Below are 57,671 nucleotides of genomic sequence, written 5' to 3'. Positions count from 1 at the left end.
AACTTTTTTAAAATCAAGACCTAATTTGCTTTTCATCAGTTAATACCTCCTCAACTTTAGAAACTATATCATTATCTATTTTTAAAATTTTAAGTATCTTTAAAGCTTCTTTTGGTGGGTTATAAATCTGAACTTCTTCAATTGAATAATCGAAATAGTCCTGAATATCTTTGCTTGGGTCTATTTTTTCAACATCCTTTAGTCCTTTGATTCTTAAATGTCTCATTTTCTTGTCGATAACATTATCAAAATGTGTTGAAATTACGCAGATAACATTTTCTTTGTTGAAAAGATTTGATATAGTTTTTACAATAGCACTACCTTCAGTTGGATTTGTTGTTCTTGCAGGTTCGTCTAAAAGGATAAGTATTTTTTTGCCACTTTTTATTTCATTATATATGTTATTTATTATTTCCATTTCGGCTGCAAAAGAAGAAAGTCCAAGTTTTATATTTTGGAAATCTCCAGAAACAAAGAAAATTTCATCAAAAATTGGAAGTTTAGAAACTTCGGCTGGAACATAGAACCCCATTTGAAACATCATCTGGGATAGTGCAATGGTTCTTAAAAGTACAGTTTTACCTCCCATATTTGCTCCTGTTATTATCTGAGTTCCTGGATTCAAAGTAATATCAATTTTTTGGAATTTTTTTCCTTGCTCATTTAATAAATTTTCAACCTCAGGGTTGAATAATTTTTCATATATTATCTCAAAAGAACTGTTTGTCTGTGGCATTTTTAAGTTTAGCTTTTTTGATAACTCGTACTTAGAAATAGATAAATCAAGAAATGAAATTATTTGAAAATTTTTAAGGAGCTTATTTGAAAATTTATGTAGTTTTTTAGATAGTTGTTCACAAATTTCTCTTTCAATTTCTTTTTCTTTTGAAAGGATTTCAATTAATTTACTTTCATCATTTTCACTTTCTTTTATTTTTCTTATCTCTTTTAGATTTTTATCGTACTCTTCGTATATGTAAAATGTAGGAAGTCTTTCACCGCGTGGATCAAGGATTTCTATAACTTCTTCAATATTTTCCAAATTGAAAATATTGTAAATTCCTAAAGTATTAAGTAATTTAAACAAGTCCTGTGAAAATATTGAAAAAACTTTTATTTGGAAAAGTTCAATTTCATCGAGAGTGCATTCAAAATTTAGCTTTTTAATTGTTTCTTCTATATCTTGAATGTGAGACAGGATTTGTTTGATTTTTTCAATGTTTTTTTCTTCAATGTTATTAAAAACTTCAATTGCTTGAAGACTTTTTTCAATTTCTTCTTTGCTATTCATTATTTTTATGTTTTCAAATGCTTTTTTGCCAAGTGGTGATGAAAAATCTAATTGTTTTCTTATGTAGTCAAAACCTGTATTCATATGCTATCAACCTTTCTGATATTTACCACTGGAATATCAATTTCTTTTGAAATTTTTTCAATTAAAACTTCCTCATTTATTTGATATCCATATGGTGAAGTTGGATTGACAGTAATAAGGCATAGGTTTGGTTTGTTTAATACAAATATGTCCCCCCCAAATTTTTTAAAGAGCTTAAGTGTAGAAGATTTTGCGAAAATTTTTGAAAAATCTTTGACAATTATGTTTAATGTTATATTTTTGTCTATAAGTTTTTTAACAAAGCTATCTGTTAATGCACCTATGATTATTATTTCTTTTACCTCTTTTAATTTATCAAAATTTTCAAAATTTAAAGTACTTTCGCCCAGTAATTTGAGATCTTTTGAGTAAATTCCCTTTTCAAGATTTATATTGTTTAGGTTATTAAGTTTGTATTGTGGAAGATTAATTTTGTAGATTAGATCTATGGTTTTTGATGCGATCTTTTCTACATCAAGACTAACTGCTGCACCTGTTGCAATAACTACCGCATCACTGATTGAAGAACTGCTTATTCTTGAAAGGGCACCATCTATTAGTATCTTTTTTGCACCAAAATTAAATAATTTGTTGTTAATTTCATTTAACCAATCAATTGTAGTAGGCCCGGCAAGAATTATTTTTCCTCTTTCTCTTGCACGGGCTATTATTATTCTTCCAGTAGATGTTCTCCTGTCTGAGACATAAAGAATTTCTGCTGAAAAATTTTTCATTTTAAAATATTTTTCTGTTGTGGCAAAGATTATATTTTTTTCTACAAAAATATTAGGTTTTTTGGTAAAGGTTACCTGATCTTTTTCTTCACCATCAATTCCTATTGAGGTAATTCCCAAAGCATATCTTTTATTAAGATTTTTTAGTAGAAAATTAAATGTTTCAGTTTTTCCTGTGTTTTTTTCAAGCCCAACAATTGCTATAACCTTATATTTGTCAAATGTTTTAATCATAGAAATTTCAATGACACCATAGCCTCCCCTTCTACTGCAAGTTCTCCAGATTCTTTATATATATTTGTTGAAAGTTTTGCTCTCTTTTTATTATCATCTTTTTCTACAGTTTTAATTACTATCTTTATTTTTTCACCAATATAGACTGGTTTTAAAAATTTTGCATTTTGAGACATGTAAATTGTTCCAGGACCTGGAAATTCCATTCCAAGAACTGCAGATATATATCCAAGAAGTAAAATTCCATGAGCAATTCTACCACCAAACACTGAATTTTTTGCGTATTCTTCATCAAGATGTACAGGATTTTTATCTCCAGTTATTTGAGCAAAACTTAAAACATGTTGATCTTCAACAACCTGAAATTTTTCGTATATATCACCGACTTTTAAATCGTAATATTTCACTTTTTTTCACCTCTTTTTTCTTTCCATTTTCTAATTCTTTCATGTCTTTCAAGGTGAGCTGGCTCCATTGAGATTTTTTTGCTATCGTATAATGAAGCAATACCACTTAATTTGTATTTTTCTCTGTATTCACTATCATCGACATCAGTTTCAGTGTCTTCAGGTTCATGATATGCTACGATAACACCTTCATAGTTTCTAAGGATTGCAGTTTTATCAGAGTAAGAAATCAGGTATTCTGGCATTAGGCGGATTTTTCCACCACCTGCGGGAGCATCTACAACGTATGTAGGAACACAAAAACCGGAGGTGTGTCCTATTAAACTTTCAATTATTCTAAGGCCCGTTCCAATAGATGTTCTAAAATGTGAAATTCCCTGTGAAAGATCACACTGGTATAGATAATAAGGCCTTACTCTTATTTTTACAAGTTGGTGTACAAGTTCCATCATGATATATGGACTATCGTTTACTCCACGGAGTAAAACAGATTGATTTCCAAGTGGAATACCAGCATCTGCTAGCATTTCACATGCTCTGGAGCTTTCAGGTGTAATTTCTTTTGGGTGGTTAAAGTGCGTATTGAGCCATATTGGGTGATATTTTTTTAGCATATCAGTTAACTCTTTTGTTACTATTTGTGGAATAACAACGGGAGCTCTCGAACCAATTCTAATAATTTCAACATGCTTTATTTTCCTTAGTTCCTTTAAAATATATTCGAGCATATCAATTCCAGCAAGTAATGCGTCACCACCAGAGAGTAGAACATCCCTAACCTGTGGTGTTTCTCTTATGTATTCAATTGCTGCATCAATTTCTTTTTTTGTTCTTGCTCTATCGTGTTGACCGGCAAATCTTCTTCTGGTGCAGTGTCTACAGTACATTGCGCACATATCAGTTACAAGTAGCAAAACTCTATCAGGATATCTGTGGGTAAGTCCTGGAACAGGAGAATCTTCATCTTCATGAAGAGGATCTACCATATCCCACGGTTTTACTTCGAGCTCTTTTATCGTTGGAACAGCTTGTCTTCTAATAGGACATTTTGGATTATCTGGATCCATTAATGATGCATAATACGGAGTTATTGCCATCCTAAGTGTTTTCAAACTATTTCTTATTCCATTTTCTTCTTCAGGTGTTAAGTTAATTACTTGTTTTAATGTGTCAACATCGGTGATCCTGTTTCTTATTTGCCATTTCCAATCATTCCATTCTTCTTCGCTAACGTTTTTCCAAAGTGGAATTTCTTTGTAATTTCTCATGCAGCTTCCCCCTTAACAATATTTTTCTTCAAAGAGTTTTCTTATTTCTTTTGATTCTCTCAAGATATTTAAGCTTAACTCTGCGTGCCCTTTTGTATATCCATTTCCTATAATCATAGTTACATCTTTTCCAACGCCTTCTGCACCAAGTGCAGCTCTTGTAAATGATGTGGCCATACTAAAGAAATAGATAATTCCTTCATCTTTTGTGATAAGTATCGATGACATCTCAGTTGTTGGAACATTTACGTTGTTTATGGTTACATCTGCAAGTTTTCCACCTGTCACTTTTAAAAATTCGTTGTAAACTTCTACAGGTTTTGTTGCATCTACAACTATTACATCATGGGCTAGATTTAATTTTCTAACCTTTTCAGCGTTTTCTTGAGAATATTCAATTGCTATTACCCTGCCACTACTGCCAACATTTTTCATTGCTTGATAGCAGCACAATAATCCTGATTTACCGCCAGCACCGATTATAGCTACAGTCATACCTTCCTTAACCAGTTTATTTACTTGAGCAGGTGCCCCAGCAACATCTAATACTGCAAGTGCAAGCTTTTCTGGAATATCATCTGGAAGCTTTGCGTATATTCCTGTTTCAAATAAAATTGCTTTTCCTTTTATATCAACCTGATCAGCATCGATCTTAATATTTAGTATTTCGTCAATTTTAAGCGGGGTTAGAGATAGGGAAACTAGTGTAGCTATTTTATCACCGACTTTAAGATCTGTTTTTAAATCGCTTCCTATTTCTTCTACTATTCCGATTAGCATTCCTCCGCTACCTGTTACAGGATTTTGCAGCTTTCCTCTCTCGTTTACTATGGAAAGAATTGTTTTTTTCATACATTCAATATCTTTATTACAAGATTCCTTTATTTGTGTAAAACTTGCAGAGTCGACATTCAATGTTTTTACATCAATTAATATTTCGTTTGTATATATTTCCATTGTATTATCAATTTTTTTTGCTGCCTGTGGTAAAGTACCTTTTGGTTCTATCACTCTGTGAGTTCCATATGGGCATCCTCTTTTATCTATCATTGCTTCACTCCTTTCTTATTCCTAGTATTTTTCTTGCTTCATCTGGCGTTGCTATCTCTCTTCCCAATTCTTTTGCTATTCTTACAATTCTTTCTACTAATTGAGCATTGGACTTTGCAAGTTCTCCTTTTTTATAATAGATATTATCTTCAAACCCAACTCTAACATGACCGCCCATTAAAATTGCATGTACTGCAAGTGGTAATTCATATCTGCCTATTCCAGCAACGCTCCATGTAGAACCAGGTGGTATTTTGGATACGAGATAGACAAGATCTTCAATAGTTCCTGGTATTGCTCCTGGTACCCCCATTACAAAGTCAAAGTGTAAAGGAGGGTTTAGAAGCCCTTTGTCAACAAGTTTTATTGCAGTTTCAATCATCCCTCTTTCAAAAACTTCAATTTCAGGTTTTATATTTCTCTTTTTCATTTCAATTGCAAATTTTTCGATATATTCCATTGGATTTAAAAAGACGTCATTTCCAAAGTTGCATGTTCCGGCACTCAATGTTGCCATTTCTGGATTGGTAAGTAATGGCTGCATTCTTTCTTCAAAAGTATGCCAAGTTGCACCACCTGTAGAAGGCTGGAAAATGATGTTACACTTTTTTTCAATTTTTTCTTTTATTTCTTTATATACTTCATACGATTGAGTTGGAGTTCCATCATCTAATCTTGCGTGAACATGTGCAATTGATGCACCGGCAAGGTAGCATTCATATACCGCATCTGCAATTTCATCGGGAGTGATCGGTAAATTTGGTTGCTTTTCTCTGGTAACTTCTGCGCCGGTAACGGCAACTGTAATTATAAGTTTTTCCATATTCTCACCTTTTCCTTTGCTTTTCTAATGGTACAACACATGTACCACTTGCTTTACACACGATTATAGGTTCTTCTAAAACGTCTGCTGCACTGTCATTAATATCTGGCCTTGCAGTTATAACCTTTTTTGCAACAAAGACCATTTTTCTTGAAGTTCTTCCTACCTCAACTATTTCTCCAGTGACCTCAATAAAGTCACCAGCGTATACGGGTGCTAGAAATTCAATGTTATCGTACGCTCTAAAAAGGCCTTCATCACCGTCATGCCTAATGAGTAATTCAGTTGCTACATCACCAAAAAGTTGCAATATTTTCGCACCGTCAACAAGATTTCCGCCGTAGTGGGCATCTGCCGTGCTCATTCTTACTCTAATGGTTGCAGTCATGAGTATCCCCCTTTTTTATTGCTGTATTCACAGTATGTATATTAACAATTAATTATAAATTTGGCAAAGGTTGTTAATATTTGTTAAAATTGATTAATATTAAATAACTTATTTAACTGTTTTTTTGCGCATTTTTTCGAATGTGCTTTTTTTAACTAAGGTAATTTTATTCTGAGTTTTATCAATTTGTATTTTTTGTAGACTATATGATAAAATAAATTTTGTAAATAGTGAAAGGAGTGTATAAGGTGAATAAAAAAGTTTTAGCAATATTCTTTTTTTTGATAGCTGCAAGTTTATTTGCAAATTATTATATTTTGAATTACTATATTCAACCGGGAGACACTCTTTATTTAATTTCCAAGGAATTTAATGTATCACCTTCGGTTATACTAGATTGGAATGATATTGATCCATATCATCTCAAGGTGGGGCAATCAATAAAGATTCCACAGCCAAATGGAATAATTTATGAAGTAAAACAAGGAGACACATTGTACGATATTTCGCTTCGATTTTTTACAACAGTTGATGCAATCAAAAAGGCTAATAATCTACTAAGTAATTTTATCTACGTTGGGCAGAAATTATTTATACCAATAGATTATGTTGGTGTAGCATTTAACGTATATGATAAAAGTTTTATTTGGCCTGTATATGGAAAGATTTCTTCGACATATGGTTGGCGTGTGCATCCTATATATCATAGAAAATCGTTTCATACTGGTATAGATATAGCAGCCCCAGAGGGAAGTCCAATTTTTTCTGCTACAAATGGAGTAGTAACTCATGCAGGAGAGTATGGTGGATATGGACTGGCAGTAATTGTAAAGTACGGAAACTATGAGATAGTTTATGGCCATATGTCTAAGGTTAGTGTTTATAAAGGGCAAACCGTAAAGAAGGGAGAACTTCTCGGAAGAGTGGGTTCAACAGGAATTAGTACTGGCCCTCACTTGCATTTTGAAGTAAGAATAAATGGAAAACATACAAATCCTGTTGCATTTTTGCCATCTTATGGCAGGATGTACGTTCTCAAAGATCAAGGATTATATTTAGGTGGTGAGTAGATTTGAATAAAGTATTTAACGAATTTGTTTACAAAATTTCTCAAGATCAAATTGAAAAAATTGAAGAGTACTTTTTTGAGAATAATATAAAAAATTATTATTTTTATGAAACAAAAGAAGGTACTTTTTTGGTTTTGGTTTTTGAAGAAAAACAAGAAAATGTTCCTCTGCCATTTAACTTAGAATTTGTTGAAAATAGAACGACAACTTCTGAAGATTGGGTGAAAAATTTAATTACAAAGCCTTTTGAATTCATTGAAGGAGTTTATGTTGATCCAGATCATAACAATGTAGATGGAGAGATAGTTATTAAGATCACCCCAGGGCTTGCATTTGGAACAGGACTTCATGATACAACAAAACTTAGTGCAAAGTTTTTAAAAAAATATTTAAGACCAGGTATGGATGTTTTGGATTTAGGTTGTGGTAGTGCAATATTAAGTATTTTAGCTAAAAAACTTGGAGCTGGTAGAGTTCTTGGAGTGGATAATGATCCTTTAGCTGTTGAAGCAGCAAAAGAAAACGTTGAAAGAAATAATGTTGATGTTGAAATAAGACAATCCGATTTGTTTTCAAACGTTGACGGAAAATTTGACTTGATTGTTTCAAATATAATAGCAGAAATATTAATTGAAGCGTTAAAAGATTTGCCAAAATTTCTAAAAAAAGACGGTATAGTTATTTTATCTGGAATTATTGATTTAAAAATGCCACTTTTCAAAGACTTCAACATAATTGAACATTGGAGGAGCAATGAATGGAATGCTTTAGTGATAAAGATGTAAGAAAAATAGTTGAAAAACAGTTATCGATTAATGCAACAAATTTTTGTAAAGTTGCAAAATTTTGTTCATATGGTTTCCCTCAAGTAATCAAAAGTCTTCCGATAAAAGATGAAAAGCCATTTCCTACTTTGAATTATTTAGTTTGCCCATATCTTATAAAAGAAGTATCTCGCCTTGAGGAAAAGGGCTACATAAAAAAATTTCAAGATGAAATAGAAGCTGATAAAGAGCTTAGAGAAAAATTAGTAAATGCTCACATGAAGGTCATAGAAGAACGGGATAAATTTTTTGAAAGAGACGATTTGAAAAAGTATGAGCAGTGGAGAAATGTTTTAAAAAGTGTTGGAAGTGGTGGTATAAAGGACTTTTCTAAAATAAAATGTTTACATCTTCATCTTGCAGACTTTCTTGCAGGAATTGAAAATCCAATAGGAGAAAAGGTGGCAAGTTTATTAAAATCACTTGAATGTGATGATTCATATTGTAAGAGGTTTTTAGAATGAATGTAGAAATAATTGTTCCTGGAAAGCTTTCTAATCATTTGCAAAACGTTTTTGATTTTTATTTAAAAAAACTAAAGCGTTTTGCAAATTTAACTGTTACGTTTACAAAGCTTGGTGGAGATGTTAATAGAGAATCAAAGCAGGTAATTTTAAGGCGGGAAAAAGATGAAATTTTAAAGAAGGTTAAAAATAGAAAATTTATTTTAATAGATCTTCATGGAAAACAAATGGATAGTATTTCATTTTCAAAATTAGTTGAAAATGAAATGTTATCAGGGGAGATATTGTTTGTTATAGGTGGACCGCTTGGTATAGACGATGAATTAAGAAAGAAAGCAAGTTTAAAAATTTCTTTGTCTAAAATGACCTTTACTCATGAATTTACACTTGTTATACTTTTAGAGCAACTTTTTAGAGCGTTTAAAATTATAAATAATGAAAAATATCATTATTGAGGTGAGAATGTGATTTATGTGGCAACGACAAATGAGCACAAAATTCACGAAATTATGGATATTTTGAGTGATTTTAATGTGGAATTATTAAAATCACCAAAAAAAGTTGATGTTGAAGAAGATGGGAAATCTTTTTTTGAAAATTCAGTGAAAAAAGCTTACTATTATGGAATGGAGTTAAATAACCCTGTAATTTGTGATGATTCAGGACTTGTTATAAATGCTCTAGGTGGAATGCCTGGGGTTGAAAGTGCTAGATTTATGGAAGGCTACAGCTATGAAGAAAAGATGAAAGAACTTTTAAGGCGATTGCAAAATTTTGATGATAAAAGTGCAAGTTTTGTTTGTGTTGCAACATATTTTAACCCAAATAATGGGGTTTTAGTTTCTGCGCAAGGAATAGTAAACGGAACGATTTCCGATAATATAAGAGGTAAATTTGGATTTGGATATGATCCATTCTTTATACCTGAAGGTTATGATAAGACTTTTGGGGAACTTGGAGGAAGTGTAAAAAAGCAAATAAGTCATAGGAGTAGAGCTTTTAGAAAGTTATTTGAATTATTGAAAAAGGTGGGGGAGATTTGAGAATCCTTCTTTCAAATAGTTTTTTAGTGGAAGAATTTGAACCAGACATATGGGTAACTAGTGATTTTGAAAATTTGCAAATTCCATATACTCTCTTTTATAACGGGCAGGCCGTATTTATTTACGACCATTTTAAGTTCGTAGATACTATTTTGAATAATTCAGAAAAAATAATAGACTTTGGATTTTTCAAAGCTGGAATTTTGGTTGGAAGTTCGATATCAGTTGCTGAAAACTACTTAAAAGATGTCGAACTTTTTATAGTTTTTGATAAGACAAACTATACCAGTAAGTTTTTGCTTAGAAAAGCCCAAACTATTGTGGCAAGTGATATTTCAGGTAAGACAATTTTATCTTTGTTTATTTACAAAGATAAAACAAATTATATAAAGACTTTACCAAATGTTGGAATAGTTGATGACAGTATGTCGCATGTTTTGTGGGAAAAGGAATTTAAAGAAAGTAAAAGAGTGGAGATATAAGGAGTTGAAGTAAATGAAAATCTTATACGTTGCATTTGGTGGAGCTTTAGGTGCTGTTTCAAGGTATGTGATTTCAAAGTTTATTAATTCATCTTTTTCATTAAGTTTTGTCCCTTGGGGGACAATTTTTGTAAATGTAGTTGGATCTTTTTTACTTTCTTTTCTGATGTTTTTAAGTATTTCAAAAACAGATATATCGCAATCCTTTATACTATTTTTTGGAACAGGTTTTTTGGGTGCATTTACAACATTTTCAACTTTTGCATATGAATTTTTATCAATATTTTTGACTCAACCATTGAGGGCAACTATTTATTTTATTGCAAATATCTTTTTAGGATTTTTGGCAGCAATGTTGGGTATGTTTTTGGGTAGGGGGAGAGTATTATGAAGTTACTTAGAGTTTATTTGGGAGAAAAAGATTTTGAAAAAGGGATTCCAACTGCTGAATATATAATGAAACTTGCCTATAAGGAAGGAATGAAAGGTGTTACTATATTGAAGGGTATAATGGGATTTGGTAAAAAGAGACATATTCACAGAAGTGATTTTTTTAGCATTTCAGAAGATTTACCTGTGGTTATTGATATAGTTGATGAAGCTGAAAAGATAAATATGTTTGTTGAAAAGTTAAAAGAATTAAATTTTGATGGTCTTATAGTTGAATTTCCTGTGGTTGCCCATTATATGGAGTCAAAAGAATGAAATTAATGGTAACTTGTACTGCAGGGCTTGAAGGTGCAACGGCACTAGAATTAAAAAATTTGGGTTATAAAATTGTAGATTCACAATCAGGAAGGATATACATTGAAGGGGATTTAAAAGATATCCCAAGACTTAATATGTTTCTTAGAACTGCTGAAAGGGTATATATTGTTTTGGTACAAGGTAGAGTTGAAACCTTTGATGAACTTTATAATGTAATTTACTCGGTGAATTGGGAAGAATTTGTTGATGGAAAAGTTTTAATCTCTGATGTGTCTGTAAGAAATTCTAAACTATCTGCAAAAGGCGCTATTATTTCGGTAAGCTATGCAGCAATTAATAAAAAAATTTCAAGAAAAACTAATAATATTTATCCAATCAGGTTAATTATTAAAAACGATATTCTACAAGTTTTACTAGATACTACAGGAAAAGATGCATTAAGTAAAAGAGGATATAGGCTAAAGACTTCAAAGGCTCCATTAAGAGAAACTATAGCTTCTGCTTTGGTTCTCCTTTCAAGATGGGATAAAAAGTCTAGCTTGGTTGATCCATTTTGTGGGAGTGGGACAATTTTAATTGAAGCAGCACTTTATAAAGAAAATGTTCCTCCATCTTTTTTGAGACATTTTGTATCCGAAAAATGGACGATTTTAAAGGACTATTGGCCTGAGAAAAAAAAGTATAAAGTTAATGCGGACAATTTATTTGGATTTGATATTGATAAAGAAGTACTAAAAGTTGCAAAGGAAAATGAAAAAAGAGCAAATATAGACGGTATAATATTTGAAAATTTGGATTTTAATACCTTGAAAAGATTTGAAAATTGTTGGGTTGTAACTAATCCCCCTTATGGCGAAAGATTAAAGAATGATATTGATTTTTCAAAGCTTTGGGATATTTTTATTGATTCAAAAATTTATATACTATCCCCAGACTCAAGCTTTGAAAGGCTTGTTCAAAAAAAGGCAAGGAAAAAAATCAGGTTTCAAAATAGTGGTATATGGGTATGGTTTTATATGTTTTATTGAAGAGGAGGAAAATATGATAAATCGATTTTTACATAATAACCTTTTAAAAGTTCAAAAGCCTGCAAGATACATTGGTGATGAATACAATATTGTAAAAAAGGATCCAAATGGAAAGCTTAGAATTGCACTTTCGTTCCCAGATGTATATGAAGTTGGGATGTCTCATTATGGTCTGGAGGTTTTATACCATTATTTAAACCAATTTCCAAATTTTTATGCCGAAAGAGTGTTTTTGCCTTGGGTTGATATGATTAACTTGATGCAGGAAAAAGATATACCACTTTTTACATTGGAAACAAAAACCCCTGTAAAAGAAATGGATGTACTTGGTGTTTCTTTAGAATATGAACTTGCATTTACCAATGTTTTAAAGCTTTTAGAATTAGCCAATATTTCAATTGAAGCTGAACATAGAAAAAAAGATGATCCAATAGTTGTTGCAGGTGGGCCTGTTGCCTACAATATTGAGCCTATCTCTAAGGTGTTTGATATAGTTTTTATCGGTGATGGAGAGAAAAATTTAAAAGAATTGTTTGAACTTTTATATTACACACGGGGAGAAGATAGAGTAAAGAGATTAGAACAAGCAACAAAAATACAAGGAGTATATGTTCCACTTTTTTACAAGCAACTTGGGAAAAAAGTTGTGCCAATTGGAAACGTTCCAAAAAAAATAAAAAAGAGTGTTATTGAAGATTTAGATAAAGCAATGGTTCCAATAAAACAGATATTGCCAAATGTTCAGAGTATTCATGATAGAGCAGTTATTGAAATTAGTAGAGGTTGTACAAGGGGATGTAGGTTTTGTCATGCTGGGTATGTTTATAGGCCAGTTAGACAAAGAAGTGTTGAAAACATTGTTGAAAATGCAAAAAAAATGTTGAAAGAAACAGGATATGAGGAATTATCTTTTTTATCGCTCTCTGCAATGGATTATACAGCGATAAATCAAATTGTTGATAAAATTATTTCATATTCAATTGAAAATAAAATTTCCATATCTATTCCATCAACACGTGTTGATGCATTAAATATTGAGATTATGTCAAAGATTGCGTCTGTTAGAAAACGTGGAATAACTCTTGCACCAGAAGCAGGTTCTCAGATAATGAGGGATAAGATTAATAAAAATATAAATTTTGAAGATATTTTTAGCAGCGCTAAAAGAGCAAAGGAAGCAGGTTGGAATAGAATAAAATTGTATTTTATGGTAGGTTTTGATGGAGAAAAAGACAGTGACATTGAAGAAATAGGAAGATTGTTGATGGATATTAAGAAACTAAAATATAGGGATATTACAGCCTCAATAAACCTTTTAGTTCCAAAACCGCATACACCAATGCAATTTGCAAAATTGCAAAGTCCAGAATATACTGAACATGTGTTTTCTATTTTGAGAAAATATAGAAAATATGCTAAGATTGATGTTAACGACGGTAAAAAAAGTTTTATTGAGGGATTATTGTCTCGTGGTGATAGAAAATTGTTTGAAGTTATAAAGATAAAGTATAAAAAATCCTATTATGATGAGTGGACTGAGTTTTTTAGTTTTGAAGATTGGATGGAAGCATTTAAAGAAGCAAAAGTAGACTATAATGAATACATAGGACCGTTTACTTTGAAGGATGAATTTGCCTGGGAGCACATAGATAGTGGAGTAACAAAGCATTTTTTGTGGAAAGAGTATAATAAATATTTAAATGGAGATATAACTAAAGATTGTAGATTTGGAGATTGTAGTTTTTGTGGTGTGTGTCAGATTTTAAAGGTGGAAAATAACCTGAAGGTTTGATTTGATAGAAGGTATATGATATAATAAGGCTTAGAAAAAATAATGTTTGGAGGTGCAATTGATGGGTACAGTTATGCTTATTGTTCACGCAATTATTAGTGTAGTTCTAATTTACCTTTCTTTAAAGCAAATGGGAAAATTTGCCGAACTTGGTGGAGCATTTGGTTCAGGTTCAATGAACACTATTTTTGGTAGGGAGAAGGGGCTTGATGCAGAAGGAAAATTAACAGTTTTATTTGGAATATTATTTTTTGTATCAAGCATTTTAACAGCATTTTTTATTTCTAGATAAAAAGTTTTAGAAGGGGGAAGTATCTTTGGATTTTTCAAAGCAACTTGAAATATTAAAGAAGAATGTTGTGGATTTTGTAAGCGAAGAGGAATTAGTTGAAAGGCTTAAAGAAAATAGACCTTTGAGAGTAAAACTCGGAGTAGACCCTTCCAGACCTGATCTTCATTTAGGACATGCTGTTGTTTTAAAAAAATTAAAACAATTTCAAGAATTAGGTCACCACGTAATATTGATTATTGGTGACTTTACTGCTCGTATTGGGGATCCAACAGGAAGGAATTCTACAAGACCGATGCTCTCTGAAGAAGAAGTGAGAAAAAATGCTGAGACATATGCAAAACAGGCGTTTAAGATTTTAGATAAGGAAAAAACTGAAATTAGATTTAATAATGAATGGCTTGGAAAGATGAAGTTTGAAGATGTTGTAAAACTTGCTGGAAAATACACAGTTGCAAGAATGCTTGAAAGAGATGATTTTGCAAAGAGGCTTTCTCAGGGTTATCCTATAAGCATTGCAGAATTTTTGTATCCTCTAGCTCAGGCATATGATTCAGTTGCAATTCAGGCAGATGTGGAACTTGGTGGTACGGATCAGTTGTTTAATCTTCTTGTTGGAAGAAAAATCCAAGAAGAATATGGTCAAAAACCACAGATTGTTATGACGATGCCAATTATTGAAGGAACAGACGGAAAGTTAAAAATGAGTAAAAGCTATGATAACTACATAGCATTTACAGATGAACCAAATGATATGTATGGAAAAGTTATGTCAATACCTGATGAGTTAATTGTTAAATATATGAGATTGATTACTGATATAGAAGAAAGTGAAATAGAGGAATATGAAAAGTTAATGAAAGAAGGAAAAATAAATCCTAGGGATGTTAAAATGAGGCTTGCAAGAGAAATTGTTGCTTTTTTCTATGATAAAGAAAAAGCAAGATTGGCGGAAGAAAATTTTGTAAAAGTATTCAGGCAAAAGGAAATACCAGATGAAATGCCGGAAATTCAAGTTGAACCTGGAGAGTACAATATAGTTGATTTGGTAATAAAAGTCAATAGTAATTATAGCAAAAGTGAAGTAAAAAGGTTAATAAGTCAAGGTGGAGTTTATTTTGATGGAAAAAGAGTTAACGATTTTAAACAAATTGTAAAAGTTGAAAAAGAGCATATTTTAAGGCTTGGTAAGAGAAAGTTCTTTAAGTTGATAACAAAAAATTAATTATTTTGAAAAAAACACTTGAAATTTATTAACTTAACATGATATAATATACTTGCATGTTGAATAAAATGTAACACAAAATAGGAAGGGAGGTTATTTTTATGAAGAAATTGTTAGTTATATTGTCAGTAGTTTTAGTATCAGTTTTTGCATTAGCAGAATTAAAAGATGTGCCAACTAATCATTGGGCTTATGATTCAGTTGTTATGCTCGAGAAAGCGGGGGTTATCACAGGTTATCCAGATGGAACATTTAAAGGTACAAACAACGTTACAAGGTATGAACTTGCAGTATTTTTGGCAAGGACTATGAAATTATTGGAGGAGGATATTCAAAAATTATCCGTAACAGTTGATGTTCATGAAAATGACATTTCAGCACTTTATGATATTGTTGGACAATTAAAGAAGAGCATAGCTCTTATGGCAAAATCAGAAGATGTGGAAGCACTTTCAAAAAGAGTTGATGTTTTAGATAAAGATATTATAAGAATTTATGATAGTTTGACAAAGAAAGCTTCCAAAGAAGATGTTGAGGAAATGTTAAATGGATCTTTAGAATCAGTAAATGGTCAAATCGAATTTTTATACAAAAAGATTACTTTGACTGAGGAAAATGGAAAGAAATACACTGATGAAAAGGTAAACGAATTAGTAGGAAAAGTTTTAAATATTGAAACAAATGTTAACGATGCAATTCCAATGCTTAGAAATTTGGTTTACCAAAATTCAGAAAATATAAAGAATTTGGAATCAAAATTGATTAGATATATAAATGTAAAAGTAAAATCGGTTGATTCAAAGCTAAAAGCATTGGATGAACTAAAACAGATGGCAGAGTTTAATACAGATACATTAAACGGTTTTGCGGCAAAATTAGGTGAAGTAGAATATGCTTTAAGAAAACAAATTGAAGAAACAAACAAACTTGTTGAGGCAAATTCTAAAGAAATAGAAGGTTTAAAAACAAATGTTGAAGAAGTTAAAGCAAGCGTTAACGAAAAAGCATCAAAAACGGAAGTTGAAGGCTTAAGCAAGAAAGTAGATTCTGTAAATACAATGTCAATTTTAGGTCTTGTTGCAGGATTAGTAGGATTGGGACTAGCAATTTATGCTGCTTTTGTAAAACAATAAGGTAAAAAGTAAAATACTTATACTATTATATTAAAGGAGGTAGGAGTTTTATGAAAAAGCTTTTAGTAGTGTTGATGTCTTTGTTTGTTTTAACAGCGTTATTTGCTGCTGAAGCAACGCCAGTAGTTTCATGGTCGGGTAGTGCATCTTTTACATTGGGGATTGACGAAAAAGGGGTAGACATTGATGGTGGATTAGTAAAACCGTCAGTTACAGTTTCACCAAGTGCAGATACTCAATTTGGCGTATCCTTTGCAATTGATGTTATTGGAAAATCATTATCATTCAAAAGCTTAAGCTTTGAAAACAACATTTTTGCACTTGATTATACAAAAGGTGCAGCAGGATTCCAATATTTTGTAACCCCTGACAAAGATGGTAACTATTTGCTAAATGCTGAAGATAACATTTCTTTAACATTAAAAGCAGTTGATGGAATGACAGTAGTATTTCAAGATGTAGTTACTGAGGTTGATTACAACACAGGAACTCCAACAACACACAAATGGTTTGACGACTTTGTTGGTGTTACATACAGTATAGCAAATGTAAATCTTGCAGCAGCATTTTATGATGCAGATGAAGCAACAGAAACAAATCTTTACCAATACGGTTTAAATGCAAACACAAGCTTGGATCTTGGATTTGCAACATTAGAACTTGATGGAGTAGCTGGTGTTGTTGATGCAAGCAATACTGTAGCTTACGGAATTAGCGAAAGCTTGTCAGCAGAATTTTCAATTGTAACCTTAACACAAAGCTTTGCATGGAAACAAAACGTTAGCCAATTTGCATTTGCAAGAGACAATGATGCTTCATCAGTTAGTGTAAAAGCAGCTGTTGAATATTCAATGCCTTCAACAGTAACAATTTCTGGTGATGTATCATTTAAGATTGCAAGTCTTGCAACACCATCAGAATTTACAGTTCCAGTAAACTTTAAAGTTGCATACACAAATATGTTTGATGCAAGCTTAGCACTCGGTTGGGCAGATGTAGTTAATGCAGCAACATCAATTAAGATGACACTTGCAGCAGGTTATAAAGATGATATGGTTGCAGTTAATGCATCAGCTGAATGGGCAGATCTTGTTGGTGCAGCAACAGCTGTTGATCTTAACGCAGATCTTTCAGTAACACCAATCGATGCATTAACATTAGGTGCAGCAGTTAGATACGCAAGTGAAGAATTAGGTTATAATGTAAACGCAAATTACGCATTTGATGATAACACAACATTTACAGTATTCTACGGAACATTGTATGGAGATACTGACAAAGATGGAAAGACAGATATACATAAAGACGATGCACAATGGTATGCAAAACTTTCCTGGAGCACAAGCTTCTAATATTGTAATAATTTAAATTAATAGATCCCTCCGCACTTGCGGAGGGATTTTTTTGTAATAATTTATAATAATTTTTGAAACATTTATGGTGTATAATATAATTGTGAAATAAAAAACTTGGAGGTGAAAAGATGTATATTGAAATTATCGATGTTTTTGCAAGAGAAGTACTTGATTCCCGCGGAAACCCTACTGTTGAAGTTGAAGTTATGTTAGAAGATGGTTCAATAGGTAGAGCTATTGTACCTTCTGGAGCATCTACTGGAAAGTTTGAAGCTTTAGAATTAAGAGACGGTGATAAAAAAAGATATCTAGGAAAAGGTGTATTAAAGGCAGTTGAAAATGTTAATGAAATTATTGCGCCAAAACTTTTAGGTCTTAATGCATACGATCAAGTTTATATTGATAATGTCCTTCTTGAACTTGATGGTACAGAAAATAAAAGTAAATTAGGTGCAAATGCAATTTTAGGAGTTTCTATGGCAGTTGCTAGAGCAGCAGCAAATTCATTGCAACTTCCATTGTACAAATACCTTGGTGGTGTAAATGCAAAAGTTTTACCAGTACCTTTAATGAACGTTATTAACGGTGGTGCACATGCAGATAATAACCTCGATATTCAAGAATTTATGATTGTTCCTGCAGGAGCACCAAGCTTTAAAGAAGCATTAAGATATGGAGCAGAAACTTTCCATGCACTTAAAAAGATATTAAAAGAAGCAGGTCATGTAACTGCAGTAGGTGATGAAGGAGGATTTGCGCCGAACTTGAAAAATAATGAAGAGGCAATTCAAGTTTTAATACAAGCAATTCGAGCAGCAGGTTACGAGCCAGGAAAAGATATCTTTATAGCATTGGATGTTGCAGCAAGTGAATTTTATAATGAAGAAACTGGAAAATACTTTATTGATGGTAGCGAAAAAACAGTTGATGAATTAATTGAGTACTACAAATCATTAATTGAAAAATATCCGGTTATTTCAATTGAAGATCCATTTGATCAAGAGGATTGGGAAGCATATCAGAAATTTAATAAAGAAGTTGGAAACAAAGTACAAATCGTTGGTGATGATTTATACGTTACCAATGTTAAAAGATTACAGAAAGGTATTGAATTAAAAGCATCTAATTCAATATTAATAAAACTTAACCAAATTGGTTCTGTAACTGAAACACTTAATGCAATAGAACTTGCAAAAACAAATAACATGACAAATGTAATTTCTCATAGATCGGGTGAAACAGAGGACACATTTATTGCCGATCTTGCAGTTGCAACAAATGCTGGCATGATCAAGACAGGCTCACTTTCTAGAAGTGAAAGAATTGCAAAATACAACCAACTTCTCAGAATCGAAGAAGAGCTTGGAGATGTTGCTCAATATAAAGGATTGGATGCATTTTATTCAATAAAAAGATAAGAAAAACATAAATTAAAGCCCCCAAGCGGGGGCTTTAATTTTACAATTTTTTAACAGCATCAAATTTTTCTTGATCAGCAACGTGTAGATAAATACTTGTAGTGCTTAGATTTGTATGGCCCAATAATTCTTGAACAACTTTTATATTTACACCTCTTCGTATCAGATGAGTTGCATATGAATGCCTTAGAGTATGTGGATGTACGTCTTTTTTTATATTTGCTCTTTTTACTCCTTCCTTTAACCATCTAAAAACAGTTGAAGGATGTACATGTTTTTTTCCATTTTCAAAAACATATATTTTTGGATTTTCAAGATCTATATATTTTTTTAGTATTGGTATTACTTTGTCAGGTAGTGGAACTAGTCTGTCCTTTCTACCTTTTCCCATTTCTACCCTTAAGAAGGGGGGAATAAAAGAGATATCATTGGTTCTAAGATTACACAACTCGCTAATTCTAAGTCCAGCATAGTAGAGTAATGATATAGCGGTTTTTTGCCTGAGCTCATTTTCTTCATTAAAAGCCTCAATTAAACTTGAAACTTCATCTTCAGTGAGAAAATCGGGGATTTTTCTCCTAATTCTAGGGTGCTTAATTCTTTCCATCGGGTTTTCAGAAATCATTCCAGAAAGTTCAAGATAGTTAAAAAAAGAATTCAAACTAGAAATATACCTTGATATAGTAGTCTCACGAGGGCTTTCGCCAGTAATATCACCTTTTGAGAGAGCTTTTAAAAATTCTTCTACATCTTTTCTTTCAATATTATTAACTTGTTTTCCGACATATGTTAAAAATTTTCTGACATCTTTTTTGTAGGCTTTTAATGTATTTTCAGAATGTCTTCTTACGTGAGCAAGATAATCTGAAAACATTTCGATTAATTTATCCATTATTACCCTCCAAAACCATCTTTATATATTTTCCGGTTAAAGAATCTTTAGAGTTTGCAATATCTTCAGGTGTTCCTTCAGCAACTATATAACCACCATTTTTACCACCTTCAGGCCCAAGGTCGATTATATAATCAGCAGATTTTATTACATCAAGGTTGTGTTCAATAACTATAACCGTATTTCCTTTGTCAACAAGTTTATTTAAAACATTAATTAATTTTTTTACATCCTCAAAGTGAAGTCCAACTGTTGGTTCGTCTAAAATATATACAGTTTTTCCTGTGGCACGTTTTTTTAGTTCAGATGCAAGTTTAATTCTTTGTGCTTCACCACCTGAAAGTGTGGTTGCGGGTTGACCAAGTTTTATATAAGAAAGGCCAACATCATTTAAAACTTTTAAGGTTGAATAAATATTAGGAATATTTTTAAAAAATTCCAAAGCTTCTTCTACAGTCATATCAAGAATATCGGCAATATTTTTGTCCTTGTAAGTTATCTGTAGGGTTTCACTGTTGTATCTTTTTCCATTACAAACGTCGCATTGAACATAGACATCTGGCAAAAATAACATTTCAACTTTTAGTATCCCCTGTCCCTGACAGTGCTCACACCTTCCTCCTTTAACGTTGAAACTAAATCTGCCAGGAGTATAACCTCTTGCTTTTGCAAGTGGAGTCATTGCAAATAACTTTCTTATTTCATCAAAAACTTTAGTATATGTTGCTGGATTACTTCTTGGAGTTCTTCCAATTGGAGATTGATCTATTGCAATTACTTTATCAATATTTTCAAGACCTTCTAATCTATCAAATTCTCCAGTACGATGCTTTGTTTTATGGAGCGTGTTCATTAATGCAGGGTATAGTGTGTCAATTATAAGGGAACTTTTTCCAGAACCTGAAACACCAGTTACACAAATAAATGTTCCAAGCGGAAATGAAACAGTGATATTTTTTAAATTATTATGCCGAGCGCCATGTAAGGTTAAAAATTTTCCATTTCCTTTTCTTCTTTCTTTTGGTACTTCAATTTTTTTAATTTTTTTCAGATATTGTATAGTTAAAGAATTAGTATTCGAGTTGATGTTTTCAATTGGCCCCTGGTAAACAACTCTTCCTCCATTTATTCCTGCAGCAGGTCCAATATCTATAAGGTAATCAGCACTTCTTATTACATCTTCGTCATGTTCTACAACAATGACAGTATTTCCAAGATCACGCAATCTTTTTAAAGTCGATATAAGTTTTTCGTTATCACTTTGATGAAGCCCAATGGTTGGTTCATCAAGCACGTATGTAACACCTGTAAGCCCTGATCCAATTTGTGTAGCGAGCCTTATTCTTTGAGCTTCTCCACCTGATAATGTTTTAACGTTTCTAGAAAGACTTATATATGAAAGACCAACTTCGTTTAAAAATTGGAGTCTTTTTTCAAGTTCTTCTATTAAATCTTTTACTATTTCAAGCTTTTTTTCTGGTAATTTTTTCCTTAGTTTTTTTATAAATTCATATTCCTCAGAAATTGGCATTTCAGTAAAATCAATGATGTTAATACCTTCAATTAAGATTGATAATGCTTCTTTTCTAAGCCTTTTTCCTCCACATTCGTGACAAGTATTTTCCACAAAAAATTTGTCTAAATACCATTGTCTTGTATCTTCTGAAGTACTATATTCGTATCTTTGTCTGACTATTGGAATTAATCCATCAAAAAAAGTTGTGCCATACAATATTGCCTCTTGTGTTTCTTCGTGGAGATTTTTAAAAGGTGTTTTTAGATCGCCCCCATATATTTTTAATATTTTTTTGATTCTTTGTGGGATCCAGCCATCTTCTTTGTGACCAATATTTATTGCTTCAAGAACAGGCTTTTCAAAATCAATTACCTTTTTTTCATCAACTTCCAATGTAAAGCCAAGACCATGACATCTTGGACAGGCCCCGTATGGACTGTTAAAAGAAAACAATTTTGGATTTATTTCAGGCATTGAAACACCACAAGTAGGACACATCATCTTTTCAGAGTATATTTTTACTTTGTTTGTATCAACATTTTTAATGTATACAAAGCCATTTGATTCTCTCAATGCAATTTCAACAGAATCAAAAAGCCTATGTTTAATACTTTCCTCATTTTTTATCTTTAATCTATCAATGATTAGAAATATATTATGACGTACATTTTTGTTAAGTTCAGGAGTTTCTTCCAATCTGTAAACTTCACCATCTATTTCTATGCGTGCATAACCTTTTTCTAGTAAATTTTCGAATATGTCTTTAAATGTCCCCTTCTTTTCGATTGCAATTGGTGATTCAACGTATATTCTACTATTGTTAAAATTTTCCATTATATCTTTAACAATTTCATCAACGCTTAATTTTTCAAGTTTTCTTCCACATTTGTAACAGTATGCTTCACCAATTTTTGCGTAAAGTACTCTCAAAAGGTCGTATATTTCTGTTACAGTTCCAACTGTGGATCTTGGATTATGTGAGACACTTTTTTGATCAATAGCAATAGAAGGAGATAGCCCTTCAATACTTTCAACTTCGGGCTTTTTTAAATTTCCGATAAATTGTCTTGCATATGAAGAAAGACTTTCAAGGTATCTTCTTTGACCTTCAACGTAGATTGTATCAAGTGCTAAAGAACTTTTTCCTGAACCTGATAAACCAGTAATAACTGTAAGTTTATTTTTTGGAATTTTTACAGTTATATTTTTTAAATTATGAACTTTTGCGCCACGAACTATAATATAATCCATTTTTTATACTCCTTGTATATTTTTGTCTACGTAATCTATTATTATTTTAGCACATTCATTTACTTTGTGAAGTGAAGTATCAATTACAAGGTCTGGATTTACAGGATCTTCAAATATCTTGTCAACATAAATTTGAAAATTATCCGAAGAATTTATTCTCTTTTTTCTTATTACTTCATTGCAAGTGAGAAATATCTCAAAAAATGGTACAGGTGATATTTTTTTTATCATCTCTCTTATACTTCTTTTTGGAGAAACAGCTGGAACAATAACTATGTAACCTAACTTTGAAAATAAAAATGCAGTATTTGCAAGGATTTTTATTCTCTCTTCTATTTGTATGCTAACATTTTTAAAAATGTCTCTCCCCTCAAGTACAATTGAGGGAAGAGACTTTTCGGTAAAATATTTATTAATCTCTTTTGCTATAGTTGATTTTCCAGTCTTTCTTTTTCCAACAAGCCAGATTATATAATTATTCATTTACTATCTCCTCAAGTTTTTTCAAACCATCTTGCAGTGAAATTTTGTTGAATAACATCAATTTAAGAATATCTGAGACATTTTTGTGAAATTTTACATATCTTTTGTCAAACGGAATTGGCTGGGCTACTTTTTGAGTGCTTTCAAAGACGTTCTTGAATTTTCCTTCAGGAATATAATCATCAAAAAATTTGGTGTATTTATCTGCAAAGTACTTTTTAAAATCTGGGTTATTTAAAAGTAGGTAAAGCCAGTAAGTAAAATGTTCATCGCCATCTTTTGTAGAGACAAATGCTTTATAGTCTTTAAAAGGTACTAGAGGTTTTGGAAGGGGCAAAATGTTAAAATCTTCCATTTTTTCTGAGATTAGTGGAAGCAAAAATGATCCTTGAAACATTAAAGAAACTTTTTTATTTACAAAAAATGCTATTTGTGCTTGCTTATTTAAAAAATCAAAATAGTTATTTTCATACCATTTTTTGACTATATTAAAAGCATTAATAGTGTTTTCATCAGTTAGTATAAAGGTGCCTGAAATTAGTGGTATTTTTCCGTATCCCATTAAAAATGTAGAAAACCAATATGCACTTATTGGATTTATTGCAATTTTTTTGTTTGTATCCTGCACAATTTTTTCAACAGTTTTTAAGTTCCAGCTTTTCGGATCTACATTAATGTCTTTTTGCACATAGACTATCTGTGTGTCATAGTAATAATGGTAGAGTTTTCCTTTGACTATATTTAATTCTTTGTATGTTGGATAGTCAAATGCACTTGTCATTATTACATCAGGTAGTTTGACATTTGATTTGCTCATTGTAATAAGTTTGCTTGAAATTTTTGGAACCTCAAGAACTTTCATATTTAAATCATGCATTTTAGAGTATTTTTCTATATATTCTTTTATATCATTTGCTCCTTCCCAAGAAAGCCAGATTTCTCTTTGTGTATTTTCCAAAAATTTTGCATTAACTTCCATCTTTGTGAACTTATTTCCTTTAAAATAAAAGTTACCATTTTTTATTTCAATTAAATCGTATAAAGAAATATTTTCTTTTCCATCATTTGAAATTAATGATATAGCCTCAATTTTTTCAAAAGGTGGAATAAGTTCTATAACTCTATATTTTCCAGAAGTAAAGTTTTTAGGAGTTACAATGTAGGAAAATAATAATACTGAAGAAATTATGAATATAACTACAAAAGCCTTTTTCATAGAATCTACCTCCCCTTTTATCAAAGATATTTTATATACGAAATTTTAGAAATTTTTAGTAGGAAAAAAGTTAAAATTAATAAAATTAAAAATGTTGCAAATGATGCAGCACCAAATAAATTCCATTGTGGATAATGTGTGCTTGCAGCTCCAACGTAAGAGTATAACTTTATACTTAGCGTGTATTTACTTTCATCGAATAGAAAAACTAAAGGTGGTAAAAATGCATTAAAAGAGTTTAATGTTGAAAGTAAAAATAAGGACGAAACAAGTGGGGAGCTATTTGGAAGTAGTATTTTGAAAAAGAAAGTATTTTTGGGTATGTTATCTAACTTTGCAAGTAAGAATAGATCTTCTGGAAAATTTTTGAAATAGTGGTATGACAGTAATGACAAAAATGGTAAATTTTTTGCTACTAACATTAAGATAACAGAGGTAAATGTATTTAGTAATCTCAATTTGGAATAGATATAGAAGATAAAGATAATAATATGTAAGCCAGAAAAGATTTTTAGAAAATTAAAAAAGTTTAGTATATTTTCACCGTTTTTAATGTTCAGCAAAAAGTATGCAAGATACATTGAAAGTATTATACTTAATAGTGAGGTTATAATTGCAATTAGCATGGTATTTGAAAAGGATTTGACTATGCCATCATCAAGGATATACTTGAAATTTTTGAGTGTGAAATTGCCTTTTAAATAGATGCTTTGAGAATCTGAAAAAGCAAGGGTTAATAGTATGTAGAAAAAGTAAATTATTGAAAAGATCCAAAGGTATGAAAGGGTTTTTGAAAAATATGAAATGTTCATTTTAATCTTTGAATTTAATTTTCTAGAAAGAAGGTAAACAGAGGTTATTATTAATATTGTTAATAGAGAAATGGAGGAAACTTGTGAAATATCACTTTCAAAATTAAAGAGTTTGTAGATTAAAACCTCAAGGTTAGTAGTTGCACCAATTATTCCTTTATCGGTTATTCCAAAGCTTAGAGGTGCACCTCCTTCTGCTAAGAGCCATGGAACCTGAAAATCTTTAAATGCCTTTAAAAAATTCAATATAAATGCAGAATAGATAGCACCTTTTATATTTGGAACGACTATTTTTTTGTAATAAATATCTATTTTATTTGATTCGAGCAGAAAACTTTCAAGATATTTTTTATTTTGAGTTTCTGAAAAAGTGTAAAGGAAAAAGCTAGTAAAAGGAATCAAAAACCAGCTAGAAATAAGAATTGCTGAAATAAAAGAAGTTATTGGATTTATATAAATATCTGTATATTTTTCAAAAAAAGTTCTCCAAACAGGAACACCAATATATGGTGGGATTGTCCATCCAATTACGAGGAATATGAAGGCAAATTTGCTGAATTTTATTAATCTAGAAATATAAAGAGAAACATATGTTGAAATAAAAGCACTAAAAAGAGCGTAAAGTATGGTAATTAAAAGGCTTATATAAAAATATTTTGCTCCTAGTGTTTGAAAGAGAGCAGAAAATGAAAATGAGTTGTTGATATAAATGGAGGAAAAAATACCATAGAAGATAGGGAAAATGTTGAAAATTAGTATAAATAAAATAACAATTATTGTCATATCAATAGGAATTATATCATTTTGGGAAGCTAAAACAAAATATGAGGTTAAATTTCGGAGAGATTGTCAAGGCTGTCTAAAATTTCTTTTATGTGCTTTGCAAGTTCATAGTTTTCATTTTTAACAGCTTTTTCTAATTTCTGTTTTAAAAAGTAAATTTTTCTACTTTTTAAGTCTTTTGTAATTCTTTGCTTAGTAAGTTCATCTTGTTTAAACATAACAGATTGAACTGCAAGAGGCATCAAGGAGATTATTTCCAAGTTATTTTTTTTGAATTGATATGTTGAAGAATCTGATTGTGTTTCTTCAATGTAATCAACATGTGCCGCTAAAAGTTCAATACCAGCTTTGGTATAATTGGTTGTATCGTATAAAAGGGTTTCTTTAAGGCATTTTTTGCATATAGATATACTTTTTGGAACAAAGTTTACAAAGGTTTGTATAACAAGTTCTGCTTCTTTTCCACACCTTTCACATTTGCTCACAATTTCACCTCTTGAGAGTTATACAAACTCATGGCTTTATCAATACCATCTTTAAAAATTGTGTATAAAGCATCTATAGATAGGTCGAGAACTTTGTCCAAGACTTTTAATTCATCTTCTTTAAATTCTCCAAGTACAAAGTCTACAAGATTTTCATTTTCGGGAATAGGCCCAATTCCAATTCTTATTCTTTTAAAATCTTCTCCTAGATAACCTATTAGAGACTTAATTCCATTATGACCACCAGAAGATCCACTTTTTCTAATTCTTATTTTTCCTAAAGGTAAATTAACGTCGTCGTATACAACTATTATATCACTAAAATCTTCTTTATTTAAATAACGAAAAATTTCACCACTTAGGTTCATATAGGTAAGTGGTTTTACAAATAAAATATCTTTTCCAAAAAGAGTTTTTTGACAATACTCGTAGTTATTTTGTTTTTTAAAATTATTACAAATTCTGTCAATAAACATAAAGCCCACGTTATGCCTTGTGAAGGCATAACGTGGACCAGGATTTCCAAGGCCTACAACTAGGTAAATATTATTCTTCCTCCTTCTTACCTTTCTCTATAACTTCTGGTTCGGCACTTTCTTCTTCTTCACCTGTTGCTTCTTCAACTTCAAGACCACTTGGAGCAGAAACAATTGCAATAATTTCTTCACCATCTAGTTCTGCTTCCATACCTTCTGGAAGTTTAAGATCTTTAACGTATAGTGCTTGACCGAGATCTAAATTGCTTACGTCAATTTCAAGCTTTTCAATTACTGCATTTGGAAGTGTTTCAACAGGGAGTTCGTGGTGATGAATTTCAAGAACACCACCTTTTTCTTCACCTTTTGCTTTTCCAACAAACTCGAGTGGTAAGTTAATTTTCATTTTGTGTCCTTTTTCTGGAGCGTAGAAGTCAACATGTTTAACTTCATCTGTTAGTTTGTCATATTGAACATTTTTGATAAATACATCATGTGAGAATACTTCTTTACCATTTTCGTCCTTAACAGTAAGGCTTATGATACTTGCTTCTGTAACTTCATGAAAGAGTTTAATAAGATTTGATCTTTTAATAGAAATAGAGAGTGGTTCGATATCTGGTCCGTATACGACACCTGGAACAAAACCTTGTCTTCTTAGTCTTCTTACTGCCCTTTTCTTTCCAACAACACTTCTTACAAGGGCCTCAAGTGCGTGCTTTTCCATACTTTAAAACCTCCTTTTTTTATTTTTATGGGTTATTATTGTCTAAACAATATACTGATTGATAGGTTCTTTCTTACCCTAACAATAGCCTCACCTAAAAGTGGTGCAAGAGAAACTACACTAAATTTGTCAGGCAAGTTGCTATGGCTGATCGAGTCGGAAATATATATCTTTTCAATTTCAGAATTTTGAATTCTTTCAATCGCACCATCTGATAGCACAGGGTGTGTTATACATGCAATTACCCTTTTTGCACCTTTTTCTTTGATAGCTTTTGCAGCATTTACCAAAGATCTTGCTGTATCAGCAATATCATCAACTATTATAGCGGTTTTTCCTTCAACTTCACCTATTATATTTAATATTTCAGCGACATTGTCTTTAGGTCTTCTTTTGTCAAGAATTGCAAGTGGGCCGCCAAGTCTTTCAGCAAACTGTCTAGCACGTTTTACGCCACCAACATCTGGAGAAACAATTACATAATCGTCATCTACTATTTTATCCTCTTTTAATTTTTTTGCAAATATTGGAAAGCTCCATAGATTATCAAGTGGAATATCAAAGAATCCTTGAATTTGTTCAGAATGAAGATCTACGGTCATAACCCTTGTTGCTCCAGCAACTGTCAGTAGGTTTGCAACAAGTTTTGCTGTTATTGGATCTCTACCTTTTGCTTTTCTATCTTGTCTTGCATACCCATAGTAAGGTATAACAACTGCAATACTATTTGCGGAAGCTCTTTTAAGAGCATCTATCATTATGAGTAATTCCATTAAGTTTTCATTTACAGGAGGACAAGTTGGTTGAATTATAAATGTATCGTGTCCTCTTACAGTTTCTCCTATTTTTACATTTATTTCACCGTCAGCAAATCTTCCAACTTCACAATCAGCAAGTCTTGTTCCTATATATTCTGAAACTTTTATTGCAAGCTCTCTATTTGCATTTCCTGAAAAGATCTTCATTTCATTTTTTGCTATCTGCATTTTGATTTCCCCCTTTTTTTCTTAATACCCAATCTTTAATTACTACTTGTCTTGCACGGCCAAGGCCCAAACTATTTTCTGGTACATCTTCCGTTATTGTTGAACCTGCTCCGGTAATTGAATTTTTTCCAATTTTTACAGGTGCAACTAGTGAATTATTACTTCCAATAAAGGCACCATCTTCGATTATAGTTGGATGTTTCTTTTCCCCATCATAATTACAGGTAATTGTTCCCGCTCCAATATTTACATTTTCACCTATTGTAGCATCACCAAGATAAGTTAAATGTTGAGCTTTAGTGTTTTTACCTATGACGCTTTTTTTAGTTTCAACAAAATTTCCAATTTTTACGTTTGATTTTAAATGTGTTCCTTCTCTGAGTCTAGAAAATGGGCCAACAGATACATTATCTTCAATAATTGCCTTCTCAACTTCTGATCTATTTACATGTACATTATTTCCAATTTTTGAATCTTTTATTCGAGTCATTGGCCCTATAACACAATCTTCTCCGATTTCTGTTTCACCTTCTATGAATGTAAATGGATATATTATAGTATCTTTCCCAATTTTTACGGTAATATCTATATAAACACTCTCAGGGTCTATAATCCTGACCCCTTCTTTCATTAATTTTTCATTTATTCTTTTTCTCATACTTTTTTCAAGCTTTGAAAGCTGAATTCTATCATTTACTCCAGTAACTTCGTCTATATCATCAGTAGTAACTGTTGAAATATTTTCAGTAAATTTGAGAATATCTGTTAAGTAATATTCATTTTGTGCATTGTCATTTTTTATTTTCTTTATGTTTTCTTTTAAAAATTTACCTTTAAAGATGTAAATCCCTGTGTTAATTTCTTTTATTTTTTTAATGTTTTCGTCAGCATCTTTGTCTTCAACAATTTCAATTTTTTTACCTCTAACTATCCTACCATATCCAGTAGGATTTTCCAATATAGCAGTTAATATGGTAACATCACTGTTACTTTCTATATGTTCTTTTTCAAGTCTTTTTAAAGTTTCGTATGAAATGAAAGGAACATCTCCGTATAAAATTAGAAGATTGTCGTTTTCTGGTATAAAATCAAATCCACACATTACTGCATGAGCTGTTCCAAGTTGCTCATTTTGAAGAAAGATTTTGACATCTTGTGGAATTACCTTTTCGACAATTTCATGCTTATGGCCTAAGACTACTCCAACTTCTCCAAAGTTTTTAGCAGTATCAATTACCCAATTTATCATTGGCTTTCCAAGAATTTTGTGAATAACTTTAGGATATTTTGAATTCATCCTTTTTCCGAGCCCTGCAGCTAAAACTAGGGTTTTCAATCTTGTTCACCCCTTTTTTTAAATTCTTTTAAAAATATCGGAATAATCAAAAGTCCAAAAAAGTATCCTATTGTTCCATATTTTATACTTCCAATTAAGGAAATACTTATTCCAAGTAGTAGATACAATGGAAGACTCCAAATTGGAGATTTAAATATATCATATAAAATTGATACAAAACAAGAAATTAAAAGGAGAATAAGACCTTTTGGATCATAACCACGAATTGTGGAAAAGAATGAAAGTGCGATCATTAGAACGTATGTAAGACTTAATAAACTTTGAAGTTTTATATTATTTCTAATAAGATAGTAAATTCCAATAGCAATTATACTAAAAAATAAATATGATTTGGTAAAATAAAAGAGTATTATGGAAGTTGCTATAGAAAACAACAGGAAGCTCATCAACACACCTCCGAATAAGAAAGGGCCCAAAAAGGGCCCTATTTAATATGTTAAGTTTTATTTTCTGTTTTTAATTGTTGCTTGTGCAGCAGCTATTCTTGCTACTGGAACCCTGTATGGAGAACAGCTTACATAGTCAAGTCCTGCAGCATCGAAGAATAGAATTGATCTTGGATCTCCACCGTGTTCACCACAAACACCAACTTTAAGATCTTTTCTTGTTGCCTTACCTTTTTCGGTACCCATCTTGACTAGTTGTCCTACACCTTCCCAATCAAGGCTCTTGAATGGATCGTGTTCAAGTATACCTTTTTCAAGGTATTCTGGTAAGAACTTTCCAACATCGTCACGACTAAATCCGAATGTCATTTGTGTAAGGTCGTTTGTTCCAAAGCTGAAGAATTCTGCTTCTTGAGCAATTTGATCTGCTGTTACAGCTGCTCTTGGAATTTCAATCATTGTACCAACTTTGTATGTTAAGTCGATTCCTGATTCTTTAATCAATGCATCTGCTGTTTCTTTAACTACTTTTTTAACGTATTTAAGTTCATTAATGTGACCTACAAGTGGGATCATAATTTCTGGAATGACATCAATATTTTCTTCTTTCTTAAGTTCAATAGCTGCACCAATTATAGCTTTTGTTTGCATTACTGCAATTTCTGGGTATGTAATTGTAAGCCTACAACCCCTGTGACCAAGCATTGGGTTTAATTCGTGAAGTTGTTCAACAACTGATTTTAATTCTTCAACAGTAATACCTACTTGTTCTGCTACTTCTTTCATTTGATCTTCTTCATGTGGCAAGAATTCATGTAGTGGAGGATCTATCAACCTGATAGTAACTGGTAAACCTTTCATTGTTCTAAATAATCCTTTGAAGTCTTCTTTTTGAAGTGGAAGAAGTTCTGCAAGTGCTGCTTCTCTTTGTTCTTTCGTTTTTGCAACGATCATTCTTCTTACCTTTGGAATTCTGTCTTTTTCAAAGAACATGTGTTCTGTTCTACAGAGACCTATACCTTCGGCACCAAATTCTCTTGCAACTTTAGCATCCCTTGGAACATCAGCGTTTGTTCTAACACCAAGTCTCCTAATTTCATCAGCCCATGTGAGAAGTTCAGCAACTTCACCTTCAAGACCTTGTGGTTTAACTGTAGTTATTTTTCCTAGGTATACGTTTCCGGTAGTACCATCTATTGAAATCCATTCTCCTTCTTTTACTACAACGTCTCCGACTTTGAATTCTAATTTTTCTTCATCAACAACAATTTCTTCTGCACCAACAACTGCTGGTTTTCCCATACCTCTTGCGACAACTGCAGCGTGTGATGTCATTCCACCACGTGCGGTTAATATACCTTCTGCTGCGTTCATACCACCGACATCTTCTGGACTTGTTTCAGGTCTTACCAAAATGACAGATTCACCATTTTTGTGCATTTCTTCTGCTTTTTTAGCGTCAAAATATACTTTACCAGTAGCTGCACCTGGTGATGCTGGAAGACCTTTTGCAATAACTTTTGCATTTTTGACTTCTTCATCATCGAATTTTGGGTGCAATACTCTTTCAACATCTTCTGGTTTTACTCTCATAACAGCAGTTTCTTTATCTATAAGTCCTTCGTGGACAAGATCAACTGCTATTTTAATTGCAGCTTGGCTTGTCCTTTTACCATTTCTTGTTTGTAAGATGTAGAGCTTTCCTTTTTCGATTGTAAATTCAATATCTTGCATATCTCTGTAGTGTTTTTCAAGTCTTTCCATGATGGAGAGAAGTTCATTATATACAGCTTCATTTATCTTTTTGAGTTCTTCAAGTGGAACTGGTGTTCTTATACCTGCAACAACATCTTCACCTTGTGCGTTTTGTAAGAATTCACCGTATGGTTTCTTTTCACCAGTATTCGGATTTCTTGTGAAACAAACTCCTGTACCACTGTCATCACCCATGTTACCAAATACCATTGTAACGATATTAACAGCTGTTCCAAGAAGTTCTCCTTCTTTTATGTTGTTAATTTGTCTGTATTTGATTGCCCTTTCGTTCATCCATGAGCCGAATACTGCATCGATAGCTGCCCAAAGTTGCTTGTATGTGTCTTGTGGGAATTCTTTTCCGTGTTTTTTGTATATTTCTTTGTAGTCTTCAACAAGTGCTTTAAGGTCATCAGCATCAAGTTCAACGTCAAGTTTTACTTCCTTTTCTTCTTTTCTTTTTTCGAGTGCTTTTTCAAATTCTGCATGAGGAATTCCAAGTGCTGTATCACCGAACATTTGTAAGAATCTTCTGTATGCATCATATGCAAATCTTTCATTATTTGTTAGTTTTGCAAGGCCAACAACTGTTTCGTCGTTTAAACCGAGGTTTAAAATGGTGTCCATCATTCCAGGCATGGATACTGCAGCACCTGATCTAACGGAAACAAGTAATGGTCTTTCAGGATCACCAAGCCTTTTTCCAGTTACTTCTTCTAATCTTTTTAAAGCTTCATCAACTTGTTGTTTTAAATCTTCTGGATATGTTTTTCCGTGATCGTAGTAATATTTACAAACTTCTGTTGAGATAGTAAATCCTGGTGGGACAGGAATTCCAAGGTTAGTCATTTCGGCGAGATTTGCGCCTTTTCCGCCAAGTATGTCTTTCATATCTGCGCGGCCTTCAGCTTGCTTGTTAGCAAAAAAATAAACCCATTTTTTTGACATTCTTACACCTCCTTGATTATTTTGAGACTAATTTTATTTTATCATATCATTGTGGTTAAAACGGTTACTATTTTATAATTAAATTTTTCTTTTTTGTAACAAATAAAGATTTTTGTGAACAAAGATATTTATGATATAATTTATAATACTAACAAAGTTAGATAATGTTAATCTTGGAGGGTATACAATGACCAAAAAGAAAATGATGGATATTATTGTTGAGCGTATAAAAAACTGTAAAGCTTGTCCCTTGCATGAGAATAGGACAAATGTAGTTCCTGGAGAAGGAAATCTAGATTCTCCAATTATGTTTGTTGGAGAAGGCCCAGGTGAAGATGAAGATCTTTCTGGGAGACCATTTGTGGGAAGAGCGGGGCAACTTCTAACCAAGATTTTGGAATCTGTTAACATAAAGCGTGAAGATGTTTATATTACTAACATTGTTAAATGTAGACCTCCAAACAATAGAACTCCTACAAAGGAAGAAGCAAGTATTTGTTCTCATTTTTTATTTGCACAGATTGAAGTGATAAATCCTAGAATGATAGTAACTCTTGGAAAACCTGCTCTTGAATTGTTTTTGGGAAAAAGTGTTGCAATAACTAAAGTTAGAGGTAATGAGTTTGAATGGAGGGGAGGAATAATAATTTTTCCCATGTTCCATCCAAGTTACCTTTTAAGAAATCCATCAAAAGCAAAGGGATCTCCAAAAGACCTTACCTGGCAGGATATTAAAAGAGTTAGAAAGTATTATGATCAATTTTTAAAGGAGAGAGAAAATGGCTGATAAAAAGTTAACACCAGCCCTAGAAAATTATTTGGTAACTATTTATAAATTATCAAAGAATGATGGTGTTACAAGAGTTTCTGAAATTGCCAAAGTTAAGAATGTTAGTTATCCGAGTGTAACTACAGCTGTGAAAAAGTTAGCTGAACTAGGTTATGTAGAACATCAAAGGTATGGATTTGTTAAATTGACTAGAAAAGGTAGGAGAGTTGCTGTAACCATTCACAATGGAGAGCTTAGAGTAAAATACTTTTTTATGTACGTAATAGGCTTTCCGGAAAAATGGGCACAGCAAGCTGCTGAACTATTAATTTATGGCCTTGATAGTGAAACAAGAAGGCAGCTAAGACGATTTTATGCTATAATGATAGATTTTGACGAGACTAAGACGGAGAAATTAATTAAATTTTTAAAACAGCAAAGAGAAAAATTAGGAATAAAAAATGTCCCAAAGGAGGCACTCAAACTTAAAATAAGGTTGAAGGAGGATGACTAATGAAAGCACTAGTAACTGGAGGTGCAGGATTTATTGGCTCACATGTTGTAGATAAATTGATAGAAAATGGTTATGAAGTCGTTGTGGTTGACAATTTATCAAGAGGAAAAAAAGAAAATGTAAATAAAAATGCAACCTTAGTTGTTGCAGATATTAGAGATGAAAAGACTATTGAGGAATTATTTAAAGAACACAATTTTTCCTACGTTTTTCACCTTGCAGCACAGGCGAGTGTTTCTGTATCTGTTAAAGATCCAGTTGAAGATGCAAATGTGAATATAATTGGAAGTCTTGTGTTATTAAAAAATTCCATAAAGTATGGAGTGAAAAAGTTTATTTTTTCTTCGACTGGTGGGGCAATTTACGGAGATGATGTTGATATTTTTCCAACACCAGAATCTGTATTTCCAAAGCCAATTTCTCCATATGGGATAGCAAAATTTTCATTTGAAAATTATTTAAGATTTGCAAAGAAAGAGTTTGGGTTAAACTATACGGTTTTAAGGTATGCTAATGTGTACGGTCCAAGACAAGATCCTTTTGGAGAAGCTGGAGTAGTAGCTATTTTTACTTTGCGAATGCTAAATGGTGAAGATGTGATAATCAATGGCGATGGCGAGTATATTCGTGATTATGTTTACGTGGAAGATGTTGCAGATGCTAATTTAAGAGCACTTAAGGCCGGAGATGGAATGGAGATAAACATAGGAACTTCGCAAGGAACAAGTGTTAATCAATTATTTAACTATTTGAAGAAGATAACAGGTTACACAAAAGATCCAGTTTATGGTCCTCCAAGAAAGGGAGATATAAGAAAGAGTCTTTTGTGCTATACAAGGGCACTTGAAGAGTTAAGATGGAAACCAAAGGTGGATATAGAGAAGGGATTGAGGTTTACGGTTGAGTGGTTTAAGCGAAATTTTAAGGCCTAAGAATTTTGAAGATGTTGTTGGACAAGAACATATATTAGGTAAAAAGGGAATCTTAAAACTTGCAATAGAAAAAGATTCCCTATTTTCTGCTATTTTTTACGGCCCACCAGGTTGTGGAAAAACTTCCACACTAGAAGTTATCAAACAGAACACAAGTTATGAAGTTTATCATTTTAACGCGGCTATAACCTCAACTACAGAAGTAAAAAAAATTTTAGAATATGCAGCTAAAGTCAAGGATGTAAAAAAGATCCTGATATTTATAGATGAATTTCATAGGTTTAATAAAAAACAGCAAGATATATTTTTACCTGGGGTTGAAGCTTTTGATTATGTTTTAATAGGTGCAACAACAGAAAACCCATACAAGATGGTAAATCCTGCACTGCTTTCTCGTGTAAGACTTGTTGCTTTTAAAAAATTGCAGAAAGAGCATATAATTAAGCTGCTCGAGAAAGCTGTCAATGTGAAGAAAGTGGATATAAATGATGATGCAAAAGATTTTATCGCAAGAGTTTCAAATGGAGATGGAAGGTTTGCGATTAATTTATATGAAATATTGAGTGACATAGCAATTTCCATTGATAAAAAAATAATTGATGAAGAGATTTTACAAATATATTCTTCGGATGGAAATAGGGTTTATACAGCAAAGGAACATTATAGTTTAGCATCAGCATTTATAAAGAGTATTCGTGGAAGTGATCCTGATGCTGCGCTTTACTATATGGCTAGGATGATAGAAGGTGGGGAAGATCCAAGATTTATTGCAAGAAGACTTGTAATTCTTGCAAGTGAAGATATTGGCCTTGCTGATCCAATGGCGCTTTTAGTTGCAACTTCGACAGCTCAAGCGGTGGAACTTGTTGGTCTTCCCGAGTGTATGTTTAATTTGTCTCAATGTGTTATATATTTATCACTTGCTCCAAAGAGCAATTCATCAACGCTTGCTATCCAAAAAGCCTTAGATGTTGCAAAAGAGACAATGAATCTTGACGTACCTCGTGATCTATTAAATATTCCAGATAGTGGTTATAAAAATCCGCATAAATTTGGTGGATTTTTGAAAAAGTCTTACCTTCCAAAAGAGATTTCAGATAAAGTTTTTTACACTCCAAAATCAATAGGAAAGGAAAAGAAAAATTTAGAAATTTTAGAAACTTTGTGGAGGGGGGGAAAACAATATGATGATAAATCTTAATGGCAAGAAAATAGTTTTAATAAATGATGACATCACAATTCAGGATACAGATGCGATAGTTAATGCTGCAAACAGTCATTTAAAACATGGTGGAGGGGTTGCAGGTGCAATATTGAAAAAAGGTGGACACATTATCCAACTTGAAAGTGATGAATATGTTGAAAAGTATGGCCCGGTAAAAACAGGTAATGTTGCAGTTACAACTGGCGGTAATTTGAAAGCAAAATATATTATTCATGCAGTTGGTCCAATCTGGCGTGGAGGGAATAATAATGAAGAAAAACTTTTAAAGGATGCTGTTTTAAATTCTTTGAAAAAGGCAGATGAATTAAAGATAAAATCCATTTCTTTTCCTGCAATAAGCAGTGGTATTTTTGGCTTTCCGGTGAGAAGATGTGCACAAATTTTTGCTAAAGCAATTGATGAATTTTTAAAAGATAATACAACTATTGAAGAAATTAGAATAGTAAATATAGATAAAGATATCCACCAGATTTTTGAAGAAGAATTTAAAAAATACTTTAAATTGCAAGGATGATTTCACATGAAAATATTAATGCTAACTAAGTCTTTATTTTTAGAATATTTTAGAAACAAAATATCCTTCTTTTTCAATATTTTATTTCCGTTAGTATTATTTATTTTATTTTCACTAGTTTTTTTCAGCGAAGATACTGCTAATTTTGCCTATTTTTCTAATATTGATCTAGATATTTATGGGAAGTCATACAATGATGAGGAAAAATTATTAAGTGACAGGAGAAAATATGATGCAGTTGCAGTGATTAAAGATAATCAAGTAATAGTTTACAAAAACAGTAATAGCGCAATGGTTGATGTGTGGATTGATACGTTAGTAAATAATGTTAAATCTTTTGGATTAAAAAATGTGGTAAATATAAAAGAGACAAAGTTAAATTATAAAATTTTTTCACAAAGGGAAAATATTTATATAGGTACATTTGCACTTTCGATTATGTCCATAGGAATGTTTTCTGTAGTTAATTTGTTTGATAGATATAAAAGATCGGGCACTTTAAAAAGACTAAAACTGCTTCCTATGTCTTCACTTTCATTTGTCTTTTCCTTTTCAATTTCCCAGTTTTTTATAAGTTTTATTTCTCTAGTTATAATAAGGTTAATTGGAGCATTTTTATTTTCAATATCTTTGAAGGTTAATGTTTTTTATTTTTTTATCGCTCTTATTTCTTCTGTAATTGGAATGCTTGGAATTGGTACGTTAATTAGTGTTCTTTTCAAAAAAAGCGCGGCTAATGTATCTCAGTTTTTGTATATTGTATTTATATTTTTTTCCGGGATTTATTTTCCATTAGAATTTCTTCCAAGATTTTTAAAAAATTTAAGCTTATTTATTCCAGTAAAATATATTGTTGATATCTTCAAATTTTCAATGGGAATGCAAGTAATTAATATCTCTAAGTTTTTCATTTATTCATTTATATTAATTGTTTTTGGATTGTTTTTACTTTTAATTGGTGGCAAGATACTTTTTGAAACTGAAAAAGTAGGTGGTTAGATGGTAGTAAAGGTGGAAAATTTAAAAAAATTATATGGAAAATTTGAAGCATTAAAAGGTATTAGTTTTGAAGTTGAGGAGGGAGAAGTTTTTTCACTTCTTGGACCAAATGGTGCTGGAAAAACAACCACTGTTGAGATTTTAATTGGTCTTAGAGAAAAGAGCGAAGGAAAAATTTATTATTTTAATAAAGAAATGGAAAAAATAGATAAGAAAATAAAGTCAGTTATAGGAGTTTCTCTTCAAAAAACTGAGCTTTTTAGAGAGCTTACAGTTATTGAAACTCTAAAACTTTTTAGAAGTTTTTATAAAGATGGATATGATCCTTATGAGGTGTTAGAAAAGATAGAACTAGTTGAGAAAGAAAAGGAAAGAGTCAAAAATCTTTCTGGGGGACAATTTCAAAGACTTGTTGTAGGACTATCTTTTATAAATGATCCAAAAATTATCTTTTTGGACGAACCTACAACAGGTCTTGATCCTCAATCAAGAAGAAAGATCTGGGATATTATACTTGAATTTAAAGATAAAGGAAAAACGATATTTTTGACAACACATTATATGGAAGAAGCTCAATTTTTATCGGATAGGGTTTGTATAATTGATAATGGGGAAATTGTCGCTCTTGATACTCCGCAAAAATTAATAGAAAAATCTAATTTAGAGACAATAATAGAAATAGATGGCGTGTATGAAAACTTTGGAAAGGTTATTGGAAATAGAACACTCGTTGAAACAAATGATCCAAATGGTTTAATACAAAAGCTTATAGAAAACAAAATAGAAAATTTTACAGTCAGACATCCAACACTTGAAGATGTATTTTTGAAATTAACTGGTAAAGAATTGAGGGATTAATATGTTTCAGACACTATTTAAGATAGAATTTTTAAGATCGAAAGAAGCTACATTTTGGATAATAATCTTTCCCATACTCTTGACTATCCTGCTTACATCAATTTTTGGTGATATTGAAAAAAATGCAAAATTTAGGATAGGCTATATCGGAGAAAATAAATTTATAGAAAATCTAAAAGAACACTTTGAAGTTTTAAAAGTTAAAAAAGTTGAAGAAATTGTTGAGAAAAATCTTGATGCAGTAGTAGTCTTTGAAGATAATTTTGATCTAAAGCTTCAAAGAGCTTTGATCTTGTCGAAAACAAAGTTGTCTAAACCTGTAAATGTTGAAATTTATTATACAGATAAAGAATATTCAAAGGTTGTTAAAGATATTTTGGTGAATATATTTTCTTCTTTGAATGCACTAAATTCAGAAAAAGAGGTTAAATTAAAGGTAATTGAGAGGAAAAAAAGTGTATCTTATTCTCAATTTTTATATGCTTCAATTTTGGTAATGAATATTATGTCGGTAACCTTCTTTGGCTTTACTTCACAGATTTCTTTTTACAAAAGGCGAGGACTTTTGAAAAGAATAAAATGTACACCGTATAGTCTTGGAAAGTTTTATTTTGTATATGCTATTGTTTCGTTTCTACAAATTATTTTTGCAAATATAATATTTACTTTATTTGATTTTTTAGTGTATGGAGTAAAACCTGATGTGTTTAATGTATCAATTTATCTATTATTTGGAAGTGTAGTATTTTTGGCGTTAGGTTATATGTTAGCAAGTTTAATAGAAAATCCGGAGACGATTATAGTACTTGGAAATATTTTATTTCAAGTGTTTATGTTTGCAGGAGGATTTTATTTTGATGTAAGAAATGCAGGAATAATAGGAACTTTATCAAAAATTATTCCTTCTACTTACCTTGTTGATGGAATAAGAAAATCTTTCGGATACTCTGTCTATGAAAACCATTTTTTAATACCATTAATCTGGGTTATCTTTTCGATATCTTTTGTAGTTTTATCTAACATTATTAAAAGAAAAAAGGCCTCATCAAACATATGATGAGGCCTTTACTGCCTATATTACCCATTTTCCATTTTTCATAAGTGTTATTTTTTCACCTGCTTTTATTCCATATACATTCATATTTTCATTTCCAACCATAAAGTCTACGTGTGTAAGACTTGTGTTTAGACCATTTTGTCTTAATTGCTCTTCATTCATTTTTGTACCACCTTTTATACAATTTGGATATGCCCTTCCAAATGCAAAGTGAGATGCTGCATTTTCATCAAATAGTGTGTTGTAGAATATGGTTTTCATTTGATAAATTGGTGAATTTACAGGAACTAGAGCAACTTCTCCTAACCTTCTTGCTCCTTCGTCTGTATTAAGTATTGTTTCTAAAATTTTTTCTCCTACTTCTGCTTTGTAATTTACTATTTTACCGTCTTTAAATTCGAGTGTGAATTTATCTATTACATTTCCACCATATACAAGGGGCAGACTGTTTGTTACCACACCATTGATTTTATCTTTGTGTGGTGCAGTAAAGATTTCTTCAGTTGGAATATTTGGAACGAATGTGATACCACTCATGTTTTCTTGAGTTGCAGAAAGCCATATATGATTTTCTGGAAGCCCAACGGTTAGGTCAGTACCAGGGCCTTCATATTTTAGATAGTCAAATTGCTTTTCGTTTAAAAATTTGGTTATTCTCTTAAGATTGTCTATATGTTCTTGCCAATTTTTTACAGGATCTCCTTCGATTCTGCTTGCTTTTAAAATATATTCTAGTAATTTTTCGGTGTTTTCTTCTCCTAAAACCTTTTTGGCCCATTTTCTTGTAGGATATGCTACAACACACCAGCTTATTTCGTTTGCCATCATTCTTCTCATTATGTCTTTGTTTGCCGTATTTACTGTTTTTGTAAAAATTCCAATTCTTTCAGGTGGAACATCTTTTAGTGCATCTGGATCTCCACCAGTAATACTTAATACTGCACCTTTTTTATCTAAGAGATATTCAGATGCTTTTATTTCCCATTCAGGAAATTCTTTTAAAGCGTTAATTGGTGCATTTTTAAGCCTAGTTTTTGTAATAACTTCATCTGACCATTTTACGTAAATATCAAATGCTCCTATTTCAAAAGCTGTTTCAACTACTTTTTCTACAAACTCTCTTGCATCAATTGGGGCTTTTATGAATAGTATTTGATCTTTTTGTAGGTTTAATCCGATTTTTAAGGCAACTTCTGCGTATTTTTTTAACATGTTATTCCTCCTCGAGAATTTCTCTGATTTGTTTTTCTAAATCTTCTGTGATCTTTTCCTTGATTTCTATTGCCTTTAAGTTTTCATGGAGCTGTTCTTTGCTTGAAACACCTAATATAACACTACTTACATTGTCATTTAATAGACACCATGCAATTGCAAGTTGAGACATTTTTGCATCTAATTCATCCGCAATTTTTTGTAGCTTTTGAAGTTTTTTGAATACTTTCTCACCTAAAAGCCCATTTTCTTCAAGGTGCTTTCTAAGGTGTGGAAATCTTGCAAGCCTTGAATTTTCTGGGATTCCATTGTTATATTTTCCTGTTAATATTCCTGATGCCAGAGGACTCCAAATAGTAAGTCCCATACCATACTTTTCATATATTGGTTTGTATTCTTCCTCAACTCTTTTTCTTACGAGCATGTTGTATTGTGGTTGTTCTACTATAGGTGGTATACAATTTAGTTCTTTACATGCTTTGTGAGCAGCTTCTAGTTGCTCTGCACTCCATTCGGATGTTCCCCAATATAGTGCAAGCCCATTTCTTACAATGTAGTCCATTGCAAGAACTGTTTCTTCAATTGGTGTTTCTGGATCTGGCCTGTGACAGTAAACGATATCAACATAATCAAGTTGTAATCTCTTTAGTGAAGCCCATGTTCCTTCAAGAAGGTGTTTTCTTGAAAGTCCTTTATCATTTGGACCATTTCCACCCCAGAATATTTTTGTTGAAACTACAATGTCGCTTCTTCTAAATTCTTTAAGAACTTCTCCGAGCATTGATTCTGCCATTCCATTTGCATATGCTTCTGCAGTATCAAAGAAGTTGATACCGTTTTTAAAAGATTCTCTAACAATTTCTTTTGCACCAGCTATATCAAGTTGATTTCCAAAAGTGAGCCAAGAACCAAGAGATAGTTCACTGATTTTTAATCCCCATTTTCCTACTTTTCTGTAATTCATTTGAATCACCTCCTAAAAAATATTATACCACAATTATTAGTTTAACGAACTATTTTCGTTTATAAATTCTAGAATTTTATTTACTATTGTAGAAAGTTGTTTGTATCTATCAATTGTAGCCTTATTATTTCCTTTTTGGAGTGGGTAAAATCCAAATTGAGAATGATTTCCACCGTCAATTTCATAAAATACCGTATTTTTTGGGAAAAACTTAATTTTTGATTTGAATTTTTCCCTTGTAACAAGACCGTCTTTACTTGCTGTAATAGCAAGTATTTTTAGATCAAGATTTGAAATATCTTTTGAAGGATATGAGGCAAGTAAAATTACTCCCTCAACATTATTTTTCTTTGCAAATTCTATTGCTGCAATTCCTCCAAGAGAATGGCCTGCAACATACCGTTTGATATTTCCATACTTATCTATTATGCTTTTTGCACCATTAGTTCTAAAAAACGCAAGATTTAAAGGCATTTTAAGTAAGACAAAATTTATGTTATTTTTTGCAAGATAAAAGCCCGGTGGTGTATATGCTCTGTAATCAACGTGTCCGCCGGGATAAAAAATAATTCCAATATTAGAATTTGTTTTCGTTTTAAAAAATATATCTTTACCAATATATTCAATCTCAACGTTTTTGTCGGGTTTTAAATAATTTTCAACTTCTTTTAGTGGTTTTAGTGGATTAATAGACCATATTAAAAATATAAAAATAAATGCTAAAATAATAGATGTTGATATTAAAAGTGCTTTTTTCATAAATTACGCCTTCAAAATAAATTTTTTCTTATTTTTATTTTATCATTTTTTAAAGTATGATATAATTAGTAATGCGAATCATTATTTAGGGGGTATAGCTTTGGAGAATAAACATAGGGTAGATATATTTAATCGAGGAATATTTTCGTCACTTTTTTTACTGAGTTGGCCGCTTATAATTTCAAACCTTATGCAAACATTCTATAACGCAGTTGATGGTTATTTTCTAGGAAAGCTTGGGAAAATAGAATTTTCTGCACCAACGATTGTCTGGCCAATTATTTTTGTGTTTATTTCGCTTTCTATAGGTTTTTCACAAGCAGGTGTTACACTGGTTGCACAATTTACTGGTGCAAAAGACAAAAAACTTGCCCAAAAATCTGCAGGTCAAAGTTTACTAACATCTACGCTGATAGGTGTAATTTTTTCAATTTTTTCAATAATTATATCAAGGCCGATAATAATGGCTGTTGCTGGAAAAGAAAGTGCAGAAGTTGTAGATTATGCGGTAAAGTACTTCAATATAATAATGTTAGGTCTTCCTTTTGGCTTTATTTTTAATACAGTAAGTTCCATTATTAGAGGTTGGGGGGATTCAAAGTTTACGATGAATCTTATGTTAATTTCAACAATAATTAATATTATTCTTGATCCACTTCTTATTTTTGGAATAGGTATCTTTCCAAAAATGGGCGTAGTTGGAGCTGCACTTGCAACTACAATTGCAAGGATTATAGCTGCCTTTATGGCTATTGAAAGTTTGTTTAAAGGAAAAAGAGGATTTAAGATACATTTAAGGGATTTAACCCCAGATTGGCAGTTGATTAAAAAAGTTTTTAGAATAGCACTTCCAAGTTCTTTGAGTATGAGTATTACATCGCTTGGGTTTGTTTTTATTATGAGATTTGTTTCAAGTTTTGGACCGACTGTTGTAAGTGCGTACGGTGTTGGAAATAGAATAATAAACTTTATTACAATGATTTCTTTTGGAATTGCAAATTCTGTTACTGCAATGGTTGGACAATTTTTAGGTGCTGGTGATGTAAAAAGTACTGAAAAAACTTTGAAGGTAGCATTTTGGACGAATTTTACTATTGTATTTTTTCTTAGTACTCTTACCTTCTTTTTTGGAGGACAGCTTACAAAATTTTTTATAAACGAAAAAGATGTTATAGAAGTTGGTTATATCTTCTTTAGATATGTTTCTTTTTCTTTGCCATTTTTTACTTCTATGTCAGTGTTTGTACATGCGTTTGTAGGAGCTGGTAGAACGGATCTTTCAATGATAGTTGATATAACAAGGTTATGGGGAATTAGAGTACCTCTAGTTGCATTTTTTTCTACAAAGTACGGCTTTACAGGATTGTTTTTTGCTATGATAATAAGTAATGTAAGTGCGCTACTTCTTGCATATCTTTTTATAAAATTTTCTAATTGGAAAAAGCCGATAACAAGAGATTTAAAAAGGGGGAATTTGGATGATATTTACGGACAAGAAGATTGAAAGAAAACCTAGAAAATACTTTAAAGATCTATCATCAACGGATGGTGAAAAGATACTAGAAACTATAAAGCAGTTGTTGTCGGAGAATATTAATAGTGAGAACGATCTTGTGTCACTTGTAGAAAAATTTACTGAATTAAGTGATATTGTCTCCGAGGAAATGGGAAGAAGATATATTAATATGACAAGGTTTGCAGACAAACCAGAGTATTCAGAGATGTTTAACGATTATTTCCAAAATGTTGTCTCAAAACTAAAACCATATTCAATTGAAGTTGAAAAAAAGATATATAACTCAGAATTTTCTAAAAAGTTACCAAATGAATACCAGCATATGTTGAAAATTATATCTAACAATATTGAATTATTTAGAGAGGAAAATATTCCACTTCAAGTTGAAGAAAGAAAACTTTCCAATAAGTATGGTTCAATTTACGGTTCTATTGTGGTAAATTTTAGAGGTGAAGAAAAAACTTTGCAACAATTATTACCATATTTGAAATCTCCAGACAGAACAACAAGAGAAGAAGCTTGGAGAAAAAGATTTGAAGGTCTTTTATCAAGAAAAGAAGAATTGGATAAACTTTTTGACGAACTTAAAGAGATTAGAATAAAGCAAGCAAAAAATGCTGGATTTGAAAATTACAGAGATTACATGCATAATCTGAAAGGAAGGTTTGAATATTCGGTTGAAGATGTTTTGCAATTTCATGAGTCAGTTGAAAAGAAGGTAATGCCATTTTTTGAAAAAAGGATGAAAAAAAGAGCTGAAAAGCTTGGTATTGAAAGTGTAAGACCATGGGATACAAGTGTTGATGTTGATGGAAAGGTATTAAAACCATATAATACAATCGACGAGTTTGTAGATAAAGCAATTAGAGTGTTGGGAAAAGTAAAGAGAATTTTTGGAGAAAGGCTTGAAATAATGAAAAATTCTGAACTTTTAGACCTTGAAAATAGAAAAGGGAAGGCTCCAGGTGGATACAATTATCCATTGCCAGAGACAGGGGCACCATTTATATTTATGAATGCAACAGGACAAAGTAGCGATGTTAGAACGCTTCTTCACGAATCAGGACATGCAATGCATACATTTGAAACCGTTAAGATTCCTATTGAATACTATAGACCACATAGAATGGAAATTGCAGAACTTGCCTCAATGAGTATGGAGCTTCTTACAATGCACCATTGGAATGAATACTATAAGGATGAAGATGATTTTAGAAAGGCAATGATAGAAGAACTTGAAAGTGCACTTCTATTTTTACCATGGTGTATGACGGTAGATGCTTTCCAACAATGGATTTATACACACCCAGAGCACACAGCAAAAGAAAGGGAAGAGTATTTTGGCAAATTGATGGATAGGTTCAATAAAGGAATTGATTGGAGTGGACTTGATTTTGAAAAGAAAAATAGGTGGATGTTCCAACTTCACATTTTTGAAGTTCCATTCTATTACATAGAATATGGTATTGCTCAACTTGGTGCGTTATCTATTTATAAAAACTACATTGAAAATCCTGAAAAGGCGATTGAAGATTATCATAACTTCTTAAAGGTTGGTTACAAGATGCCGATTGATAAAGTGTATGAGATAGCTGGAATAAAGCTTGATTTTTCTGAAAAGCACATTGGAGAAATCGTAAAATTTGTTGAAGAAAGGTTAAATGAATTGGAAGGAGAGTAAAAATGTTTTTTGAGGATTTCGATGAAGAATTTGAAAGTTTAGATGAGATGGTAGAAAAATTAAGAAATGAAAATAGCTGTCCAGAATGTGTTCAATGTGGTTACTGTTGTAAGATAACTCCTTGCTATTATGGAAAATGGAATGAGGAAAAAAATCAATGTGAATATTTAACTGAGGATAACAAATGTGGCATTTATGACAAAATAGTTGAAATAGAAAAGGATCAGGAAGTAAAAATGTTTGGAAGCGGTTGCTGTTTAAATTATATGAACCCAGAAAGGTTGAAAAAGTTGTCTAGTAAATGAACTTTAAATATTCTTCAAAAATTTTGATTTTGTTTTTTAAAAAGAGCTGGAGGTTATTTCCAGCTCTTTTGTATTTAATTATTTAATTATTTTTTCAAACTTTAAATCTTTTAATACTATGAATGTATAATCTTCAAATTCTTCCAATTTAGGTTTTTGGTAAATATTTAAGATATCTTCTAAAGTTAAGAGTATAAGTTGAAATATTTTCCTATTTTTTCAATATATTTCTTTATGAATCGATATATGAAAAGCTAAATTTCAAAGAGAGCATCAAAGAAACTTGTTGAATATTCATATTTTCGTGTAGTTTAATTTTTTATTTTACAATGTCTAAAACAGAGAAGACTTTGTATCCATCTTTCTTAATTACACATAAAAAGCCTTTGTTAATTAAAATTCCTAAGAAATCACTTGTTTTTTCATTATCTATTACTTTAACGACTTGCTCTTTAAGATCGAGGTAGCCAATTGACATATCTTGATCGTTATTTGTGAATGACATAAATATAGAATTTGTATATGGCTCAATTGCAAGATTTTTAATTCTTCCATTATTAAATTCTTTTAATATAATTTCTCCCATTTTTGTTAAAGGATTGTAAGTTATAATACTGTTTTTGTCTGTAATAAAGTAAAGGTCATAACCATATGTTGCCAAGTTCACTATGTTGGTAGGTTTTATAGTAAATTCGGAAGTTTTTATGCTATCAAAAGAGTCTAAAACAGTTCCAGTAGAAGAGACAGTATAGAATTTTTTATCTACTATAAAATATTTATCTTCGTCAATTTTCTTAATTAATGGGAATTTTCCAAGATCAATATTTATTTTATTAACTGAAATTACATCACCAGATTCTGAGATTTTAATAATTTTATTGTTTGAATATAAAGTGAAAGTATTATACTCAAAGTCAATAATTTTAAAGTTATTAATATTAAAATCTATATTTTTTAAATACTCTTCTATGTAGATTTCATCAGGATTGAAAGCTGAAAGTATGTTGATTTTTGCAGATAAAAGTGTTTTTTTAGATTCAGAATATAGAAAAAATTGATTTGAAGAGTTTAAAAAACTAGTAAAGTTCAAATTTGAAAAATAATTTTCTCTTAATGTTTCAAAACTAACCTTTTCGATCTTAAAACCTTTTCCATAAATAATTGAAATAGACAAAATAGTAAGTAAGAGTATTGTAAAAAACTTTTTCATAATCCACCTCCTCCTTTGTTAAAGTTCAAAAATATTCTATCAAAAAAATATATAATATAATTTACATTAATTATAATTGTCTTTTACATTAATCTTAAAACCACCAATATATGTCAATTAATAAATAATACACGTGCCTTTAAAGGTTTATTTTTTAATTATAGACAAAAAACTAGCAAATAATTTTTTTTATTATTCAAATAAAAGTGCTCATTTTGTGAAAAAATTAACGAAAAGTTCAAATGGTTTTAATTTAGAAGGATTTTCTAAATGTTATAATAATTGTGAAAATATTCACAGGAGGTGAAATTATGTGGGAAAGCAAGATGGATATTTATAATGTTTTTGAGCTAAGATGTAAAACAACATGTTATTTTGGTGTGGGGGCTATAAAAAAGATTTCTGATATTCTTGACAACTTAAAAGCACAAGGTATTAATAATGTGATTTTTGTCACAGATAAAATAGCATACAAAGTAACCGGTGCCTGGGATGTGATTGAGCCAGAATTAAAAGCAAAAGGGTTTAAATATGTAATTTATGAAGGTGTTTCTCCGAATCCAACGACTGCACAGATTAATGAGGCAGCAAAATTGGGATTACAAAATGGTTCCCAAGCAGTAATTGGAATTGGTGGAGGAAGTCCAATTGATACTGCAAAAAGTGTTGCTATTTTGCTCGAATATCCTGAAAAAACTGCTGAAGAACTTTATGAAGGTTTGTTTACCCCAGAAAAAGCAAAACCAATAATTGCAATAAATACAACACATGGAACAGGAACTGAAGTAGATAGATTTGCTGTTGCTTCAATTCTTGAAAAAGAGTACAAACCAGCAATTGCATACGATTGTATTTATCCACTTTATGCAATTGATGATCCACAATTAATGGTCACACTACCAAGGGGTCAAACAGTATTTACCTCAATAGATGCAGTAAACCATGTTACAGAGGCAGCAACAACTTTGGTAGCAAGCCCATACTCAATTTTACTTGCAAAAGAAACAATAAGACTAATTTCTAGGTATCTTCCTCAAGCAGTTGCACATCCAGATGATCTATCAGCAAGATATTACCTTTTATATGCATCAGCAATAGCAGGCATATCATTTGATAACGGAATGTTGCACTTTACACATGCGCTTGAGCATCCATTGAGCGCAGTAAAACCTGATTTAGCACATGGGCTTGGCCTTGCAATGCTTCTTCCAGCAGTTGTTAAACATATATATATTGCAAAACCAGAAGTTTTAGCAGATATATATGAACCAATTGTTCCTGGACTAAAGGGTGTTCCCGGAGAAGCAGAAAAAATAGCTGCTGGCATTGAAAAATGGTTGTTTAATTTGGGCGTAACTGAAAAATTAGAGGATATGAGCTTTACAGAAAATGATGTAGAAAAATTAACAAAACTTGCCCTTGAAACTCCTTCTCTTGGTTTGTTACTAAGCATGGCACCTATAAAAGCAGATGAAAAGACAATTGCTTCCATATATAGAGATTCTTTAAAGCCTATTTCAAGATAAGTTTTTAAGCTATTAGATTTTAGTGCCGGTACAATCCGGCACTTTTTTTATTGACAAAATAAATAGTTTGATATAAAATAGTTTTATGTAAAACTATCGGAGGTGGAAAGTGGTGAATAATTTTGAATTTTCTTCTACCTTTTTACTTTTTTCTGATATAGAAAGATTAAAATTTCAAATTTTGAAAAGTGAGATGGATAAATACAAGATTCATCCAGGTCAAATTCCAATATTATTTATTGTTAAAAAAAATCCAGGAATTTCACAAAAAGATTTAGCAAAAAAAGTTATGCTTTCTACTTCTACAGTTGCAATTATGCTTAGAAGGATGGAAAAAGCTGGATTTGTAAAAAGAATACAAGATGAATGTGATAGAAGATTTTACCATGTTTATTTAACAGAAAAAGCGTTGAAAATAGTTGAGAAAATTTTTAAAAGATTGAAGGAATTTGAAAGACAAAGTTTTGAAAATTTTACAAATGAGGAAATTGAAGTTTTGGAAAGATTATTGAAAAAGATACTTTTGAATTTGGAGGCGATGAAAGATGAAAAGTGTTTTTAAGTATCTTAAAAAGTATACGTTTTTGATAATTTTAGCAATTACTTTTGTCATTATTCAGGCCGTTTTAAATCTTTATTTGCCAGATTTAATGGGTGATATTGTTAACAAAGGTGTAAGTCGTGGTAATGTAGATTATATTTTAAGTGTTGGTTGGAAAATGCTATTTGTAACTCTTTTAAACATTACTGCAGCAATTATTTCAGCTTACTTTGCTGCAAAGGTTGCTATGGGTTTTGGTAGAGATTTAAGAAGTCATGTCTACAAAAAAGTTATGAATTTTTCGTTGAATGAAGTTGATAAATATGGAGTTGCAACCCTTATTAACAGAAACACAAATGATATTACACAGATTCAAAATGTTATATTTATGATGCTTCGTATGGTTGTATTGGCTCCTGTTATGGCCATTGGTGGAACAGTAATGGCTATTTCAAAAAGTCCCAAATTGACTATGGTTTTATTGGTATCTTTACCCATTATGTTTGTTGTCATGTATTTTATAGTAAAATACAGCATGCCACTTTTTAAATCAATGCAAAAAAAATTAGATAATTTAAACAGAGTTTTGAGAGAAAATTTAACTGGTGTTAGGGTTATAAGAGCATTTGCAAAAACAGAATATGAAAAAAAGAGATTTGAGGTAGCAAATGAAGACTTAACAAGTACAGCGTTGAAGGTAAATAGAATTTTCGCATTGGTTTTTCCATTAATTCTTTTAATAATGAATTTTACTGTTATTTTTTTGATTTGGATTGGGGCAATTCAGATAGATAAAGGAACACTTGAAGTTGGAACTATGATGGCTGTAATGCAATATATAATGCAGATTATGTTTTCATTTATAATGATTTCCGTTGTGTTTATATTCTTGCCAAGGGCGTCTGCATCTGCTGAAAGGGTAGCCCAAGTTTTAACTGAAAAAGAAAGGATAAAAGATATAGAAACTCCTAAGAAACTAGAAGGTATGGGAAAAGTAGAATTTAAAAATGTCACTTTTTATTATGAAGGTGGTAAAGAACCTGCGATCGAAAATGCTAATTTTGAGATTAATCCCGGAGAGGTTGTAGGAATTATTGGTAGTTCAGGTTCTGGAAAAAGTACGTTGGTAAAGCTTTTAATGAGATTTTATGATGTAACAAGTGGTGAAATTTTAATTGATGGTGTGAATATAAAAGAGCTATCTCAAAAAGATTTACGTAATATGATTTCATTTACCCCTTCAAGGCCTGTGATATTTTCAGGTACTATAGAGGAAAATGTAAGGATTGGAAAAGAAGATGCAACTGAAGAAGAAATAGTTGAGGCTTTAAAGACCGCACAGGCTTGGGAATTTGTATCAAAGCTTCCTGAAGGTATTAAAACTCAAGTTTCTCAGGGAGGAACAAATCTTTCTGGAGGGCAAAAGCAAAGACTTGCAATTGCTCGTGGGATTATTGGTAAGAGAAAAATTTATATATTTGACGATAGTTTTTCAGCACTTGATTTTAAAACAGATGCAAAGCTTAGAAGAGAACTTAGAGAAAAGTTAAAAGATGCAACTAAAATAATTGTATCTTTGAGAGTAGCAACTGTTATGAACGCTGATAAAATAATTGTGCTTGATAAAGGAAAAGTTGTTGGAATAGGAACGCATAAGAGGTTAATGAAATCATGTGAAGTGTATAGAGAAATAGTTTCTTCTCAGCTTTCAGAGGAGGAGATAGCATGAGTGAAAAAATTCAGAGACCTGCAAGAGGACATAGAGGAGGACCAGGCGGTCCAATCAGGGCAGCTGTGGAAAAACCAAAAGATTTTAAAAAGGCGTTGAAAAGATTAATGGTTTATTTAAAACCTTACATGGTACCAATAATTATTGTTTTAGCAATGGCGATTGCTGGTACTATATTCAGTATTATTGCTCCAAAAGTTCTTGGAAAAGCCACTACAAAGCTATTTCAAGGATACATGGCAAAAAGGATATTTCCTAAAGCAAAGATTGATCTTGATGGAATACTAAAAATATTAATTAATGTTGGAATATTATATGGCCTTTTTGCATTATTTATGTATATTCAGCAGTATGTGATGGCTGGAGTGTCACAAAAAGTAGTTAAAAAGCTTAGAACAGATGTTATGGAAAAACTTTCAAAACTTCCATTAAAATTTTACGATTCAAGAACCCATGGGGAGATTTTAAGTAGAGTAACAAACGATGTTGATTTAATTAGTAATACTTTAAATCAGAGTTTAACTCAACTTATAACTTCAATTGTTACTATCGTTGGTGTAATTATTATGATGCTTACTATAAGTCCTTTACTTACACTTGTTACAGTGGTTACTTTACCTATTAGTGTTGGATTTATAGTCTTTATTGTGAAAAAATCTCAGAAATACTTTAAAAGTCAACAAGTTTATCTTGGAAATGTAAATGGTCATGTTGAAGAAATGTTTAGTGGGCTTGTTGTTATTAAAGCATACAACAAAGAAGAGGAGAGTATTAAAAAGTTTGAAGAGTACAATGAAAAGTTATATGACGTTGCATGGAAGGCACAATTTGTCTCTGGTATTACAATGCCTGTTATGAGATTTGTTGGAAATTTAGGCTATGTAATTGTTTCGGTTGTCGGAGGAATAATGGTAACCAAAAAGGCAATACAACTTGGTGATGTTCAAGCATTTATTCAGTATGCACAACAATTTAATCGACCGATTTCACAGGTTGCAAATATAATGAATATGATTCAATCTACACTTGCAGCAGCAGAAAGAGTTTTTGAAATACTAGATGAAGAAGAGGAACTTCCTGATCCAGAGGATGCAATTGAACTTGGAAAAGTTGACGGAAACGTAAAATTTAAGCATGTATATTTTAGCTATAGAGAAGATAAAAAACTTATTGAAGATCTAAATATCGATGTTAAAAGTGGTCAGACTGTGGCAATAGTTGGACCTACAGGTGCGGGTAAAACAACTCTTGTAAATTTGTTGATGAGATTTTATGAAATTCAAGGTGGAAGGATCACAATTGATGGGATTGATATTAGAAAGATAAAAAGAGATAACCTTAGAAGGACATTTGGTATGGTGCTTCAGGACACATGGCTGTTTAATGGAACAATACGGGAAAACATTGCCTATGGAAAGGAAGGAGCTACTGAAGAGGAAATAATTAATGCTGCAAAACTTGCACATGCCCACCACTTTATTATGGCATTGCCTGGTGGATATGATGCAGTTATAAATGAAGATGCAAATAATATTTCTCAAGGTGAAAAACAATTGATTACTATAGCAAGAGCTTTTATTGCTGATCCAGAGATACTGATTTTAGATGAGGCAACAAGTAATGTTGATACTTTAACTGAAAAATTAATTCAGAAAGCTATGAAAAGATTAATGCACAGTAGAACGAATTTTGTAATTGCACACAGACTTTCAACAATTAGAGATGCAGATATTATATTGGTAATGAATGAAGGTCAGATAATTGAAAAAGGAACACATGATGAATTGATGAAGAAAAATGGATTTTATGCAGAACTTTACAAGAGCCAATTTTTAGGAGCATACGTTTAATATTTAATTTTCTTCCATTTTTAAGTGCCCTGAAAGGAAATTTCAGGGCACTTTTTATTTGCGCTATTGAATTTAATGTGTTATAATCAAATTGAACCATACCTACCGGGGGAGGGTATAGTATGAAACACAAAGATGCGCTAAGAACGTTAAAAAATGCAAGAGGGCAAATTGATGCGGTAATAAAGATGATTGAAGAAAACAGGTATTGTATTGATATTTCAAAACAAATTCTTGCATCTATTTCGCTTTTAAAGAAAGCGAATGTTCAAGTTTTAAATTCACATCTTGAAACTTGTGTAAAAAGTGCAGCTTTTTCAGATGATCCTCAGGAAATTGAGGAAAAAATAAGGGAATTGGAGGATGTTATATCTTATCTAAATAAAATTGTGTAAGGTGGTGATTTAATGTCTGAAAAAAAGATAACTTTTTCAGTTACTGGTATGACCTGCGCAAATTGTGCGCGAACAGTTGAAAAAGCTCTTTCAAAAGATGGAAATATAAAATTTGCATCAGTTAATTTGGCAACAAATACAGCATTTGTTGTTGGTGATGAAAATATTGATCTTGAAAAAGTAAAGAAGTTGGTTGAGAGTGTAGGATATGGGGTATCAACTGAAAAACCTCAACAAATTGAAGAAAAAAGATTTAGACAGATAAAGAAAAATTTAATAATGGCTTTAGCTGTTACTATCCCTATATCAATCTTAATGATAATTAATATGTTCTTTGTAAAGGTTCCTTATTTTGTATTGCTTGAAGTAATTGGTGGCGGATTTGTAACATTTGTTGCAGGGAAAAATACTATTAAAGGTGCATGGATTGCACTTACCCATAAGCATACTAATATGGATACATTAATATTTTTTGGAGCATTAACCTCTTGGCTTACTTCAGTTTTAGCACTTTTTGGCTTTGAAATTGCTTCTTTTGGTGCAATTGGAACAATGATTATTTCTTTCCATCTTTTAGGAAGGTTTATTGAATCTTATCTTAGAGACAGAGCAACCAAAGAAATAAAAAAATTGCTTAGTCTTCAAGCTAAAGAAGCAAGGGTTGTTTTAGATGGTAAAGAATTATTTTTACCAATTGAGGCGGTAAAAGAAAACATGGTAGTTATTGTAAAACCTGGAGAGAGAATACCAGTCGATGGCATAGTTATTGAAGGTTCTTCAGGTGTTGATGAGTCAGTGGTGACTGGTGAATCAATGCCAGTTGAGAAAAAGGAAAATGATGAAGTAGTTGGTGGTGCTCTCAATTTGACTGGAATTTTAAAGATTAAAGTAACAAAGACGGGCGAAGATACATTCCTTTCAAAAATGATCCAGCTAATTCAAGAAGCACAAGGTGCTAAAGTTCCTATTCAAGCACTGGCAGATAGAATCACAAATTGGTTTGTCCCTACAATTATTACTCTTGCTGTTTTAAGTGGTATTTTCTGGTATTTTGGGTTTGATAAATTTTATCCGTTAGTTGAAAGTGCTAGAAAGCTACTTCCTTGGATATTGAGTACTAATGATCCTCTTTCATTTGCTATATTTGCATTTGTTGCAACGGTTGTAATAGCCTGCCCTTGTGCCCTTGGCCTTGCAACACCTATGGCTTTAATTACAGGAACTTCACTTGCAGCTAAAAAAGGTCTTTTGATAAGAAATGCCGAGGCAATACAGACGATGAAAGATGTAAAAGTTGTATTAATGGATAAAACTGGAACTATTACTCAAGGTAACCCTGCTGTTGTTGATACAAATTTAGAGGAAGATGTTAAAAAAATAGTTGCATCAATTGAAAAAAATTCTAATCATCCGCTTGCAAAAGCGATATCAAAAATTTCTGATAAATATGTAGAAATCAATGAAATAAAAGAAATAAGTGGAAAAGGAGTTATTGCAAAGTATGATGGAAAAGAATACTTTGTTGGAAAGCCTGAAGATTATTCAAGGTACGAAACTCTTTTAAAAGAAGGGTATACTGTGGTTGAAGTAAGACAAGATTTAGAAATTGTTGGTTACATTGCAATAGAGGATCCAATAAGGCAGGACTCAAAAATTGCAATTGAAAATTTAAAGAGCATGAATGTAATTCCAGTAATGGTAACAGGTGATAATGAAAAGACTGCAAAAATAGTAGCAGAAAAGGTAGGCATTGAAAAGGTTCATTCTCAAGTTAAACCTGACGAAAAACTTGAGATAGTTAGAAAATACCGAGTAGAAGGTAATAAAGTTTTAATGGTTGGAGATGGAATGAACGATGCAGCGGCTTTAAAAGGTGCAGATGTAGGAATTGCTATAGGTAGTGGGACGGATCTTGCAATAGATAATGCGGATATTATTATAACTAAAGAAGGGATTTCAAAGATAGTTGATGCAATTTATATATCGAACTTGACTTTTAAAGTTATAAAACAAAATCTTTTCTGGGCATTTTTCTACAATATTATTGCTATTCCAATGGCAATGCTTGGGCTTCTTCATCCAGCAATTGCAGAAGCTGCTATGGCATTTAGTTCTATTACAGTAATTTTGAATTCTTCAAAGATTAATGAAAAAAGATACGCAAAAGTATTTTCAAGTAAGAAGTCTTGTTGTATTTAGGAGGTGATTTGAATGTGCTACTTATGGAACCCATTTTGGAGATTTTATCCGGGAGGAGGTTTTGTTATGATGCTCTTTGGACTGATTCTTTTAGCAGTAATACTATATTTTATATTTAGATCTTTTAAACCATCATTTAAAGGTGAATTTGAAGATTCTGCTTTAAAAATTTTAAATGAAAAACTTGCAAAAGGTGAAATAACAGAAGAAGAATACAAAAGAAAAAAAGAATTAATCATGAAAGGGAGATTTTAAAAAAGGAGTGATTTTTATGGGTAAATTTATTTTGAAAGTACCAGATATGTCTTGTAAACATTGTGTTATGAGAATAACTAAAGCATTAGAAGAGCTAGGTGAAAAAAAGTTTGAAGTTAAATTAGAAAGTAAAACTGTTGAAATTGAAACCGAAAACCTAGAAAATGTAAAAGCAAAATTATCTGAAATTGATTATCCAATTGAAAGTGTAGAAAGTTTATAGCTGTTTAATTATAAATTGATTTTAAAAAATAAAAAGAATGCTCCATTCTTGTCAGAAAGAATGGAGCATTTATTTTATTAGAAATTTTTAATGAAACTTTTCTATGATAATCAATCCATAAATTTTCATAACTATATTTTAAAAGAAAAAAGTAAGAATAGTTTGAAAAATTTGGACAATGCACTTTTCATTCCTCATAGGTAGATTCTAAACGTGGTGTTATAAGGTGTGGCCGACAAAAAATGAAATACAAAGTTTTCATTCCTCATAGGTAGATTCTAAACCTGTATGATTTTGCAATGAAAGAATTACAAGAAGGAAACATAAGTTTTCATTCCTCATAGGTAGATTCTAAACTCAAATTTTTTTTAGTCGATTTAATTAAATCTTATAGTTTTCATTCCTCATAGGTAGATTCTAAACAGAAATTTTAGAGTTTATGGGTTTAAAGACATTCGATTCAGTTTTCATTCCTCATAGGTAGATTCTAAACACTAATTTATCTCTTCTGGATATAAAGTATATCGAAGAACCAAGTTTTCATTCCTCATAGGTAGATTCTAAACCCTATTTACGATGACTCTAAACCAAAGTTCTTATTACTCGGTTGTTTTCATTCCTCATAGGTAGATTCTAAACTTGATTTTTTGGAGGAATACGGACGGGGAGTTATTTGTTTTCATTCCTCATAGGTAGATTCTAAACAGTAATCTTAACAACAGACGATATCAGAGAAGGCGCTATTGTGTTTTCATTCCTCATAGGTAGATTCTAAACTTAAAAAAATCTTTAATAAATTGTATACCTGGGAAGAAGTTTTCATTCCTCATAGGTAGATTCTAAACCTATAACTATCCTCTTAAATAAATATAACAAGAAAAAGTAACAAAACCATTGAGCAGAAGTAAACGGTAAGTTAAATCTAGAATTTATGAGCTTTTATTTAATTTCATCTTCGGAAACATCTCCTAAAAATTTGTCTAATTTTAATCTGTTAACATAAAAGTTACAAATATAAAAAACAGGAAACTAGTAAAAAAGAGTTTTTTCGAAATTGGTTACAAAAGTGTTAAGACGACATTCTAGACAAAATAAAGCTACGTAATTTTATGTTATTAATATTTAGTTATATTTTAGTTACAGTTAATGATTTGGAATTTCCTATAGTAGACCCTGGCGACCCTGGCCAAAGTAAAAAATAGGTTAAATTAGAATATAAAAAAAGGGCTACACCTGCTAAAATTATTTTTGTACT

General features: G+C 31.5%; 58 protein-coding genes and 1 CRISPR repeat array (1 of these 59 running past the window's edge). Of the genes, 34 read left to right on the top strand and 24 right to left on the bottom strand.

Annotation, left to right across the window (positions count from 1 at the left end):
* The 8 genes in view from kamD to kal are tightly spaced (at most 12 nt apart) and all read right to left on the bottom strand, a layout consistent with a single transcriptional unit that may run on beyond the window.
* Positions 1-36 carry the 5' end (the start) of a lysine 5,6-aminomutase subunit alpha gene (kamD, locus tag EO083_RS05055; RefSeq protein ID WP_126993093.1) on the bottom strand. The gene continues 1,521 nt to the left of window position 1, outside the view, so only the first 36 of its 1,557 coding nucleotides appear in the window; the start codon lies at positions 34-36; the stop codon falls past the left edge of the window.
* Positions 14-1,375 (bottom strand): lysine 5,6-aminomutase reactivase ATPase KamC, encoded by a 1,362-nt coding sequence (gene kamC / locus EO083_RS05050; protein WP_126993092.1) that lies wholly within the window; start codon positions 1,373-1,375, stop codon positions 14-16. The genes kamD and kamC overlap by 23 nt, the downstream gene beginning before the upstream one ends.
* Positions 1,372-2,343, bottom strand: coding sequence for a lysine 5,6-aminomutase reactivase subunit KamB (gene kamB / locus EO083_RS05045; RefSeq protein ID WP_126993091.1), 972 nt, complete (start codon positions 2,341-2,343; stop codon positions 1,372-1,374). Before kamB ends, kamC begins: the two co-directional genes overlap by 4 nt.
* Complete coding sequence (locus tag EO083_RS05040; protein WP_126993090.1) at positions 2,340-2,750, bottom strand: MaoC family dehydratase; 411 nt, start codon at positions 2,748-2,750, stop codon at positions 2,340-2,342. The genes kamB and EO083_RS05040 overlap by 4 nt, the downstream gene beginning before the upstream one ends.
* Entirely contained in the window at positions 2,747-4,018 is a 1,272-nt protein-coding gene (gene kamA / locus EO083_RS05035; RefSeq protein WP_126993089.1) for a lysine 2,3-aminomutase, read from the bottom strand. Before kamA ends, EO083_RS05040 begins: the two co-directional genes overlap by 4 nt.
* A 12-nt stretch (positions 4,019-4,030) precedes the next feature.
* Positions 4,031-5,068: an L-erythro-3,5-diaminohexanoate dehydrogenase gene (gene kdd / locus EO083_RS05030; RefSeq protein ID WP_126993088.1), complete on the bottom strand. Its 1,038-nt coding sequence runs from the start codon at positions 5,066-5,068 to the stop codon at positions 4,031-4,033.
* A gap of 4 nt (positions 5,069-5,072) precedes the next feature.
* Positions 5,073-5,891 carry a 3-keto-5-aminohexanoate cleavage enzyme gene (gene kce / locus EO083_RS05025; RefSeq protein WP_126993087.1) on the bottom strand — a complete coding sequence of 273 codons (819 nt, stop codon included), beginning with the start codon at positions 5,889-5,891 and terminating at the stop codon, positions 5,073-5,075.
* Between the two features lie 4 nt (positions 5,892-5,895).
* The gene (kal, locus tag EO083_RS05020; RefSeq protein WP_012579568.1) at positions 5,896-6,279 is read right to left on the bottom strand and encodes a 3-aminobutyryl-CoA ammonia lyase; all 384 of its coding nucleotides are present in this window, start codon (positions 6,277-6,279) and stop codon (positions 5,896-5,898) included.
* A 248-nt stretch (positions 6,280-6,527) separates the two neighbouring features.
* On the opposite strand from kal, the gene EO083_RS05015 reads away from it, so the two are divergent.
* From EO083_RS05015 to eno, 15 genes are all read left to right on the top strand, one after another.
* Entirely contained in the window at positions 6,528-7,349 is an 822-nt protein-coding gene (locus EO083_RS05015; protein ID WP_126993086.1) for a peptidoglycan DD-metalloendopeptidase family protein, read from the top strand.
* A 2-nt stretch (positions 7,350-7,351) separates the two neighbouring features.
* Positions 7,352-8,134 carry a 50S ribosomal protein L11 methyltransferase gene (locus EO083_RS05010; protein ID WP_126993085.1) on the top strand — a complete coding sequence of 261 codons (783 nt, stop codon included), beginning with the start codon at positions 7,352-7,354 and terminating at the stop codon, positions 8,132-8,134.
* Positions 8,107-8,637, top strand: coding sequence for a DUF501 domain-containing protein (locus EO083_RS05005; protein ID WP_126993084.1), 531 nt, complete (start codon positions 8,107-8,109; stop codon positions 8,635-8,637). The genes EO083_RS05010 and EO083_RS05005 overlap by 28 nt, the downstream gene beginning before the upstream one ends.
* Entirely contained in the window at positions 8,634-9,092 is a 459-nt protein-coding gene (locus EO083_RS05000) for a 23S rRNA (pseudouridine(1915)-N(3))-methyltransferase RlmH (protein WP_126993083.1), read from the top strand. Before EO083_RS05005 ends, EO083_RS05000 begins: the two co-directional genes overlap by 4 nt.
* Positions 9,093-9,101: 9 nt before the next feature.
* Positions 9,102-9,680 (top strand): RdgB/HAM1 family non-canonical purine NTP pyrophosphatase, encoded by a 579-nt coding sequence (gene rdgB / locus EO083_RS04995; protein ID WP_126993082.1) that lies wholly within the window; start codon positions 9,102-9,104, stop codon positions 9,678-9,680.
* Entirely contained in the window at positions 9,677-10,162 is a 486-nt protein-coding gene (locus tag EO083_RS04990) for a hypothetical protein (protein WP_126993081.1), read from the top strand. The genes rdgB and EO083_RS04990 overlap by 4 nt, the downstream gene beginning before the upstream one ends.
* Positions 10,163-10,175: 13 nt before the next feature.
* Positions 10,176-10,553, top strand: a complete 378-nt coding sequence (locus tag EO083_RS04985; protein ID WP_126993080.1) for a fluoride efflux transporter FluC — start codon at positions 10,176-10,178, stop codon at positions 10,551-10,553.
* Positions 10,550-10,867, top strand: coding sequence for a DUF190 domain-containing protein (locus EO083_RS04980; protein ID WP_126993079.1), 318 nt, complete (start codon positions 10,550-10,552; stop codon positions 10,865-10,867). The genes EO083_RS04985 and EO083_RS04980 overlap by 4 nt, the downstream gene beginning before the upstream one ends.
* Positions 10,864-11,898, top strand: coding sequence for a THUMP domain-containing class I SAM-dependent RNA methyltransferase (locus tag EO083_RS04975; RefSeq protein WP_126993078.1), 1,035 nt, complete (start codon positions 10,864-10,866; stop codon positions 11,896-11,898). The genes EO083_RS04980 and EO083_RS04975 overlap by 4 nt, the downstream gene beginning before the upstream one ends.
* A 13-nt stretch (positions 11,899-11,911) precedes the next feature.
* Positions 11,912-13,690: a TIGR03960 family B12-binding radical SAM protein gene (locus tag EO083_RS04970; protein ID WP_126993077.1), complete on the top strand. Its 1,779-nt coding sequence runs from the start codon at positions 11,912-11,914 to the stop codon at positions 13,688-13,690.
* A 61-nt stretch (positions 13,691-13,751) separates the two neighbouring features.
* On the top strand, positions 13,752-13,982 hold the full coding sequence (gene secG / locus EO083_RS04965) for a preprotein translocase subunit SecG (RefSeq protein WP_126993076.1): 231 nt from the start codon (positions 13,752-13,754) through the stop codon (positions 13,980-13,982).
* A gap of 25 nt (positions 13,983-14,007) precedes the next feature.
* Complete coding sequence (gene tyrS / locus EO083_RS04960) at positions 14,008-15,204, top strand: tyrosine--tRNA ligase (protein ID WP_126993075.1); 1,197 nt, start codon at positions 14,008-14,010, stop codon at positions 15,202-15,204.
* Between the two features lie 101 nt (positions 15,205-15,305).
* Complete coding sequence (locus EO083_RS04955) at positions 15,306-16,337, top strand: S-layer homology domain-containing protein (RefSeq protein WP_126993074.1); 1,032 nt, start codon at positions 15,306-15,308, stop codon at positions 16,335-16,337.
* A 50-nt stretch (positions 16,338-16,387) separates the two neighbouring features.
* Positions 16,388-17,689: a hypothetical protein gene (locus EO083_RS04950; protein WP_126993073.1), complete on the top strand. Its 1,302-nt coding sequence runs from the start codon at positions 16,388-16,390 to the stop codon at positions 17,687-17,689.
* Positions 17,690-17,820: 131 nt separating this feature from the next.
* Complete coding sequence (gene eno / locus EO083_RS04945) at positions 17,821-19,110, top strand: phosphopyruvate hydratase (protein WP_126993072.1); 1,290 nt, start codon at positions 17,821-17,823, stop codon at positions 19,108-19,110.
* 40 nt (positions 19,111-19,150) lie between these two features.
* Here the strand turns inward: eno and xerA are convergent, their stop codons facing one another.
* Genes xerA through ppdK form a run of 12 tightly spaced genes read right to left on the bottom strand, consistent with a single transcriptional unit; the run spans position 19,151 to position 33,183 of the window.
* Positions 19,151-20,002: a site-specific tyrosine recombinase/integron integrase gene (gene xerA / locus EO083_RS04940; protein ID WP_126993071.1), complete on the bottom strand. Its 852-nt coding sequence runs from the start codon at positions 20,000-20,002 to the stop codon at positions 19,151-19,153.
* Positions 19,995-22,769: an excinuclease ABC subunit UvrA gene (uvrA, locus tag EO083_RS04935; protein ID WP_126993070.1), complete on the bottom strand. Its 2,775-nt coding sequence runs from the start codon at positions 22,767-22,769 to the stop codon at positions 19,995-19,997. Before uvrA ends, xerA begins: the two co-directional genes overlap by 8 nt.
* 3 nt (positions 22,770-22,772) lie before the next feature.
* Positions 22,773-23,252 (bottom strand): adenylyl-sulfate kinase, encoded by a 480-nt coding sequence (locus EO083_RS04930; RefSeq protein WP_126993069.1) that lies wholly within the window; start codon positions 23,250-23,252, stop codon positions 22,773-22,775.
* Positions 23,245-24,468: a type 2 periplasmic-binding domain-containing protein gene (locus EO083_RS04925; protein ID WP_126993068.1), complete on the bottom strand. Its 1,224-nt coding sequence runs from the start codon at positions 24,466-24,468 to the stop codon at positions 23,245-23,247. Before EO083_RS04925 ends, EO083_RS04930 begins: the two co-directional genes overlap by 8 nt.
* Positions 24,469-24,488: 20 nt before the next feature.
* Entirely contained in the window at positions 24,489-26,063 is a 1,575-nt protein-coding gene (locus tag EO083_RS04920; RefSeq protein WP_126993067.1) for an ABC transporter permease subunit, read from the bottom strand.
* Positions 26,064-26,110: 47 nt separating this feature from the next.
* Positions 26,111-26,548 (bottom strand): UvrB/UvrC motif-containing protein, encoded by a 438-nt coding sequence (locus EO083_RS04915; protein WP_126993066.1) that lies wholly within the window; start codon positions 26,546-26,548, stop codon positions 26,111-26,113.
* A complete protein-coding gene (pth, locus tag EO083_RS04910) occupies positions 26,545-27,093 on the bottom strand; it encodes an aminoacyl-tRNA hydrolase (RefSeq protein WP_126993065.1) in 549 nt (182 codons plus the stop codon). The genes EO083_RS04915 and pth overlap by 4 nt, the downstream gene beginning before the upstream one ends.
* A gap of 1 nt (position 27,094) precedes the next feature.
* On the bottom strand, positions 27,095-27,751 hold the full coding sequence (locus tag EO083_RS04905; RefSeq protein ID WP_126993064.1) for a 50S ribosomal protein L25: 657 nt from the start codon (positions 27,749-27,751) through the stop codon (positions 27,095-27,097).
* 35 nt (positions 27,752-27,786) lie between these two features.
* A complete protein-coding gene (locus tag EO083_RS04900; protein ID WP_012579546.1) occupies positions 27,787-28,737 on the bottom strand; it encodes a ribose-phosphate pyrophosphokinase in 951 nt (316 codons plus the stop codon).
* A complete protein-coding gene (glmU, locus tag EO083_RS04895; RefSeq protein ID WP_126993063.1) occupies positions 28,718-30,073 on the bottom strand; it encodes a bifunctional UDP-N-acetylglucosamine diphosphorylase/glucosamine-1-phosphate N-acetyltransferase GlmU in 1,356 nt (451 codons plus the stop codon). Before glmU ends, EO083_RS04900 begins: the two co-directional genes overlap by 20 nt.
* The gene (locus tag EO083_RS04890) at positions 30,070-30,480 is read right to left on the bottom strand and encodes a hypothetical protein (RefSeq protein WP_126993062.1); all 411 of its coding nucleotides are present in this window, start codon (positions 30,478-30,480) and stop codon (positions 30,070-30,072) included. Before EO083_RS04890 ends, glmU begins: the two co-directional genes overlap by 4 nt.
* Before the next feature lie 57 nt (positions 30,481-30,537).
* Positions 30,538-33,183, bottom strand: a complete 2,646-nt coding sequence (gene ppdK, locus EO083_RS04885; RefSeq protein ID WP_126993061.1) for a pyruvate, phosphate dikinase — start codon at positions 33,181-33,183, stop codon at positions 30,538-30,540.
* A gap of 187 nt (positions 33,184-33,370) precedes the next feature.
* Between ppdK and EO083_RS04880 the strand changes: the two genes are divergently transcribed.
* The 8 genes from EO083_RS04880 to EO083_RS04845 are packed head-to-tail and all read left to right on the top strand — an operon-like array spanning position 33,371 to position 40,051.
* Positions 33,371-33,970, top strand: a complete 600-nt coding sequence (locus EO083_RS04880) for a uracil-DNA glycosylase (protein ID WP_126993060.1) — start codon at positions 33,371-33,373, stop codon at positions 33,968-33,970.
* Positions 33,963-34,466 carry a metal-dependent transcriptional regulator gene (locus EO083_RS04875; protein ID WP_126993059.1) on the top strand — a complete coding sequence of 168 codons (504 nt, stop codon included), beginning with the start codon at positions 33,963-33,965 and terminating at the stop codon, positions 34,464-34,466. The genes EO083_RS04880 and EO083_RS04875 overlap by 8 nt, the downstream gene beginning before the upstream one ends.
* A complete protein-coding gene (locus EO083_RS04870) occupies positions 34,466-35,398 on the top strand; it encodes an SDR family NAD(P)-dependent oxidoreductase (protein WP_126993058.1) in 933 nt (310 codons plus the stop codon). Before EO083_RS04875 ends, EO083_RS04870 begins: the two co-directional genes overlap by 1 nt.
* Complete coding sequence (locus EO083_RS04865; RefSeq protein ID WP_126993057.1) at positions 35,367-36,599, top strand: replication-associated recombination protein A; 1,233 nt, start codon at positions 35,367-35,369, stop codon at positions 36,597-36,599. Before EO083_RS04870 ends, EO083_RS04865 begins: the two co-directional genes overlap by 32 nt.
* Positions 36,583-37,137 carry a macro domain-containing protein gene (locus EO083_RS04860; RefSeq protein ID WP_126993056.1) on the top strand — a complete coding sequence of 185 codons (555 nt, stop codon included), beginning with the start codon at positions 36,583-36,585 and terminating at the stop codon, positions 37,135-37,137. Before EO083_RS04865 ends, EO083_RS04860 begins: the two co-directional genes overlap by 17 nt.
* A 6-nt stretch (positions 37,138-37,143) precedes the next feature.
* The gene (locus EO083_RS04855; protein ID WP_126993055.1) at positions 37,144-38,136 is read left to right on the top strand and encodes an ABC transporter permease; all 993 of its coding nucleotides are present in this window, start codon (positions 37,144-37,146) and stop codon (positions 38,134-38,136) included.
* The gene (locus EO083_RS04850; RefSeq protein WP_126993054.1) at positions 38,137-38,994 is read left to right on the top strand and encodes an ABC transporter ATP-binding protein; all 858 of its coding nucleotides are present in this window, start codon (positions 38,137-38,139) and stop codon (positions 38,992-38,994) included.
* A 1-nt stretch (position 38,995) separates the two neighbouring features.
* On the top strand, positions 38,996-40,051 hold the full coding sequence (locus tag EO083_RS04845) for an ABC transporter permease (protein WP_126993053.1): 1,056 nt from the start codon (positions 38,996-38,998) through the stop codon (positions 40,049-40,051).
* 15 nt (positions 40,052-40,066) lie between these two features.
* Here the strand turns inward: EO083_RS04845 and EO083_RS04840 are convergent, their stop codons facing one another.
* Genes EO083_RS04840 through EO083_RS04830 form a run of 3 tightly spaced genes read right to left on the bottom strand, consistent with a single transcriptional unit; the run spans position 40,067 to position 42,986 of the window.
* A complete protein-coding gene (locus EO083_RS04840) occupies positions 40,067-41,263 on the bottom strand; it encodes an aminopeptidase (protein WP_126993052.1) in 1,197 nt (398 codons plus the stop codon).
* Position 41,264: 1 nt separating this feature from the next.
* Positions 41,265-42,227, bottom strand: a complete 963-nt coding sequence (locus EO083_RS04835) for a potassium channel beta subunit family protein (protein WP_004104097.1) — start codon at positions 42,225-42,227, stop codon at positions 41,265-41,267.
* Between the two features lie 36 nt (positions 42,228-42,263).
* Positions 42,264-42,986, bottom strand: a complete 723-nt coding sequence (locus tag EO083_RS04830) for an alpha/beta hydrolase (RefSeq protein ID WP_126993051.1) — start codon at positions 42,984-42,986, stop codon at positions 42,264-42,266.
* Between the two features lie 100 nt (positions 42,987-43,086).
* Here EO083_RS04830 and EO083_RS04825 point away from each other — a divergent pair, with 100 nt between their 5' ends.
* From EO083_RS04825 to EO083_RS04815, 3 genes are read left to right on the top strand one after another with little or no spacing between them, the layout of a single operon-like run.
* On the top strand, positions 43,087-44,490 hold the full coding sequence (locus tag EO083_RS04825; RefSeq protein WP_126993050.1) for an MATE family efflux transporter: 1,404 nt from the start codon (positions 43,087-43,089) through the stop codon (positions 44,488-44,490).
* Positions 44,465-46,183 carry a M3 family oligoendopeptidase gene (locus EO083_RS04820; RefSeq protein ID WP_126993049.1) on the top strand — a complete coding sequence of 573 codons (1,719 nt, stop codon included), beginning with the start codon at positions 44,465-44,467 and terminating at the stop codon, positions 46,181-46,183. Before EO083_RS04825 ends, EO083_RS04820 begins: the two co-directional genes overlap by 26 nt.
* 2 nt (positions 46,184-46,185) lie before the next feature.
* Positions 46,186-46,488, top strand: coding sequence for a hypothetical protein (locus tag EO083_RS04815; protein ID WP_126993048.1), 303 nt, complete (start codon positions 46,186-46,188; stop codon positions 46,486-46,488).
* Between the two features lie 319 nt (positions 46,489-46,807).
* On the opposite strand, the gene EO083_RS09995 is transcribed toward EO083_RS04815, so the two are convergent.
* Positions 46,808-47,698, bottom strand: coding sequence for a hypothetical protein (locus EO083_RS09995; RefSeq protein ID WP_241229975.1), 891 nt, complete (start codon positions 47,696-47,698; stop codon positions 46,808-46,810).
* 311 nt (positions 47,699-48,009) lie between these two features.
* Here EO083_RS09995 and EO083_RS04805 point away from each other — a divergent pair, with 311 nt between their 5' ends.
* From EO083_RS04805 to EO083_RS04770, 8 genes are all read left to right on the top strand, one after another.
* The gene (locus EO083_RS04805) at positions 48,010-49,224 is read left to right on the top strand and encodes an iron-containing alcohol dehydrogenase (protein ID WP_126993047.1); all 1,215 of its coding nucleotides are present in this window, start codon (positions 48,010-48,012) and stop codon (positions 49,222-49,224) included.
* A 112-nt stretch (positions 49,225-49,336) separates the two neighbouring features.
* The gene (locus EO083_RS04800; protein WP_206512273.1) at positions 49,337-49,786 is read left to right on the top strand and encodes a MarR family winged helix-turn-helix transcriptional regulator; all 450 of its coding nucleotides are present in this window, start codon (positions 49,337-49,339) and stop codon (positions 49,784-49,786) included.
* Positions 49,770-51,494: an ABC transporter ATP-binding protein gene (locus EO083_RS04795; protein WP_126993045.1), complete on the top strand. Its 1,725-nt coding sequence runs from the start codon at positions 49,770-49,772 to the stop codon at positions 51,492-51,494. Before EO083_RS04800 ends, EO083_RS04795 begins: the two co-directional genes overlap by 17 nt.
* Entirely contained in the window at positions 51,491-53,344 is a 1,854-nt protein-coding gene (locus tag EO083_RS04790; RefSeq protein ID WP_126993044.1) for an ABC transporter ATP-binding protein, read from the top strand. The genes EO083_RS04795 and EO083_RS04790 overlap by 4 nt, the downstream gene beginning before the upstream one ends.
* 122 nt (positions 53,345-53,466) lie before the next feature.
* Positions 53,467-53,739, top strand: a complete 273-nt coding sequence (locus EO083_RS04785) for a metal-sensing transcriptional repressor (protein WP_126993043.1) — start codon at positions 53,467-53,469, stop codon at positions 53,737-53,739.
* 12 nt (positions 53,740-53,751) lie between these two features.
* Positions 53,752-55,938, top strand: a complete 2,187-nt coding sequence (locus EO083_RS04780; RefSeq protein ID WP_126993042.1) for a heavy metal translocating P-type ATPase — start codon at positions 53,752-53,754, stop codon at positions 55,936-55,938.
* A gap of 66 nt (positions 55,939-56,004) precedes the next feature.
* On the top strand, positions 56,005-56,193 hold the full coding sequence (locus tag EO083_RS04775; protein ID WP_241229974.1) for an SHOCT domain-containing protein: 189 nt from the start codon (positions 56,005-56,007) through the stop codon (positions 56,191-56,193).
* Positions 56,194-56,209: 16 nt separating this feature from the next.
* Entirely contained in the window at positions 56,210-56,416 is a 207-nt protein-coding gene (locus tag EO083_RS04770; protein ID WP_126993040.1) for a heavy-metal-associated domain-containing protein, read from the top strand.
* 183 nt (positions 56,417-56,599) lie between these two features.
* A CRISPR array of direct repeats spans positions 56,600-57,261; the repeat unit is 30 nt; unit sequence GTTTTCATTCCTCATAGGTAGATTCTAAAC.
* Between the last annotated feature and the right edge of the window lie 410 nt (positions 57,262-57,671).

It is taken from the genome of Thermosipho globiformans (assembly GCF_003990895.1).
GTDB lineage: Bacteria > Thermotogota > Thermotogae > Thermotogales > Fervidobacteriaceae > Thermosipho > Thermosipho japonicus.
Note: the sequence above shows the minus strand (reverse complement) of the source record. Positions and strands in the feature narration are given on the sequence as shown.

Coding starts and splice junctions, on each gene's coding strand:
- kce (WP_126993087.1), bottom strand. CDS start 5,891: ATGGAAAAACTTATAATTACAGTTGCCGTTACCGGCGCAGAAGTTACC.
- EO083_RS04785 (WP_126993043.1), top strand. CDS start 53,467: ATGAAACACAAAGATGCGCTAAGAACGTTAAAAAATGCAAGAGGGCAA.
- EO083_RS04840 (WP_126993052.1), bottom strand. CDS start 41,263: ATGTTAAAAAAATACGCAGAAGTTGCCTTAAAAATCGGATTAAACCTA.
- EO083_RS04950 (WP_126993073.1), top strand. CDS start 16,388: ATGAAAAAGCTTTTAGTAGTGTTGATGTCTTTGTTTGTTTTAACAGCG.
- kamB (WP_126993091.1), bottom strand. CDS start 2,343: ATGATTAAAACATTTGACAAATATAAGGTTATAGCAATTGTTGGGCTT.
- xerA (WP_126993071.1), bottom strand. CDS start 20,002: ATGGATAAATTAATCGAAATGTTTTCAGATTATCTTGCTCACGTAAGA.
- EO083_RS05005 (WP_126993084.1), top strand. CDS start 8,107: ATGGAATGCTTTAGTGATAAAGATGTAAGAAAAATAGTTGAAAAACAG.
- EO083_RS04845 (WP_126993053.1), top strand. CDS start 38,996: ATGTTTCAGACACTATTTAAGATAGAATTTTTAAGATCGAAAGAAGCT.
- EO083_RS04775 (WP_241229974.1), top strand. CDS start 56,005: ATGATGCTCTTTGGACTGATTCTTTTAGCAGTAATACTATATTTTATA.
- EO083_RS04925 (WP_126993068.1), bottom strand. CDS start 24,468: ATGAAAAAGGCTTTTGTAGTTATATTCATAATTTCTTCAGTATTATTA.
- uvrA (WP_126993070.1), bottom strand. CDS start 22,769: ATGGATTATATTATAGTTCGTGGCGCAAAAGTTCATAATTTAAAAAAT.
- EO083_RS04850 (WP_126993054.1), top strand. CDS start 38,137: ATGGTAGTAAAGGTGGAAAATTTAAAAAAATTATATGGAAAATTTGAA.
- EO083_RS04860 (WP_126993056.1), top strand. CDS start 36,583: ATGATGATAAATCTTAATGGCAAGAAAATAGTTTTAATAAATGATGAC.
- EO083_RS04905 (WP_126993064.1), bottom strand. CDS start 27,751: ATGGAAAAGCACGCACTTGAGGCCCTTGTAAGAAGTGTTGTTGGAAAG.
- EO083_RS04820 (WP_126993049.1), top strand. CDS start 44,465: ATGATATTTACGGACAAGAAGATTGAAAGAAAACCTAGAAAATACTTT.
- EO083_RS04980 (WP_126993079.1), top strand. CDS start 10,550: ATGAAGTTACTTAGAGTTTATTTGGGAGAAAAAGATTTTGAAAAAGGG.
- EO083_RS04975 (WP_126993078.1), top strand. CDS start 10,864: ATGAAATTAATGGTAACTTGTACTGCAGGGCTTGAAGGTGCAACGGCA.
- EO083_RS04855 (WP_126993055.1), top strand. CDS start 37,144: ATGAAAATATTAATGCTAACTAAGTCTTTATTTTTAGAATATTTTAGA.
- EO083_RS04970 (WP_126993077.1), top strand. CDS start 11,912: ATGATAAATCGATTTTTACATAATAACCTTTTAAAAGTTCAAAAGCCT.
- EO083_RS04875 (WP_126993059.1), top strand. CDS start 33,963: ATGGCTGATAAAAAGTTAACACCAGCCCTAGAAAATTATTTGGTAACT.
- EO083_RS09995 (WP_241229975.1), bottom strand. CDS start 47,698: ATGAAAAAGTTTTTTACAATACTCTTACTTACTATTTTGTCTATTTCA.
- EO083_RS04930 (WP_126993069.1), bottom strand. CDS start 23,252: ATGAATAATTATATAATCTGGCTTGTTGGAAAAAGAAAGACTGGAAAA.
- ppdK (WP_126993061.1), bottom strand. CDS start 33,183: ATGTCAAAAAAATGGGTTTATTTTTTTGCTAACAAGCAAGCTGAAGGC.
- EO083_RS04900 (WP_012579546.1), bottom strand. CDS start 28,737: ATGCAGATAGCAAAAAATGAAATGAAGATCTTTTCAGGAAATGCAAAT.
- EO083_RS04815 (WP_126993048.1), top strand. CDS start 46,186: ATGTTTTTTGAGGATTTCGATGAAGAATTTGAAAGTTTAGATGAGATG.
- EO083_RS04770 (WP_126993040.1), top strand. CDS start 56,210: ATGGGTAAATTTATTTTGAAAGTACCAGATATGTCTTGTAAACATTGT.
- kamA (WP_126993089.1), bottom strand. CDS start 4,018: ATGAGAAATTACAAAGAAATTCCACTTTGGAAAAACGTTAGCGAAGAA.
- kamC (WP_126993092.1), bottom strand. CDS start 1,375: ATGAATACAGGTTTTGACTACATAAGAAAACAATTAGATTTTTCATCA.
- kal (WP_012579568.1), bottom strand. CDS start 6,279: ATGACTGCAACCATTAGAGTAAGAATGAGCACGGCAGATGCCCACTAC.
- EO083_RS04870 (WP_126993058.1), top strand. CDS start 34,466: ATGAAAGCACTAGTAACTGGAGGTGCAGGATTTATTGGCTCACATGTT.
- EO083_RS05000 (WP_126993083.1), top strand. CDS start 8,634: ATGAATGTAGAAATAATTGTTCCTGGAAAGCTTTCTAATCATTTGCAA.
- EO083_RS04780 (WP_126993042.1), top strand. CDS start 53,752: ATGTCTGAAAAAAAGATAACTTTTTCAGTTACTGGTATGACCTGCGCA.
- EO083_RS04795 (WP_126993045.1), top strand. CDS start 49,770: ATGAAAAGTGTTTTTAAGTATCTTAAAAAGTATACGTTTTTGATAATT.
- EO083_RS04955 (WP_126993074.1), top strand. CDS start 15,306: ATGAAGAAATTGTTAGTTATATTGTCAGTAGTTTTAGTATCAGTTTTT.
- EO083_RS04890 (WP_126993062.1), bottom strand. CDS start 30,480: ATGAGCTTCCTGTTGTTTTCTATAGCAACTTCCATAATACTCTTTTAT.
- secG (WP_126993076.1), top strand. CDS start 13,752: ATGGGTACAGTTATGCTTATTGTTCACGCAATTATTAGTGTAGTTCTA.
- EO083_RS04880 (WP_126993060.1), top strand. CDS start 33,371: ATGACCAAAAAGAAAATGATGGATATTATTGTTGAGCGTATAAAAAAC.
- EO083_RS04985 (WP_126993080.1), top strand. CDS start 10,176: ATGAAAATCTTATACGTTGCATTTGGTGGAGCTTTAGGTGCTGTTTCA.
- EO083_RS04830 (WP_126993051.1), bottom strand. CDS start 42,986: ATGAAAAAAGCACTTTTAATATCAACATCTATTATTTTAGCATTTATT.
- EO083_RS04835 (WP_004104097.1), bottom strand. CDS start 42,227: ATGAATTACAGAAAAGTAGGAAAATGGGGATTAAAAATCAGTGAACTA.
- EO083_RS04805 (WP_126993047.1), top strand. CDS start 48,010: ATGTGGGAAAGCAAGATGGATATTTATAATGTTTTTGAGCTAAGATGT.
- eno (WP_126993072.1), top strand. CDS start 17,821: ATGTATATTGAAATTATCGATGTTTTTGCAAGAGAAGTACTTGATTCC.
- kdd (WP_126993088.1), bottom strand. CDS start 5,068: ATGATAGATAAAAGAGGATGCCCATATGGAACTCACAGAGTGATAGAA.
- EO083_RS04920 (WP_126993067.1), bottom strand. CDS start 26,063: ATGACAATAATTGTTATTTTATTTATACTAATTTTCAACATTTTCCCT.
- EO083_RS04790 (WP_126993044.1), top strand. CDS start 51,491: ATGAGTGAAAAAATTCAGAGACCTGCAAGAGGACATAGAGGAGGACCA.